The organism is Leifsonia sp. NPDC058230 (assembly GCF_042882245.1).
Lineage (GTDB): Bacteria > Actinomycetota > Actinomycetes > Actinomycetales > Microbacteriaceae > Leifsonia.
This window is the reverse complement of record NZ_JBHVWM010000001.1, coordinates 524,476-581,070: the sequence shown is the minus strand read 5'-3', so window position 1 is coordinate 581,070 and position 56,595 is coordinate 524,476. Positions and strand designations below refer to the sequence as shown.

At 67.1% G+C, this 56,595-nt stretch carries 49 protein-coding genes and 3 rRNA genes (2 of these 52 cut by a window edge); 23 read left to right on the top strand and 29 right to left on the bottom strand.

Annotated features, from left to right (window positions below; translation table 11 throughout):
* From ACFVV0_RS02985 to ACFVV0_RS02975, 3 genes are all read left to right on the top strand, one after another.
* Positions 1-86 carry the end of an SRPBCC family protein gene (locus ACFVV0_RS02985; RefSeq protein ID WP_387058008.1) on the top strand. 343 nt of this gene lie to the left of the window's left edge, so the window shows 86 of its 429 coding nt (coding positions 344-429); the start codon falls outside the window, past its left edge; its stop codon occupies positions 84-86.
* 121 nt (positions 87-207) lie between these two features.
* Positions 208-900 carry a response regulator transcription factor gene (locus ACFVV0_RS02980; RefSeq protein ID WP_387058005.1) on the top strand — a complete coding sequence of 231 codons (693 nt, stop codon included), beginning with the start codon at positions 208-210 and terminating at the stop codon, positions 898-900.
* Between the two features lie 49 nt (positions 901-949).
* Positions 950-2,398, top strand: a complete 1,449-nt coding sequence (locus ACFVV0_RS02975) for a sensor histidine kinase (protein WP_387058002.1) — start codon at positions 950-952, stop codon at positions 2,396-2,398.
* Positions 2,399-2,426: 28 nt separating this feature from the next.
* Here the strand turns inward: ACFVV0_RS02975 and ACFVV0_RS02970 are convergent, their stop codons facing one another.
* Positions 2,427-3,254 carry an aldo/keto reductase gene (locus ACFVV0_RS02970; protein ID WP_387057999.1) on the bottom strand — a complete coding sequence of 276 codons (828 nt, stop codon included), beginning with the start codon at positions 3,252-3,254 and terminating at the stop codon, positions 2,427-2,429.
* A 33-nt stretch (positions 3,255-3,287) separates the two neighbouring features.
* Positions 3,288-6,944, bottom strand: a complete 3,657-nt coding sequence (locus ACFVV0_RS02965) for a proline dehydrogenase family protein (protein WP_387057996.1) — start codon at positions 6,942-6,944, stop codon at positions 3,288-3,290.
* Positions 6,945-7,101: 157 nt separating this feature from the next.
* On the opposite strand from ACFVV0_RS02965, the gene ACFVV0_RS02960 reads away from it, so the two are divergent.
* The 3 genes from ACFVV0_RS02960 (at position 7,102) to ACFVV0_RS02950 (ending at position 10,286) form a co-directional block, all read left to right on the top strand.
* Entirely contained in the window at positions 7,102-8,028 is a 927-nt protein-coding gene (locus ACFVV0_RS02960) for a LysR family transcriptional regulator (RefSeq protein WP_387057993.1), read from the top strand.
* Entirely contained in the window at positions 8,025-9,635 is a 1,611-nt protein-coding gene (locus ACFVV0_RS02955) for a phytoene desaturase family protein (protein WP_387057990.1), read from the top strand. The genes ACFVV0_RS02960 and ACFVV0_RS02955 overlap by 4 nt, the downstream gene beginning before the upstream one ends.
* Before the next feature lie 78 nt (positions 9,636-9,713).
* The gene (locus tag ACFVV0_RS02950; RefSeq protein WP_387057988.1) at positions 9,714-10,286 is read left to right on the top strand and encodes an SRPBCC domain-containing protein; all 573 of its coding nucleotides are present in this window, start codon (positions 9,714-9,716) and stop codon (positions 10,284-10,286) included.
* Positions 10,287-10,320: 34 nt separating this feature from the next.
* On the opposite strand, the gene ACFVV0_RS02945 is transcribed toward ACFVV0_RS02950, so the two are convergent.
* On the bottom strand, positions 10,321-11,289 hold the full coding sequence (locus ACFVV0_RS02945) for a DNA-3-methyladenine glycosylase family protein (protein WP_387057985.1): 969 nt from the start codon (positions 11,287-11,289) through the stop codon (positions 10,321-10,323).
* Between the two features lie 76 nt (positions 11,290-11,365).
* Here ACFVV0_RS02945 and ACFVV0_RS02940 point away from each other — a divergent pair, with 76 nt between their 5' ends.
* Positions 11,366-12,736 carry an FAD-binding oxidoreductase gene (locus tag ACFVV0_RS02940; RefSeq protein ID WP_387057983.1) on the top strand — a complete coding sequence of 457 codons (1,371 nt, stop codon included), beginning with the start codon at positions 11,366-11,368 and terminating at the stop codon, positions 12,734-12,736.
* A gap of 29 nt (positions 12,737-12,765) precedes the next feature.
* Here the strand turns inward: ACFVV0_RS02940 and ACFVV0_RS02935 are convergent, their stop codons facing one another.
* The 3 genes from ACFVV0_RS02935 to ACFVV0_RS02925 all read right to left on the bottom strand — a co-directional run bounded on the left by ACFVV0_RS02935 (position 12,766) and on the right by ACFVV0_RS02925 (position 15,702).
* Positions 12,766-13,311 carry a thioesterase family protein gene (locus ACFVV0_RS02935; RefSeq protein WP_387057980.1) on the bottom strand — a complete coding sequence of 182 codons (546 nt, stop codon included), beginning with the start codon at positions 13,309-13,311 and terminating at the stop codon, positions 12,766-12,768.
* 245 nt (positions 13,312-13,556) lie between these two features.
* Entirely contained in the window at positions 13,557-15,356 is a 1,800-nt protein-coding gene (gene menD, locus ACFVV0_RS02930) for a 2-succinyl-5-enolpyruvyl-6-hydroxy-3-cyclohexene-1-carboxylic-acid synthase (RefSeq protein ID WP_387057977.1), read from the bottom strand.
* A complete protein-coding gene (locus ACFVV0_RS02925) occupies positions 15,349-15,702 on the bottom strand; it encodes a PLD nuclease N-terminal domain-containing protein (protein ID WP_387057974.1) in 354 nt (117 codons plus the stop codon). The genes menD and ACFVV0_RS02925 overlap by 8 nt, the downstream gene beginning before the upstream one ends.
* A 42-nt stretch (positions 15,703-15,744) precedes the next feature.
* Between ACFVV0_RS02925 and ACFVV0_RS02920 the strand changes: the two genes are divergently transcribed.
* Entirely contained in the window at positions 15,745-16,050 is a 306-nt protein-coding gene (locus ACFVV0_RS02920; RefSeq protein WP_387057971.1) for a DUF4229 domain-containing protein, read from the top strand.
* A gap of 21 nt (positions 16,051-16,071) precedes the next feature.
* Here the strand turns inward: ACFVV0_RS02920 and ACFVV0_RS02915 are convergent, their stop codons facing one another.
* From ACFVV0_RS02915 to ACFVV0_RS02905, 3 genes are read right to left on the bottom strand one after another with little or no spacing between them, the layout of a single operon-like run.
* Complete coding sequence (locus ACFVV0_RS02915) at positions 16,072-17,052, bottom strand: 1,4-dihydroxy-2-naphthoate polyprenyltransferase (protein ID WP_387057968.1); 981 nt, start codon at positions 17,050-17,052, stop codon at positions 16,072-16,074.
* Positions 17,053-17,078: 26 nt separating this feature from the next.
* Entirely contained in the window at positions 17,079-18,314 is a 1,236-nt protein-coding gene (locus ACFVV0_RS02910) for an AMP-binding protein (protein ID WP_387057965.1), read from the bottom strand.
* Between the two features lie 16 nt (positions 18,315-18,330).
* Positions 18,331-19,242: a 1,4-dihydroxy-2-naphthoyl-CoA synthase gene (locus ACFVV0_RS02905; protein ID WP_387057962.1), complete on the bottom strand. Its 912-nt coding sequence runs from the start codon at positions 19,240-19,242 to the stop codon at positions 18,331-18,333.
* Positions 19,243-19,298: 56 nt separating this feature from the next.
* Here ACFVV0_RS02905 and ACFVV0_RS02900 point away from each other — a divergent pair, with 56 nt between their 5' ends.
* Entirely contained in the window at positions 19,299-20,291 is a 993-nt protein-coding gene (locus ACFVV0_RS02900) for an o-succinylbenzoate synthase (RefSeq protein WP_387057959.1), read from the top strand.
* 3 nt (positions 20,292-20,294) lie between these two features.
* Here the strand turns inward: ACFVV0_RS02900 and ACFVV0_RS02895 are convergent, their stop codons facing one another.
* Together ACFVV0_RS02895 and ACFVV0_RS02890 are read right to left on the bottom strand one after the other, a co-directional pair.
* Positions 20,295-21,317 (bottom strand): HAD-IIA family hydrolase, encoded by a 1,023-nt coding sequence (locus ACFVV0_RS02895; protein ID WP_387057956.1) that lies wholly within the window; start codon positions 21,315-21,317, stop codon positions 20,295-20,297.
* Entirely contained in the window at positions 21,292-22,128 is an 837-nt protein-coding gene (locus tag ACFVV0_RS02890) for a hypothetical protein (protein WP_387057953.1), read from the bottom strand. Before ACFVV0_RS02890 ends, ACFVV0_RS02895 begins: the two co-directional genes overlap by 26 nt.
* Between ACFVV0_RS02890 and ACFVV0_RS02885 the strand changes: the two genes are divergently transcribed.
* Positions 22,093-22,665, top strand: coding sequence for a hypothetical protein (locus tag ACFVV0_RS02885; protein ID WP_387057950.1), 573 nt, complete (start codon positions 22,093-22,095; stop codon positions 22,663-22,665). The two genes, ACFVV0_RS02890 and ACFVV0_RS02885, sit on opposite strands and share 36 nt — an antisense overlap.
* Before the next feature lie 372 nt (positions 22,666-23,037).
* Here the strand turns inward: ACFVV0_RS02885 and rrf are convergent.
* The 8 genes from rrf to ACFVV0_RS02845 form a co-directional block, all read right to left on the bottom strand.
* Positions 23,038-23,154 (bottom strand): 5S ribosomal RNA (rrf, locus tag ACFVV0_RS02880).
* A gap of 136 nt (positions 23,155-23,290) precedes the next feature.
* Positions 23,291-26,406, bottom strand: a 23S ribosomal RNA gene (locus ACFVV0_RS02875).
* Positions 26,407-26,822: 416 nt separating this feature from the next.
* A 16S ribosomal RNA gene (locus tag ACFVV0_RS02870) occupies positions 26,823-28,346 on the bottom strand.
* The 16S, 23S and 5S rRNA genes sit together here, the layout of an rRNA operon.
* A gap of 693 nt (positions 28,347-29,039) precedes the next feature.
* Positions 29,040-30,122, bottom strand: coding sequence for a c-type cytochrome biogenesis protein CcsB (gene ccsB / locus ACFVV0_RS02865; protein WP_387057947.1), 1,083 nt, complete (start codon positions 30,120-30,122; stop codon positions 29,040-29,042).
* Between the two features lie 9 nt (positions 30,123-30,131).
* Positions 30,132-31,775, bottom strand: a complete 1,644-nt coding sequence (locus ACFVV0_RS02860) for a cytochrome c biogenesis protein ResB (protein ID WP_387057944.1) — start codon at positions 31,773-31,775, stop codon at positions 30,132-30,134.
* The gene (locus ACFVV0_RS02855) at positions 31,759-32,499 is read right to left on the bottom strand and encodes a cytochrome c biogenesis CcdA family protein (RefSeq protein WP_387057941.1); all 741 of its coding nucleotides are present in this window, start codon (positions 32,497-32,499) and stop codon (positions 31,759-31,761) included. The genes ACFVV0_RS02860 and ACFVV0_RS02855 overlap by 17 nt, the downstream gene beginning before the upstream one ends.
* A gap of 1 nt (position 32,500) precedes the next feature.
* Positions 32,501-33,106: a TlpA disulfide reductase family protein gene (locus ACFVV0_RS02850; RefSeq protein ID WP_387057938.1), complete on the bottom strand. Its 606-nt coding sequence runs from the start codon at positions 33,104-33,106 to the stop codon at positions 32,501-32,503.
* Positions 33,103-33,765: a histidine phosphatase family protein gene (locus ACFVV0_RS02845; protein WP_387057935.1), complete on the bottom strand. Its 663-nt coding sequence runs from the start codon at positions 33,763-33,765 to the stop codon at positions 33,103-33,105. Before ACFVV0_RS02845 ends, ACFVV0_RS02850 begins: the two co-directional genes overlap by 4 nt.
* Before the next feature lie 106 nt (positions 33,766-33,871).
* Here ACFVV0_RS02845 and aspS point away from each other — a divergent pair, with 106 nt between their 5' ends.
* Positions 33,872-35,200 carry an aspartate--tRNA(Asn) ligase gene (aspS, locus tag ACFVV0_RS02840; protein WP_387057932.1) on the top strand — a complete coding sequence of 443 codons (1,329 nt, stop codon included), beginning with the start codon at positions 33,872-33,874 and terminating at the stop codon, positions 35,198-35,200.
* Here the strand turns inward: aspS and ACFVV0_RS02835 are convergent.
* Positions 35,130-35,879, bottom strand: coding sequence for a RadC family protein (locus tag ACFVV0_RS02835; protein WP_387057929.1), 750 nt, complete (start codon positions 35,877-35,879; stop codon positions 35,130-35,132). The genes aspS and ACFVV0_RS02835 overlap by 71 nt on opposite strands.
* A 176-nt stretch (positions 35,880-36,055) precedes the next feature.
* On the opposite strand from ACFVV0_RS02835, the gene ACFVV0_RS02830 reads away from it, so the two are divergent.
* Entirely contained in the window at positions 36,056-37,243 is a 1,188-nt protein-coding gene (locus ACFVV0_RS02830; protein ID WP_387057926.1) for an acetyl-CoA C-acetyltransferase, read from the top strand.
* An 84-nt stretch (positions 37,244-37,327) separates the two neighbouring features.
* Here the strand turns inward: ACFVV0_RS02830 and ACFVV0_RS02825 are convergent, their stop codons facing one another.
* From ACFVV0_RS02825 to ACFVV0_RS02815, 3 genes are read right to left on the bottom strand one after another with little or no spacing between them, the layout of a single operon-like run.
* A complete protein-coding gene (locus ACFVV0_RS02825; protein WP_387057923.1) occupies positions 37,328-38,461 on the bottom strand; it encodes a bifunctional 2-methylcitrate synthase/citrate synthase in 1,134 nt (377 codons plus the stop codon).
* A 13-nt stretch (positions 38,462-38,474) separates the two neighbouring features.
* Entirely contained in the window at positions 38,475-39,374 is a 900-nt protein-coding gene (prpB, locus tag ACFVV0_RS02820; RefSeq protein WP_387057920.1) for a methylisocitrate lyase, read from the bottom strand.
* A complete protein-coding gene (locus tag ACFVV0_RS02815; RefSeq protein ID WP_387057917.1) occupies positions 39,374-40,945 on the bottom strand; it encodes an MmgE/PrpD family protein in 1,572 nt (523 codons plus the stop codon). Before ACFVV0_RS02815 ends, prpB begins: the two co-directional genes overlap by 1 nt.
* A 57-nt stretch (positions 40,946-41,002) precedes the next feature.
* On the opposite strand from ACFVV0_RS02815, the gene ACFVV0_RS02810 reads away from it, so the two are divergent.
* Entirely contained in the window at positions 41,003-41,641 is a 639-nt protein-coding gene (locus ACFVV0_RS02810) for a LysE family translocator (protein ID WP_387057915.1), read from the top strand.
* A 33-nt stretch (positions 41,642-41,674) separates the two neighbouring features.
* Here ACFVV0_RS02810 and ACFVV0_RS02805 read toward each other — a convergent pair whose 3' ends face one another.
* The gene (locus ACFVV0_RS02805) at positions 41,675-42,208 is read right to left on the bottom strand and encodes a YbhB/YbcL family Raf kinase inhibitor-like protein (RefSeq protein WP_387057913.1); all 534 of its coding nucleotides are present in this window, start codon (positions 42,206-42,208) and stop codon (positions 41,675-41,677) included.
* A gap of 25 nt (positions 42,209-42,233) precedes the next feature.
* A complete protein-coding gene (locus ACFVV0_RS02800) occupies positions 42,234-43,028 on the bottom strand; it encodes a polyprenol monophosphomannose synthase (protein WP_387057910.1) in 795 nt (264 codons plus the stop codon).
* A 136-nt stretch (positions 43,029-43,164) separates the two neighbouring features.
* Here ACFVV0_RS02800 and ACFVV0_RS02795 point away from each other — a divergent pair, with 136 nt between their 5' ends.
* Entirely contained in the window at positions 43,165-44,052 is an 888-nt protein-coding gene (locus tag ACFVV0_RS02795) for a rhodanese-related sulfurtransferase (RefSeq protein WP_387057907.1), read from the top strand.
* Between the two features lie 15 nt (positions 44,053-44,067).
* On the opposite strand, the gene ACFVV0_RS02790 is transcribed toward ACFVV0_RS02795, so the two are convergent.
* Both ACFVV0_RS02790 and ACFVV0_RS02785 read right to left on the bottom strand, forming a co-directional pair.
* Entirely contained in the window at positions 44,068-45,648 is a 1,581-nt protein-coding gene (locus ACFVV0_RS02790) for a Na+/H+ antiporter (protein ID WP_387057904.1), read from the bottom strand.
* Between the two features lie 89 nt (positions 45,649-45,737).
* Positions 45,738-47,138, bottom strand: a complete 1,401-nt coding sequence (locus ACFVV0_RS02785) for an LssY C-terminal domain-containing protein (protein ID WP_387057902.1) — start codon at positions 47,136-47,138, stop codon at positions 45,738-45,740.
* 58 nt (positions 47,139-47,196) lie between these two features.
* Between ACFVV0_RS02785 and ACFVV0_RS02780 the strand changes: the two genes are divergently transcribed.
* The 4 genes from ACFVV0_RS02780 to ACFVV0_RS02765 are packed head-to-tail and all read left to right on the top strand — an operon-like array spanning position 47,197 to position 50,542.
* Complete coding sequence (locus tag ACFVV0_RS02780; protein WP_387057899.1) at positions 47,197-47,982, top strand: isocitrate lyase/phosphoenolpyruvate mutase family protein; 786 nt, start codon at positions 47,197-47,199, stop codon at positions 47,980-47,982.
* 14 nt (positions 47,983-47,996) lie between these two features.
* Positions 47,997-49,019 carry an MDR family oxidoreductase gene (locus tag ACFVV0_RS02775; RefSeq protein WP_387057897.1) on the top strand — a complete coding sequence of 341 codons (1,023 nt, stop codon included), beginning with the start codon at positions 47,997-47,999 and terminating at the stop codon, positions 49,017-49,019.
* A 3-nt stretch (positions 49,020-49,022) separates the two neighbouring features.
* Complete coding sequence (locus ACFVV0_RS02770) at positions 49,023-50,126, top strand: winged helix DNA-binding domain-containing protein (protein WP_387057894.1); 1,104 nt, start codon at positions 49,023-49,025, stop codon at positions 50,124-50,126.
* A 35-nt stretch (positions 50,127-50,161) separates the two neighbouring features.
* A complete protein-coding gene (locus tag ACFVV0_RS02765) occupies positions 50,162-50,542 on the top strand; it encodes a DUF1304 domain-containing protein (protein ID WP_387057891.1) in 381 nt (126 codons plus the stop codon).
* Here the strand turns inward: ACFVV0_RS02765 and ACFVV0_RS02760 are convergent.
* Positions 50,511-51,800, bottom strand: coding sequence for an FAD-dependent oxidoreductase (locus ACFVV0_RS02760; RefSeq protein WP_387057889.1), 1,290 nt, complete (start codon positions 51,798-51,800; stop codon positions 50,511-50,513). The two genes, ACFVV0_RS02765 and ACFVV0_RS02760, sit on opposite strands and share 32 nt — an antisense overlap.
* A gap of 25 nt (positions 51,801-51,825) precedes the next feature.
* On the opposite strand from ACFVV0_RS02760, the gene ACFVV0_RS02755 reads away from it, so the two are divergent.
* Positions 51,826-52,206, top strand: coding sequence for a DUF1304 domain-containing protein (locus tag ACFVV0_RS02755; RefSeq protein WP_387057886.1), 381 nt, complete (start codon positions 51,826-51,828; stop codon positions 52,204-52,206).
* A gap of 8 nt (positions 52,207-52,214) precedes the next feature.
* Here the strand turns inward: ACFVV0_RS02755 and ACFVV0_RS02750 are convergent, their stop codons facing one another.
* Entirely contained in the window at positions 52,215-52,601 is a 387-nt protein-coding gene (locus ACFVV0_RS02750) for a hypothetical protein (RefSeq protein ID WP_387057884.1), read from the bottom strand.
* 121 nt (positions 52,602-52,722) lie between these two features.
* Here ACFVV0_RS02750 and ACFVV0_RS02745 point away from each other — a divergent pair, with 121 nt between their 5' ends.
* The 4 genes in view from ACFVV0_RS02745 to ACFVV0_RS02730 are tightly spaced (at most 56 nt apart) and all read left to right on the top strand, a layout consistent with a single transcriptional unit that may run on beyond the window.
* Entirely contained in the window at positions 52,723-53,904 is a 1,182-nt protein-coding gene (locus ACFVV0_RS02745; RefSeq protein WP_387057881.1) for an ROK family transcriptional regulator, read from the top strand.
* Positions 53,905-53,960: 56 nt separating this feature from the next.
* Positions 53,961-55,064, top strand: coding sequence for a sugar ABC transporter substrate-binding protein (locus tag ACFVV0_RS02740; RefSeq protein ID WP_387057878.1), 1,104 nt, complete (start codon positions 53,961-53,963; stop codon positions 55,062-55,064).
* 15 nt (positions 55,065-55,079) lie between these two features.
* On the top strand, positions 55,080-55,931 hold the full coding sequence (locus tag ACFVV0_RS02735) for an ATP-binding cassette domain-containing protein (protein ID WP_387059451.1): 852 nt from the start codon (positions 55,080-55,082) through the stop codon (positions 55,929-55,931).
* Positions 55,928-56,595 carry the 5' portion of a sugar ABC transporter permease gene (locus ACFVV0_RS02730; RefSeq protein WP_387057874.1) on the top strand. The gene runs 580 nt beyond the window's last position, so 668 of the gene's 1,248 nt are visible here — the first part of the coding sequence; its start codon is at positions 55,928-55,930; its stop codon lies off the right edge, out of view. The genes ACFVV0_RS02735 and ACFVV0_RS02730 overlap by 4 nt, the downstream gene beginning before the upstream one ends.

The following is a 56,595-nucleotide window of genomic DNA, read 5'->3' as shown; positions in this document are numbered from 1 at the left end:
CCGACCGAGCCGAGGCCGACCGGATGGTCGAGAACTGGGGCATGACCCTCGCCGGGATGAAGGGCGTCGTCGAGCGCGGAGTCTGAGTCGCGCCTGGGCCCGACCAGTGGCGTGTCTGTGCCGCACCTGCGAGAATCCTCAGCCTGCGCGCATCCGGCAACCGGAGTCTTAGAGCACCACCACGGCAAACGGTGGCACGATGAACGCATGAAACTGCTGGTAGTCGAAGACGACCCCGACATGGGAGGCCTCGTCGAGCGGGGGCTCACCGCCGAGGGTTACGACGTGACGCTGGTCACCAACGGCGTCGATGCGATGATCGCGTTGCGCGCTGAGCCCTTCTCCGCAGCCGCGATCGACGTGATGCTGCCCGGGATGAGCGGCTTCGAGCTCTGCCGCCACGTGCGCGAGGCGGCCAATCCGATGCCCATCCTGCTGCTGACGGCCCGGGATGCGATCGAGGACAGGGTGCACGGGCTCGACTCGGGCGCAGACGATTACCTGACCAAGCCGTTCGCATTCGATGAGCTCGCCGCGCGCATCCGGGCCCTGCTGCGGCGGGAGCCGAGCGGGATGCGACCCCAGGTCACGGTCGGACGCCTCACCATCGACTCGCACGAGCACCGCGCGCTCGTCGCCGGTCACGAGATGCCGCTCAGCCGGCGCGAGTTCACGCTGCTGCGCCTGTTCGCGACCAACCCGGACAAGACGCTCGCCCGGTCCGACATCCTGGAGACCGTGTGGGGAACGACCGAGAACATCGGCACGAACGTGATCGACCAGTACGTGTCGTACCTCCGCAAGAAGCTGGAGCTGGCGGGCGCCGGGCTCGCGATCGTCACCGAACGCGGGCGCGGATACCGGCTGGACGCCAAGAACGCCGAGGCGCCGACGCCGTGACCGCCGAGCGGCGATCGACGGTGGGGACGACCCGCGAGGCGGTCCCCGGGTGACCTGGCTGCGGCGGTTGTCCATCACGGCCCGCATCACCATCGGGAGCCTCATCGTCGCGACCCTGTTCGGTCTCGTCGCCGTCGAGGTCGTGCGGGCCGGCGTCGCGTCGATCCTGCACAACGCGACGGTCACCCTGCTCACGAGCGACGTCGCGGCACCGAAGCAATCGGTGAAGGGGAATCCGAGCGGGCCGTACACACTTCCGGGCGGCGGGCAGGAACTCGCGATCGTCGGCCCGAACGGCCGGGTTCTCGACTCGACCCTCCCGCTGGCGCTCGGCGCGCGGATGCCGAGTCTGCTCCAGCTCGGCGACGACCCCACAGAGGTGCAGGTCGGCAACGACCGCTATGTCGTACTGGTGCGGGCCGTCCCGACGAGCGACGGGACGTTCCACGTGATCGCGGCGCGCAACAACGAGACGACCGACCTCGTGCTCGACCGGCTCACTTCCCTTCTGCTCATCGGCGCCGCCGTGGTGGTGGTCGGATTCGGCGCCGCATCCTGGCTCCTGGCTCGCACCGCGCTCCGCCCGGTGAGCCGGATGCGCGAGCGCGCCGCGAGCATCGCCGACGTCTCCTCGACCGGTCTCCTCCCCGTCGGCCCCGCCAACGATGAACTCGCCGCCCTCGCGACCACCCTCAACGACCTGATCGGCCGGCTGCGAGCATCTGCCGACCGGGAACGCCAGATGGTGTCGGATGCGAGCCACGAGCTGCGCACGCCGCTGGCCGTGCTGCGCGGGCAACTCGAGCTCGCGGAACTCGACGCGGGCGACGCGGATGCGCTGCTCACCGCCATCCGCTCCTCGCACGCGACAGCACTGCGCCTCGGACAGCTCGCCAGCAACCTCCTCGAGCTCTCCCGGATCGAGGCCGGCCCCTCCAACGGGCGCACCGACTGGCGCACCCTCACTGACGAGTTGGCCGACGCCATCGACCGGGCGCGCCTGATCGCATCCCGGCGAACCGACGACTCCGAAGCCCGCGAGATCTCGATCGACTTCGACTACCGCCCGCGTGAGCGTCAGACGGTCAACGCGCTGGTCGCTCTCTCCCCGACCGATTTCGGGCGCATCCTCGACAATCTGCTCGGCAACGCGATCACGGCCATCATGGGCGCCGACGTTGCTGCAGATGCGGATGCGGATGCGGCTGCGGCGTCCGAACGGATCGTCACCGCCGAGCTCACTGCCACCCCCGCCGAGGTGATCCTCACCGTGCGCGACAGCGGTCCCGGCATGGAGGCGGGCTTCATCCCGGTCGCCCTCGACCGTTTCACGCGCGCCGACGGCGCCCGCACCGGCCACTCGGGTGGCGGACTCGGGCTGGCCATCGTCGGGGCTCTGGCGGGGTCGGCCGGCGGCAGCGTGGTGCTCGCCAACGCCGAGGAGGGCGGGCTCATCGCGACGGTCGTGCTACCGCTCGCGTCGCATCCGACCACGTAGTGATCGCGCTGAGAGGCCGGGACCTCGATCAGTGGCCGGAGACGTCGGAGTCGACGCCCGCATCCGCTCCCTGGTCGAGTGTGGCGATCGCAGCCTGGTCCTCCGCGTCAAGCCTGAAGTCGAGCACGTCGAGGTTCTCCGCCTGACGCTCGGCGTTCTTCGACTTCGGGATGACCACCAGCCCGTTGTCGAGGTGCCACCGGATCACGACCTGACCGGGGGTCTTGCCGTACTTGGCGCCGACGGTCGCCAGCACTGTGGAGGTGAGCAGGTCGCTTCCGGCGCCGAGCGGACTCCACGACTCGGTGACGATGCCGTGCTCGGCGTCGTAGGCGCGTTGCTCGTGACGGGTGACGTACGGGTTCAGCTGGATCTGGTTCACGGCCGGCGTGGTTCCGGTCTCGGCGATGAGTCGGTCGAGGTGAGCCGGTTTGAAGTTGGAGACGCCGATCGCGCGCGCCTTGCCCGATGCGTGGAGCTTCTCGTAGGTCTTCCAGGTGGAGACGTACTCGTCGCGGCCCGGCAGCGGCCAGTGGATGAGCAGCAGGTCGACGTAGTCGAGGCCGAGACGCTCGAGCGACTCGTCGAGCCCGGCGATCGCGCGATCGTCGCCCTGGAAGGGGCCGTCGAGCTTGGTCGTGACGAAGATCTCGTCGCGGGGTACACCGCCGCCGCTGATGCCGCGTCCGACTCCGACCTCGTTGCCGTACCGGACCGCGGTGTCGATGTGCCGGTACCCGATCGCCAGGGCTTCGTGCACTGCGCGCTCGACCTCTGCGTCATCGAGCGGCGCTGTTCCGAGGCCGATCTGCGGGATGCTGGTGCCGGAGTTGAGGGCGATCCTTGGAATGGTCATGCGTCCAGGCTAATCACCTGCCGCCCGCACCGGTCAGATGACTTCTTCCGACAGTCGCGACGGGTTCCCGAAGCGGTGGGCGGTGATCGAGATCGCCTGCTCGTGCAGGAACGGGAGCAGTTCGACGCGTCCTGCCGGGGTGACGGGGTTCGCGTAGACCGCAACATCCGGAGTGCCTCCGAGCGCTGACGCCAGCGCGGACGCATCCCCGCCGATGAGCCGGATGCGGTGCTCCTTCACCGAGTGCGCCGCGACTCGTGCGAGCCACTGCTGATCGGTCTCGACCGTCACGTCGACGTCCCGCTCGCGCAGAACCTGATGAACCGGCCGCGGCAGCTTCACCGAGCTGCTCACGGTGAACGGCGACCGGGCCACGGTCGCGGCGGCGAGGATGCGCAGCAGCGCGGGCAGCTCAGCGCCGTCGGCCAGGCGGATGGCGACCGGCACCGGCCGATAGCGGAACAGGTTGCGCTCGACTCCGACCGCAGAGACGTCTTTCACCGTGTGGAACTCCGTCGCCGCGGCGATCGCATCGCTGAGGGCCGAACGCCGCACGAGGTCGAACGCCGTATAGTCCATCGACGACTGGCCCGACTCGATCAGGTCGCTCACGCGCTTGTCGAGTCCACGTAGGTGAAGGCTCGTGCTGGAGTGGCCGACCTCCGGCTCCCAGGAGCCGAGGCCGATCAGGTAGTTCGGGCCTCCGGCCTTCGTGCCCGCTCCCACAGACGACCGCTTCCAGCCACCGAACGGCTGGCGCTGCACGATCGCACCGGTGATGCCACGGTTCACGTAGAGGTTGCCGGCCTCGACCGTGTCGAGCCACAACGCGAGCTCGTCGGGGTCGAGCGAGTGCAGCCCTGCGGTGAGGCCGTACTCGATCGCGTTCTGGTAGCGGATCGCCTCATCGAGGTTGCGCGCCGTCATGATGCCCAGCACCGGTCCGAAGAACTCGGTGAGGTGGAAGTAAGAACCGGGCTGCACGCCCGTTCGCACTCCCGGCGTCCAGAGTCGCCCTGTGTCGTCGAGCTGCTTGGGCTGCACGAGCCATTCCTCGGTTCCGCCGAGTGTCGTGAGCGCATGCAGCAGCTTTCCGCTCGCCGGCTCGATGAGGGGCCCCATCTGGCTGGTGGGGTCTTGCGGATAGCCGACCCGCAGGCTGGTCGTCGCGTCGACGAGCTGGTGCCGGAAGCGCTCCGACCGTGCCACCGACCCCACGAGGATCACGAGGCTGGCGGCGGAGCACTTCTGCCCGGCGTGCCCGAACGCGCTTTTGACGATGTCGGCGACCGCGAGATCGTAGTCGGCGCTCGGCGTGACGATGATCGCGTTCTTTCCGCTGGTCTCGGCCAGGAGGGGAAGATCGGACCGCCACGACCGGAAGAGCTTCGCCGTCTCGTAGGCGCCCGTGAGGATGACTCGGTCCACTCTCGGGTCGGAGACCAGCTGCTGACCCAGCTCGTTCTCCGAGACATCGGCGAGCGCGAGCAGCTCCCTCGGAATGCCGGCCTCCCAGAGCGCTTCGACCATGACCGCGCCCGACCGCTTCGCTTGCGGCGCGGGCTTGATGATCACTCCGCTGCCCGCGGCGAGCGCCGACAGCACCGACCCCGCCGGGATGGCGACCGGGAAGTTCCAGGGCGGTGTCACCACGGTGAGCTTCGACGGAACGAAGGTCGCACCTTGGACGGTGTCGAGTTCGCGGGCTCGCGTCGCGTAGTAGTGGGCGAAGTCGATCGCCTCGCTCACCTCGGGGTCGGCTTCGGCGATGGTCTTGCCGGTCTCGGCCGCCATGATCTCGATGAGTCTGTCGCGGTTCGCGGCGAGCGCGAGGCCCGCACGGTCGAGAACGGCAGCCCGCTCGAACCCGCTCCGCTGCCCCCAGGCCGCGCCGTTCGCCTGCACAGTGCGGATGAGGCTCTCGAGCGCCGCCGTATCCGTCACCCTTGCGCCCGCGATGGTCTCGACGCCGAGTTGCGACGAAGCAGAGCGAGTCAGGATTCGACGGCCCCACGCTCGGTTGACCGCCAGCGACGGATCGGTGTCGGCCGCGTTGCGGAACCCGCTCGGGGCCGGAGCAGTCAAGCCGTCGCTGCCGACCTCACCGTCTCCGCTCGACCCGCGCTGGAGCCCGAGCACCACGCTGGTCAGCCCTTCGGCGGATGCGCCCTCGGGCTCTGCGGGGGCCGGCGGCCGGGTGAACGATCCGGCATCCTCCCACTCGCGTTGCCTGTCCTGTCGCCGGTTCGGAAGCGGCGCGACTCCGCGAGGGCTCGGATCGGACTCGAGTTCTGCGATCGACGACAGGAATCGCTGCTTCTCCCGCTCGAACAGGGCCGCGTTCGAGTCCAGCTCGAAGACGGCGGACATGAAGTTCTCCTGGCTCGCGTTCTCTTCGAGCCTGCGGATGAGGTAGGAGATGGCCACATCGAACTCGGCCGGGTTTACGACCGGGGTGTAGAGCAGCAGCGACCCGACGGTTCTTCTGACGGCGTCGGCCTGCGCGGTCGCCATGCCGAGCAGCATCTCGAAATCGATCCGCTCGGTGACTCCACGCCGCGAGGCGAGCAGCCATGCGTACGCCACGTCGAACAGGTTGTGCCCGGCGATGCCGATCTTGACCGCGTTCGTGTGCTCGGGCGTCAGCGCCCAGTCGAGGACGCGCTTGTAGTTGGTGTCGGTCGCCTGCTTGGTGTCGTACGTGGCGAGCGGCCAATCGTGGATCGCCGCGTCGACGTGCTCCATCGCGAGGTTGGCGCCCTTGACCACACGCACCTTGATCGGGGCTCCCCCGTTCATCCGACGCTGCGTCGCCCACTCGGTCAGTCCTTGCAGAGCGTCGAGCGCGTCGGGCAGGTACGCCTGGAGCACGATGCCGGCTTCGAGCCCGGCGAACTGCGGCTTGGCGAGGATGCCCGTGAACACCGCGATCGTCAGATTGAGGTCGCGGTACTCCTCCATATCGAGGTTGATGAACTTGGGCTTCGGCGACGAGGCCGCGAGCTGGTAGAGCGGCGTGAGGCGCTCCACGACGCGCGCGACCGTCTCGTCGAACGACCACATCGAGAGTTGCGACGCGATGGACGAGACCTTGATCGATACGTAGTCGACGTCGTCCCTGGCGAGCAGTGCCCGTGTTCCCTCGAGACGGCGCGCCGCCTCCTGCTCACCGAGCACGGCCTCGCCGAGCAGGTTCAGGTTCAGCCGGGCTCCACGGCCCTGAGGGTCGGTCGGTGCGCGGAGGTGCGCGATCGCGTGGCCGAGCTTGTCGGGGGTCGCATCGACGACGAGGTGCCCGACCATCCCGCGCAGCACGCGCCGCGCGATCGGGATCACGATCCACGGCAGCACGGGACCGAATACCCCACCCAGCCAGATGGCGAACCGCATGTACCACGGCAGGAACGACGGGATGTTCTTGGCGACTTTCTGCAGGTTGTACCCGGCCACGAAGAGGTCTTGCGGACGGGCGACGCCATCGACGAAGCCGACGGCGAAGTCGAGTCCGTTCGGGTCTCTCAGCACGCCGGCGAGCCGCTCGGCCGCCGGGTCGTCTTTCGGCTTGGCGCCGTCGGCCGCAGCGCCGTCGGCCGCACTCGCGCTCTGCGCCAGCCAGGTTCGGACGAGTTCGACAGCCTCGACGGCGATCTGCGACGGGCGGGTGCCGGTGCCCTCCGTGTCATTGACCATGCTCACGACTGTATTCCTCGCTGTTCGGGGTTGCTCGGGCCTCACCCACATTGTGGAGAACTGGGGACTGTGCCTACAGTGTGAGGCTATCCTTCCATTAGAAAAAGCGAATGTTTTCGAACAATATCGTTCGGTCAGACTGAATAATGGGGTCCGGATGCTCGACGTACGCAAACTCCGCCTCCTCCGGGAGCTCAAGGTGCGCGGCACGGTGACCGGAGTCGCCGAGGCGCTCTCGTACAGCCCTTCGTCGGTCTCGCAGCAGCTCGCCGCCCTCGAGCGGGAGTCCGGCGTGCGCCTCCTCGTCAAAGTCGGTCGCCGCGTGCAGCTCACCCCGCAAGCCGAGATCCTCGTCGAGCACACCGCCGAGATCCTCGACCTGCTCGAGGAGGCGGAGGCCGAACTCGCCGCGTCGCTGACGACGGTCACCGGAGTGGTGCGCATCGCGGTGTTCCAATCGGCCGCGCACGCCGTCATCCCCCGGGCCCTGAGCATCCTGGCAGCCGAATATCCGGACCTTCGTGTCGAGGTCACGGAGCGCGAACCCGAGCTCGGCCTCTTCGAGGTCTCGGCCCGCGACTTCGATCTCGTGATCGCCGAGCAGTATCCCGGCAGCACCCGAGCGCTCCGACCCGACCTCGACCGCGTCGACCTCACGACCGACCGGATCCGCCTGGCGACCGCGGCGGCAAAGGGCGCGAGGATCGCGGCGGCCTCGCTCGCCGACACCGCCGACCTCCCCTGGGTGATGGAGCCCGAGGGAACGGCCGCGCGAACGTGGGCCGTGCAGTTGTGCCGCGCGTCCGGGTTCGAACCGGATGTGCGCTACGAGACCGCCGACCTGGTCGCGCACATCCGCCTCATCGGCTCGGGGAACGCGGTGGGTCTGCTCCCCGACCTGGTGTGGGCGGGCGACGAGCCGAGCGTGCGCGTGCTCGACCTTCCCGGATCTCCGCAGCGCACGATCTTCACCTCGGCCCGGCGCACCTCCGCGAGCCGCCCCGGCGTCGTCGCCTGCCGCGATGCCCTGGCCCGGGCCGTGGCGAGCGTGCGGCCCGTCGAAGTCCTAGGCTCGGAGGCATGACCGAAGCCTCCACAGCCGCCGCCGACAGCAGCACCGAGCCGACCCATGACGTCGTCATCGTCGGGGGCGGTCACAACGGGCTCACGGCGGCCGCCTACCTGGCGAAGGCGGGCCTCAGCGTCATCGTCCTCGAGCGGTTGGGCGTGGTCGGAGGGGCGGCAGTGAGCGCGCAGGCCTTCGACGGCGTCGACGCCTGGCTCTCGCGCTACTCCTACCTGGTCAGTCTGCTGCCCCAGCGCATCATCGACGATCTCGGGCTCCGCATCTCCCTCGCGCGCCGCCGGTACTCCTCCTACACGCCGGTGCCCGGCGACCCCGACGGCGCTGGTCTGCTGATCGACAACAACGATGCCGAGGCGACGTCCGCATCCTTCGCCCGAATCGGTGCCGCCGACGACGCCGAGGCGTTCACCCGGTTCTACGAATCCACCACCGAGCTCGCGCGCGCGCTCTGGCCGACCGTCACCGAACCGCTGCTCACCCGCAGTGAGGCGAAGGCGCTGGTCGGTGACGACGACCTCTGGCGGTCCGTGTTCGAACGCCCGATCGGCGAGCTGATCGAGTCACGGCTCACCAGCGACCTGGTGCGCGGTGTGGCGGCGACGGATGCGCTGATCGGCACGTTCGCGAGCGTCGACGACCCCGGGCTGGCCCAGAACGTCTGCTTCCTCTACCACGTGATCGGCGGCGGGACCGGAGATTGGGATGTGCCCGTCGGCGGGATGGGCACGGTCACGACCGAGCTCGCCCGTGTCGCGCGAGAGGCCGGCGCCCGCATCGTGACCGGCGCCGAGGTGACGAGCATCCAGGCCGACGGGACCGTGCGCTACGAGCGCAAGAAGCACGATCGCCGGGTCGTCGGGCGCCACGTGCTGGCGAACGTCGCCCCCGAGGTTCTCGATCTGCTCCTCGGCGAACAGCCCACTCCGCCCGAGCCACCCCGAGTCAGGGCCGAGGGCGCCCAGGTGAAGGTCAACCTCCTTCTCAAGCGACTCCCGAGGTTGCGCGACACCGATGTCGACCCGGCCGCAGCCTTCGGCGGGACGTTCCACATCAACGAGACCTACGCCCAACTCGAAGACGCCTACGCCGGCGCCGTGCGCGGGGTGATGGCGGAGCTGCTCCCCTGCGAGATCTACTGCCATTCGCTCACCGATCCGAGCATCCTCGACCCCGAGCTCGCCGCATCCGGCGCCCAGACCTTGACCGTGTTCGGACTGCACACCCCCGACCGCTGGCTGACCGAGGCGAACAACGACGCGACCCGCGAGCGCCTGCAGAAGTCGGTGCTCGCATCGCTCGACTCGGTACTCGCCGAACCCATCGAAGACCTCCTGCTGACCGATGCTGAGGGCCGGCCCTGCATCGAGACCAAGACCACCCGCGACCTGCAACTCGCCCTCAACATGCCAGGAGGGAACATCTTCCACGGTCCCCTCTCCTGGCCGTTCGCCGAGGACGACGACGAGCTCACCACGCCGGCGCAGCGCTGGGGCGTCGCCACCCGGCACCCGCGCATCCTTCTCTGCGGGGCGGGCGCGCGCCGTGGTGGGGCAGTCAGCGGGATCGGCGGCCACAACGCCGCGATGGCCGTGCTCGAGGGGTGAACTGAGAAGTCTCGCAGCTCTCGGCACTGCCGCATTCGACCCGACGTGACTAGTCTGAAGATCAGTGGGAGGTGCATCATGTTGCCACAACCGACAGGACGATTGGTCCGCAAAGACGACGGTGTCTACGTGGTCCTCGACCGGATCTTCAAGGCGCCGATCGAAGACGTCTGGTCCTATTTCTCGCGCTCTCCCCGACTGGCCGAATGGGTCGGCGAGTACACCGGCCGCCCCGCCACGGGGGCCGTCCGGTTCCGGATGAACGCCGAGGGCGACGAGACCGACTGGGAGAACGTCTCCATCCTCGAATGCGTGGCGCCCCACAAGTTCGCCGCAGATGTCGGCCCCGCCGGCGACTCGTGGCGGGTGTACTGGCACCTCACCGAATCGAGCGGCCACACGACGGTCACCTTCGCGCAGCGTCTGCGCTCACTGACGGAGGAAGCCGACGTCGGCGTCGGCTGGGACTACTATCTCGACCGCCTCATCGCTACCAGGGCGGGCAAGCCCATGCCCAACTGGGACGACTACTACCCGGCGATGCTCGAGCACTACGAGAACATCTGCCGCGAGGTCAACGCCGACGTGCGTAGAGAGCACGCGGCGGCGCACGCCATCGATCGGGACGCGACGGGCACAGACGGGCGCTGAGCGTGGACGGGCGCTGACGTGCGCCCCGCGCGGCTCAGTGCCAGCGGTGTTCCTGCAAGGTGATGCGCGGCCCGCGGCGTTCGAAGCGGTGCCCGGATGCGAGGATCAACCGGATCACACGCTGCCGGTGCCCGGTCCACGGCTCCAGGAGTTCGAGCATCCCCTCGTCGTCAACCCGTCGCCCGATGAGTGCCTCCCCCACGTAGTGCGCGAGGTGGTAGTCGCCGACGCTCACCGCATCCGGGTCGGCATGCGATCGCTGCAGTGTCTCGGCAGCAGTCCACACGCCGATTCCAGCGACCGTGCGCAGCTTGCCGGCGGCCACGGCGAGGTTCTCGGCCGCATCCGTCGCTCGTTCCAGCGACCCAGCCACGGCCATCGCCGACGCGACGGTCCGCGCGCGTCCTGGGTCCACGCCGGCTCGGTGCCACTCCCACGACGGGATGCCGCGCCACTGCTCGACGGTCGGCACCACACGCAGTCCCTCCGGAGCGGGCCCCGGCGCAACCTCCCCGTACCAGCGCACCAGCCGCGACCACGATCGGTACGCCTCGATGCTGGTCACCCGCTGTTCGATGACGGCGGGGACCAGCGCCTCCAGCATCCGCCCGGTGCGCATCAGCCTGAGCCCGGGGTTGCGCCGCCGGCTCTCGTGCAGCAGGGGCGTGCCGCGCACATCCAGGTCGCTCCAGTCGTCGCCGCGACCCAGCAGCCCCGGTACGGCGGCGATCGCCCAGTCCGCGCCCGGGCCCCACGCGGCCGCCTCGATCGAGCCGTCGCCGGCGGGGGTCAGGATGCGCAGGGTCGCCACGCCCTCCGGCGTGCGGAACGTGCGCCACACGCCGCGCGCATCCCACTTCGTCGTCGGATCGTGCGGACCCCGGCCGAGCATGCTGAGCGTGCCGTGCAGATCGACCGGCTCAGCCGGCGAGTACACCGTCGATGCGAACGGGAGCGGCGACACCCGTTCCACCGGTACGGCGGCGGGGATCGCGGTGCTCATGCAGGAATGCTACGTCAGTCCCCTGATCTTCCCGCGGGCCTTCCCACATGTCGGTGGACTCCAATACCCTCGGCCCATGGGATCAGCATTCGAAAGCGATGCCGTCGCGCGCCTGCGCGACGCCGTATCGGGAACTGTCTACCTGCGGGGCGATGACGGCCTCGCAGCCGAGGTCGCCTGCTTCGACCCGACCGTCATCCACGACCCCGAGGTCGTCGTGGCCGTCGCCACCGAGAACGACGTCGCCGAGGCCGTGCGATTCGCCGCCGAGAACGGCCTCCCCGTGCGCGTGCAAGCCACCGGCCACGGCTCTGAGCTACCGATCACCGACGGACTCATCATCTCCACCCGCGCGCTCGACCAGCTGCAGATCGACGGTGACACGGGGTTCGCCACGATCGGCGCCGGTCTCCGCTGGGCGCCGATCATCGCGGCCGCCGCCGAGTTCGGGCTCGCGCCGATCACCGGGTCGTCGTCGAGCGTCGGCGCCGTCGGCTACACCCTCGGGGGCGGGCTCGGCCCGCTCGCTCGAAGCCACGGTTTCACGGCCGACTGGGTGCGCGGGTTCCGGGTGGTGACCGCAGCGGGTGACATCGTCACGGCCGACGCCTCGACCAACCCCGAGCTGTTCTGGGCGCTTCGCGGCGGCAAGGGCGGCCTCGCCGTCGTCACCGAGATGACACTCGAACTCGTCCCGCTGCGCACGCTCTACGCCGGCAGCATCTTCTTCGAAGGGGATGCGGTCGAGCCGGCCTTCCGCGCGTGGATCGACTGGTCGGCCGGCCTGGCCGACGAGGCGACCACCTCCGCCGTCTTCCTGCAGGTCCCCGACGTCGAAGCCGCCCCACCGCCGTTGCGGGGACGCTTCGTGCTCAGCGTGCGCTTCGCCTACCCGGGCGACCCGGCAGAAGGCGAGAAGCTGTTCGCGCCGCTCCGCGCATCCGCGGCGGTGTACCTCGACTTCGTCGGTGAGATGCCGGCGGCCGCCGTCGCGAGCATTCACAACGACCCGGAGCAGGGCTCGGCGAGCTGGGTGCGGGGTCTGATGCTCGACTCGTTCGACCAGGAGGCCGGTCGAGCCATCTACGAACTCGTGAAGCCCGGCTCGGGTTCGCCGTTCCTCGCGGTCGAGGTGCGCCAGATCGGTGGCGCCACGGCTCGGGACACCTTCGACGGCACCGCGGTGGGCGGCCGGGAGAGCCGGTACACGCTCTCCACCATCGCCGGAGACCCGGCGACCTTCGCAGAACTCGCTCCCGCGCGCGCGGCCGCGATCAGCGAGGCGGTGGCCGACAAGATCTCGGCGACGACGAACGTGAACTGGTCTGTCGGGCTCGTCGAGAAGGCGGCGTTCGAGAAGACCTGGCCGCCCGCGGTATTCGACCGGCTCGCAGCCGACCGCGCCGAATGGGACCCGCAGCGGGTGTTCGCCTTCGGCCCGCAGTAGCGGTCAGACGCTCCGGTCAGTTGCTCCGGTCAGTCGCTCCACACGCTGGGCGCCTCGGCCCGCGTCGACGGAAGGGCAGCATCCGAACCCCAGTCGATCAGCCACTGGGGAATGGTGACATCCGTCGGCGCGGGACCGACCGCATCCAGCAGCTCCTGAATCGTGACGACGCCACCGCCCCGCTTCAGAAAACGACCGCGGATGAATGCCTGCGTGTAGATCTCGCCGTCGACGGTGAACCGCTGCTCGACGTAGACGGCCTTCTCGTCGAAACCGAGGATGCGCGACTCCACCACGAAGGGCTGCCACAACTCGAGCGACTTGCGGAAGGAGATCGTCTCCGATGCCACGACCGGATACCAGCCGCGCTTCTTGAAGATCGCCCAGACCCCCGTGCGGGTGAGCAGATCGAACCGTCCGACATCGGCGATCGACAGGTACACCCCGTTGTTCATGTGCTTGAGGATGTCGAGATCGGTGGGCAGCACGCGGAAACTCGTGCGGGCGACGTCCCAGTGCCCGAGTCGTCTCCCGAAGCGCGAAATCAGGGCGTGGAGCATCGTTCGAAAGATCATGTGCACCCGGTCATGCTAGCCATCCGCCAACGGCTTCTCACTTCCGTTGTGGGCAGCCTCCAAAGCCGACCGGCGCAGGCCCGACGTCCGTTGTGCGATGAGTCCGGGGGCGAAGCAGCGCACGCAACGGATGTCGCGACCGCCCGGTCGCCGAGATGCCGGTTTCTACCGATTCGAGGGCCCGAAAACGGTAGAAACTGGCATATCGGCGTCACCAACGACAAGCCGACGTTGCCGAGATGCTTCTACCGGCTGAGCGGCACTTCGAGGATGCTCACACCGGCCGGCGGTGCCGACAGCGCCTGATCGAGTTCGCCTTTTGTACGCGCAGTGCTGTAGCTCCAGCCGTAGGCTGCGGCGAGCGCCGCGAGGTCGACGCTCTGCGGCGTGTAGAGCACACGGTCGAACGCCTCCTGCGAGGTCGTCGACGCCACCTCGAGGCTGTCGAAGATCGTGCCGCCGCCGTCGTTCCCGACGATGACCTGCACGTGCGGACGCGGTTCGCCCGAGCCGAAGAGCAGAGAGCCGACGTCGTGGAGCAGCGTCAGGTCCCCGAGCAGCACTCGGGTCACTCCGGTTGCCGTGCCGGCCGCCTCGGCCGCGGCCTGACTCGCCAGCGCGATTCCGATCGACGTCCCGACGGTCCCGTCGATCCCGGCCAGCCCCCGATTGGCGTGCACACGGATCTTCTTCCCGGGAACGATCCGGTCGGCGTCGCGGATGAGGCGGGAGGCTCCGAAGACGAGGCGGTCGTGGGGCCACGTGTACCGCCACAGTGCTTCAGCAAGCAGCGGCCGGGTGATCGGCGCACGCACGGCGGCTAATTCGGCTCTCGCGAAAGCGAGCGCATCCGCCGGCTCGTACGATCGCGCCTTCTCGACATCGGGCGCGACCGCGCCGGGGTCCGCTTCGACCTCGGCCGCTTCGCTCAGGCGGCGGCTCGCGAACACCCAGCTCCCGACCCAGGCGCGCACCTCAGGCGATCGCAGGTCGACGGATGCGGGCGCCGTCACCCCGCCGACGATCCGCGCCCGCCGACCCGGGTTGTATGCCTGTACGCCGCTGGGTGCCACGACGACCGTTTCGACGTCGGCCCGCTCGAGGAGCGCCGGAACCTCTCGGCTGAGGGTCGGGTGACCGAAGACCACGGCTCGCTCGACCCGCGCGCCGAACGCGTCATCGCGCAGGAGCTCGCGATAGGCGACGACCAGGTTCGGCCCGAACCGCGCCCCGCTCGACACCTCGGCCAGCAACGGATACCCGCCTGCCCGCGCGAACTCTTCGGCGCTCTCGCCGGCATCTGCTCCGGCGATCACGATCGTCCGCGGCCCGTCGTCGAGCTGGATGCTGGACCGGCCGAGCACCTCGGGTCCGGCGATCCGCAGCGTCGCGACCGCATCCGCGTCCGCATCCCGCTCTGCAGTTCCGATCGCAGCCGCGATCTCCGGCACAGCCACCGAGAGCGGTGCCCGCAGCGCGACATTGAGATGCACGGGCCCCGGATCCGCCGAGTCCGCTCCGAGTGCAGCGCGAACGGCGGCCACCGCCAGGTGCCCCGCGGCTTCGCTCTCACCGTCGGCGCCGGTGGGCGCGGGAACGTCCACGGCGAGACGCGGTGCGACGCCGAACATCCCGGTCTGCTGCGTGGTCTGATTCGCACGGATGCCGTGGAGCTCTTCCGGCCGGTCGGACGTGATCACGATCATCGGGATCCCGGATTCGTGCGCTTCCAGCACCGCGGGGTGGAGGTTCGCGGTTGCGGTGCCGCTCGTGGTGATCACGACGGCCGGTCTTCCGCTCTCGCGGGCGAGTCCGAGGGCGAGAAAGCCCGAGACCCGTTCGTCGATCCGCACGTGCAGGCGCGCGGATCCCGATCGTTCGAGCTCGGCGGCGACCAGCGCCAGTGCCTGCGACCGTGATCCGGGGCTCACGACCAGGTCACGCACACCGGCGCGAACCAGGCCGCTCAGGAGCGCGATGGCATAGTCGGTGGCGGGGTTCCCCGTGCCGTCGTGCGCTTCGTGCGACTGTGCGCCGTCACCCATCCCGGCGGCCGGTGGTGGGGTCGTCTGGTCCGTCGTCGAGTTCGGAGAGCTCTTTCTCGAGCTGCCGGATGCGCTCTTCCTGCTCTTTGTCCTGGCCGAGGCGCTTCAGGAACTCGGGGTCGTCGTCCGGGGCTACCGACCGGCGCGCCTCTTGGTGGCGCCGCCTGCCGCGACCGATCGCGAACCAGAGCACGCCGCCGATGACGGGGAACAGGATGATGACCAGCAGCCAGATCGGCTTGGGGAGTCCGCGCACGCGCGAACGGTCGAAAAGGGCGCAGTCTGCCACGGAATAGATGTAGAACACCGCGGCTGCGACGCCGAGGACTATCCAGAGGCGAACCATATGTCAATCGTAACTCTCAGAGTGTGTCTCTAAGCTGGGAGGGTGAAAGGCATTCCCTCCTGGGTCACCTATTCGGTGCTCCGACTCCTCCTGTTCGCCGTCCCTCTGGCGATCATGCTCGTTCTGCGCATCGACTGGTGGATCGCCGTCATCGCGGCCGCTCTGATCGGCCTCTGCCTTTCCTACGTCGTGCTGCGCAAGCCGAGGGATGCTGTGGCTCGCGACCTCTACGCCGCCCGCCACCGCACCACCCCGACCACTACCGTCGACGACGACTCGGAGGACGCCGCGATCGACGCTGCGACCTCCGCGACCGAGAAGCCGACGTCACCGGACGCCAAGGGCTGACGTTAGGGCCGACGCCCGACCCTAGAACGCGTAGGCGGCTCCGAGTGCGATCGCGACGAGCAGCCCGGTCAGGCTGGTCAGCTGCAACGCGGTCACCAGTTCGCGCGGAGTCTTGGCGAACAGCGTGATCGCGCACGCGGGCAGTGCCGCGAGCAGGGCGAAGAAGCCGAGCCAGGCGATCGGGTAGAACAGCGCCATCAGAGCGAGAATGCCGAACGGCACCAGCAGGAACACGCAGAACACGATGCGTGAGGCGACGTTGCCGAGGAGCACGGCCAACGTGCGCTTGCCGGCCGCCTTGTCCGGCGCGATGTCGCGGATGTTGTTGACCATCAGCACGGCGCAGGCGATGAGACCGGCGATGACCGACCCGTACCAGGCTTCCTGGTTGACCACTCCAGCGAGCATGTAGGTCGTGCCGGCGGTCGCCACGATCCCGAAGAAGACGAACACGAACACTTCGCCGAGCCCGAAGTACCCGTACGGGCGTTTGCCGCCGGTGTAGAACCAGGCCGCCGCAATCGCCGCGGCCCCGACGAGCAGCACCCACCAGTGCTGCGTGAGCAGCACGAGAACGAGGCCGGCAACCGCTCCCAGCCCGAAGAAGACCAGCGCGACGGTCAGCACCCGCTTGGGCGCGGCGCGACCGGAGCCGGTCAGGCGGCTCGGCCCGACGCGGTACTTGTCGGTGCCGCGCACTCCGTCGGAGTAGTCGTTCGCGTAGTTCACTCCGATCTGGAGGCACACCGCCACCGCGAGGCAGAGCAGCGCCCGAACGGGATGCCACACGCCCGCGCCGTCGGCCACCTTGGCTGCGCCCACGCCGATGATCACGGGAGCGATGGCGAGCGGGAGGGTGCGAAGTCGCGCTCCGGCGATCCAGTCGGAGGCGGTGGCCGGCTTGACCTTGGTCTTCGCCGAGCCCGGCCGTCCGCTCTTGCCGTTGCGTGCGCGCTGCTGCGCAGGCGACATCCGCTGCATCCGTGGCTTGTTCTGACTCATCACAGTGCGAATTGTAACGACCCCGGCTATGCGATTCTCGTCGGGCCCGCCGCGCCCGCGGCGAGTCTGGCGATCGCGAGACGGTCCGGCTTGCCGCTGCTCAACATCGGCAGGCTCGTCACGGCGACGACCCGCGCGGGCGCCGCCGCGCGGCCCACACGTCGGGCGACGAACTCCCGCACGTCGGCGAGCGAGCGATCGGGCGTGCCCCCGTCGACCACAACGACAGGAACCTGCCCCCATTCGTCGTCGTCGGCAGCCACCACGACCGCGTGCCCGAAGCCCTCCAGCGCGCGCACCGCCCGCTCGACCTCGTCGAGCAGGACCTTCTCACCGCCGGAGATGATCACGTTGTCAGCTCGCCCCAGCACGACGACCCGTCCGTCCCCTGCCACCCGGCCGAGGTCACCGGTGCGATACCAGCGGATCCCGTCCGCCTCGTGGAATGCCGCTGTGGTGCGCTCGGGGTCACCGAGGTAGCCCTCCGCGAGCACCGGCCCCCCGATCTCGAGACTGCCCCCGACCTCGCGCACGACGGTCGCCCCGATCGGCCGCCCGTCGTACACGCAGCCTCCCGCAGTCTCACTCGAACCGTACGTGCCCAGGATGTGCGCACCCAGCCGCTCGGCCCGCTCCCGTATCGCGTCGCCCAGCGCCTGCCCCCCGACGAGGATCCCGTCGAATCGCCGCAGAGCCTCCGCCACCCCGGTCGCCCCGGCTTCCGCCGCGTCGACGAGTCTGGCCAGCTGCACCGGCACCAGGGAGACGAAGCGGAGATCGTGCGTCGACTCCGCGGCGAGCGCCGAAAACGCCACCGGATCGAAATGCTCCTGGCCGTAGTAGAGCGGTTCCGTCTCGGCGGCGATCGAGCGCACGAGCACCTGGGCTCCCGCGACGTAGTGCGTCGGCAGCGCGAGGATCCATTGCCCCTGTCCACCCATCGCACCCGCCGAGGCCGCGGCACTGGCGAGCAGCGCATCCGCCGACAGCGCCACCCGCTTCGGAACACCGGTCGAGCCCGACGTCTCGATCACCAGCGCCACACTCTGTGCAACCGTCGCTTCCGGCACGGGCCACACGCTCGGCCCTTCACCATCACGACCGCGCGCGGCACCACGACCGCCGCCGGCCGATGCCAGAGCACCTCCAGCCGATGGGTCTCGCGGTACCACCGCGGGCCCGCCACCGCCCAGCGCTTCGCGCAGTGCGCGGAAGACCTCATCCGGCCGGTTCGATGGGACGACGCGAACGCCTCGGGTCATCAGCGCGCCACCACGCTCAGTACTGCCACGGGAACGGCGACCAGTCCGGTTCCCGCTTCTCGAGGAAGGAATCGCGCCCCTCGACGGCCTCATCCGTTCCGTAGGCCAGACGCGTCGCCTCACCCGCGAACACCTGCTGCCCGACCAGCCCGTCGTCCACCGCGTTGAAGGCGAACTTCAGCATCCGGATGGCCGTCGGTGATTTGGTCAGGATCTCGCCCGCCCACTCCAGCGCAGTCTTCTCGAGCTCCGCGTGCGGAACCACGGCATTCACAGCCCCCATCTCGTAGGCACGTTGCGCTGAATACTCGCGCGCCAGGAAGAACACCTCCCGCGCGAGCTTCTGGCCGATCTGGCGAGCGAAGTAGGCACTTCCGTAGCCCGCGTCGAACGAACCGACATCGGCGTCCGTCTGCTTGAATCGCGCGTGCTCGGCGCTCGCGATGGTGAGGTCGCAGACGACGTGAAGTGAGTGGCCACCGCCGGCCGCCCATCCCGGCACCACCGCGATGACCACCTTGGGCATGAACCGGATGAGTCGCTGCACCTCGAGAATATGCAGCCGACCACTGCGCGCGGCGTCGATGCCTGTCGCGGTCTCACCCTCGGAGTACTTGTAGCCGTCGCGGCCCCGGATGCGCTGGTCGCCGCCCGAACAGAACGCCCAGCCACCGTCTTTCGGGCTGGGCCCGTTGCCGGTCAGCAGCACGACCCCGATGCGTGGATTGGTGCGGGCGTCTTCGAGCGCCGCATAGAGTTCGTCGACGGTGTGCGGGCGGAAGGCATTGCGGACCTCCGGCCGGTTGAACGCCACCCGAGCGACGCGCCCGGCCACGTCGTGGTGATAGGTGATGTCGGTCACACCCTCGAACCCGGGAACCGCTCGCCACGCACTCGCATCGAAGATGTCTGAAACTGCCTTTGCCATGCCACCAGACTACGGTTCAGCAGACCCCGGCGAACCGGCCGTGCCAGACTTGTGAGATGTTGCCCGAGCTTGCCGACCTGTGGAGGAACGCACGCGTCGTCGCGCTTCCGATGCGCACCCGATTCCGCGGAATCACCCTCCGGGAGGCGGCGCTCTTCGAAGGCCCGCAGGGCTGGACGGAGTTCTCCCCCTTCGTCGAGTACGACGACGAGGAATCCGCGGCGTGGCTGCACGCTGCGATCGACTTCGGCTGGCGGGAGTGCCCGACGCCGCACCGGGACCGCATACCCGTGAACGCGACCATCCCCGCTGTTCCCGCAGCCGAGGTCGACGCGATCCTGGAGCGCTATCCAGGGGCTCGCACGGCAAAAGTGAAGGTCGCTGAATCAGGTCAGACACTGGCGGACGATGTCGCCCGCGTGCGGGCGGTGCGCGAACACCTGGGACCTGAGGGCCGCATCCGGATCGACGCCAACGCGCTGTGGAACGTCGACGAGGCCGAGCACGCCATCCACGCCCTCGCCTCGTTCGACCTCGAGTATGTCGAACAGCCGTGCGCGACCGTCGAGGAGCTCGTCGAGATCCGCAGACGAACCTCGTACATGGACGTGCCGATCGCAGCCGATGAGAGCGTCCGCAAGGCCGCCGACCCCCTCGCGGTGGCACGTGCCGGTGCGGCCGACATCCTCATCGTGAAGGCTCAGCCACTCGGCGGAATCCACTCCGCCCTCCGGATCATCGGCGAGACAGGGCTTCCCGTCGTCGTCTCGAGCGCCATCGACACCTCGGTCGGCATCGCGATGGGCGCCCATCTCGCCGCGGCCGTCCCGGCCCTGGACTACGACTGCGGGCTTGGCACGGCAGCGATGTTCGTGCACGACGTCACCGACGAGCCGTTGCTCCCCGTCGATGGCTCGATCCCGGTCGCCCGCCCATCGGTGTCGGATGCTCGGCTCGACGCCCTCGCCGTCACGGCCGACCGGCGAGACTGGTGGCTCGACCGGATCCGCCGGTGCTACCGCGTCGTCGAACGGTCGACCGCGCTCTGATCCTCAGCTGTACAGGCGCTCCGGTACCTCGAGTCCGTAGATCGCGCGACCCGAGTTCCAGATGACGGCGCAGGCCGCGCGCAGCAGATTCAGCTCGGACGATCCCTCGGCCACGATCTCGACGTCGTTGCCGGCGATGCGCACGGTCGCGTCACCGACGGTCGCGGTCGAACCGTCCTTCGAGAAGGCCGTCGTCGGATACTCCTCGGTGAGACCCCGCAGGTCTTCGAGGATGTACGTCGGGCGGGAGTTCGCATCCGCTGCGATGAGCTGTTTTGCCCGGTCGATCCCGGTCAGCACGAGCACGGAATCGATACCGGCCCGGTTGGCTCCGAGAATGTCTGTGTCGAGTCGGTCCCCGATGAACAATGGATTCTTCGCACCGAACCGCGACACGGCCTCCTCGAAGATCGCCACCTCGGGCTTGCCTGCGACGAGCGGCAACCGGCCGATCGCCGTGTGGACAGCAGACACGAGCGTGCCGTTGCCCGGCGCGATTCCCCGAGCCACCGGAATGGTCCAGTCGGTGTTCGTGGCAACCCACGGCCGTTCGCTTTCGCTGCGCCCCTGCAGGGCGAAGGAGGCTTCCGCGAGCTGCGTCCACCCGACCTCCGGGGCGAACCCCTGAATGACGGCGGCCGGCTCGTCATCGGCGGAACGGGTGACCGTGAACCCGCCTTTCTGAACCTCGTCGACCAGACCGTCGCCGCCGACCACGAGGATCTTGGCGCCGGGCGGAACATGCTGTGCCAGCAGCCGAACGGCCGCTTGCGGGGATGTAACCACATCAGACGGTTTCACTCTCAACCCCAGTTCGGTGAGATGTGAAGCGACGGATGCGTCGGTGCGCGAGGCGTTGTTGGTGATGTACCCGACGCGCACGCTCTCACCCAGGCCGTTGAGGCTCTCCACCGCATGATCGATCGCGGCCGCACCTTTGTACACGACCCCGTCGAGGTCGGCCAGAACCAGGTCCACGCCATCGAGCGGTGTCACGGCTTTAGCGTTCCGTCGAAACAGTGCCATCGGATGCGTCACTCCCGTCCTCATCGTCGTTGTCGCCTTCTGCGCTTTCGTCGTCGCCGATGTCCACGCTGTCCTCGCCGTCGACATCGAAGATCTCGAACTCCTCCTCCACGACATCGACCGTCTCGTGCTCGTCGACATTCAGGGCAGCACCGATGGCTTCCTCGGCCCGCGCCGCTCGACCTCGCCACGTTTCCGCGAGTTCTTCGCGGCCGAGCTCCTCGAGCACGTCGGCATATGCGTGGAACAGGTCGGGGCTCCAGCTGAACGCCCGGTTCGGGTCGAGCTGCGGGATCTCGAGTTCGGCCAGTGCGGCTTCATTCTGTCCCAGGTCGAGGCGCGCACCGGACATCGCGATGGCCAGGGAGACCTGCACCTCGTTCGGTAGGGTACTGCGATCGACGGAACGACCCAGCTCGAGCGCGCGATCGGCTCGGCCGACGCCCCGCTCACTGTCCACCATCAGCGGCAGCTGGTCGTTCGAGCCCGAGATGCGACGGTAGGTTCGCAGCTCACGCAGCGCGAGTGCGAAGTCGCCGGTCGCATAAGCGGTGATCGCGAGGGTCTCCCGCACGACGCCGATCCTGCCCGCGCGTCGAGCCGCGGACGTCGCATGCTGGTGCGCCAGCTCAGGATCCTCGTCGATCAGTCGAGCAGCCATCACCAGGTGCTGTGCCACCCAGTCCGCGTTCTCCTTGCTGAGGGTCTTCAGCTCGATGCGCGCGCCCTTGTCGAGGTCGCGCGGTTCGACGTCGGCGGGGACGTCGGGATCGTCGTGCCGGGTCCGAACGGACCGCAGCTCGCGCGCCATCCGCTCCTCTTCAGTGAGCTCACGCTCGTGGTCACGCGCATCGCGATCGCCTCGAGCCGGCCTGCCCTCGCGGGTCCACAACTTCTCGTCGCGTGCGCCACGACCGCCACCCGGTCGCTGGCCGCCACCGGTGGCTCCAGTCCCGGCGCCGGCGCGTCCCTTGTCGCGATCGTAGCCACCGCGCTTCTGGTCATCTCGGCCTTGGCCATCACGGCCACGACTCCCCGAAGCACCTCGGTACCCGCCCGACCGTTCCGCATCGCGGGGGGCCCCGGCACCCCGGTATCCACCGGACCGCTCACCATCCCGCGGGGCACGTGCACCGTCGCGAGGCGCACGCGCACCGTCACGAGGGGCGCCGGCACTCCGGTATCCACCCGAGCGTTCGCCGTCGCGCGGGGCTCCTCCGGCGCGATAGCCGCCGGAGCGCTGACCATCCCGAGGAGCACTGTCGCGCCCACGACCGGATGCGCCCTGGCTGTCACGGGGATGCGCGCCCCGCCCGCCGGACTGGCCGTCACGCGAGCCCGCACCTGAACTCGAACCGCGGGGATTCTTACCGCCCTGACCACGTTCGTCGCTTCCGGAGCCACCGCGTCCCTGCTGCCCGCCGGTCGGTGGGCGGCCATGCTCGCCACGACGATCGCCCGCGCCGTCTTTGCGTGCGTCCCGACCGCGTTCGCGCTTGTCGTTCTGGTCGTCTGCCGGTGTATCGCTCACGACTGCTCCTGTTGGTGGTGGGCACAACGTGCTCAGCCTACGACGATGCCTCATGAAGTCGACACGGTGTTGAACGCGCTGTGGTGTTGTGGTCGCTCAACAAGCAGTGTCGCGCACTGTCCTGTATTGCGATTGTGCTGTTAAACGCGAAATGGCCACCCAAAGCTGGGTGGCCATTTCACAAAAGAAGTCCGGCGGTGTCCTACTCTCCCACAGGGTCCCCCCTGCAGTACCATCGGCGCAGAGAGTCTTAGCTTCCGGGTTCGGAATGTAACCGGGCGTTTCCCTCTCGCTATGGCCGCCGAAACACTATTGATGTATCAAAGTGAACGAACAATCATCACGATTGTTTCAGTTCTCGACCGTACATCGAGAACCACATAGTGGACGCAAGCATTCTCATGGCCCCTCATACCAGCCTTACAACAGTATGAGAGTAATGATTATCAAATTATCGGCTTATTAGTACCGGTCAGCTCCATGGGTCTTTAGTCCCCACTTCCACATCCGGCCTATCAACCCAGTAGTCTAGCTGGGAGCCTCTCGCCCGAAGGCATGGAAATCTCATCTCAAGGCCGGCTTCCCGCTTAGATGCTTTCAGCGGTTATCCATCCCGAACGTAGCTAATCAGCGGTGCTCCTGGCGGAACAACTGACACACCAGAGGTTCGTCCAACCCGGTCCTCTCGTACTAGGGTCAGATCCTTTCAAATTTCCTACGCGCGCAGCGGATAGGGACCGAACTGTCTCACGACGTTCTAAACCCAGCTCGCGTACCGCTTTAATGGGCGAACAGCCCAACCCTTGGGACCTACTCCAGCCCCAGGATGCGACGAGCCGACATCGAGGTGCCAAACCATGCCGTCGATATGGACTCTTGGGCAAGATCAGCCTGTTATCCCCGAGGTACCTTTTATCCGTTGAGCGACAGCGCTTCCACAAGCCACTGCCGGATCACTAGTCCCGACTTTCGTCCCTGCTCGACTTGTCAGTCTCACAGTCAAGCTCCCTTGTGCACTTACACTCGACACCTGATTGCCAACCAGGTTGAGGGAACCTTTGGGCGCCTCCGTTACTTTTTGGGAGGCAACCGCCCCAGTTAAACTACCCACCAGGCACTGTCCCTGAACCGGATTACGGTTCTAAGTTAGATATCCAGAGTGACCAGAGTGGTATTTCAACAATGACTCCACCGACACTAGCGTGCCAGCTTCAAAGTCTCCCACCTATCCTACACAAGCCACACCGAACACCAATACCAAGCTGTAGTAAAGGTCACGGGGTCTTTCCGTCCTGCTGCGCGTAACGAGCATCTTTACTCGTAGTGCAATTTCGCCGAGTTCGCGGTTGAGACAGCTGGGAAGTCGTTACGCCATTCGTGCAGGTCGGAACTTACCCGACAAGGAATTTCGCTACCTTAGGATGGTTATAGTTACCACCGCCGTTTACTGGGGCTTAAATTCTGAGCTTCGCCGAAGCTAACCCTTCCTCTTAACCTTCCAGCACCGGGCAGGCGTCAGTCCGTATACATCGTCTTGCGACTTAGCACGGACCTGTGTTTTTAGTAAACAGTCGCTTCCCACTGGTCTCTGCGGCCTTCAAACGCTTCCGGAGTAAATCCGTACACGCCTCAGGCCCCCCTTCTCCCGAAGTTACGGGGGCATTTTGCCGAGTTCCTTAACCACGATTCTCTCGATCTCCTTGGTATTCTCTACCTGACCACCTGAGTCGGTTTGGGGTACGGGCGGCTTGAACCTCGCGTCGATGCTTTTCTTGGCAGCATAGGATCACCGATTTCGTCAATTAAGACTACCCATCGCGCCTGGCCCTTATGTGAGGGACGGATTTGCCTATCCCTCGGGTTACACGCTTAGACCGGGACAACCATCGCCCGGCTCGGCTACCTTCCTGCGTCACACCTGTTAATACGCTAGCCGCACCAGCATAGGGTCGTGTGCTAGGCCCACTCGTCTAGGCCCGAAGGCTTCGATCAAGGGGATTCAGACACTTAGCATTACTGGATTAGCTTGGGCGGTTCTTCGCCGGTACGGGAATATCAACCCGTTGTCCATCGACTACGCCTGTCGGCCTCGCCTTAGGTCCCGACTTACCCAGGGCGGATTAGCCTGGCCCTGGAACCCTTGGTCTTTCGGAGGACGGGTTTCTCACCCGTCTTTCGCTACTCATGCCTGCATTCTCACTCGTGTGGCCTCCACGGCTGGTTTACACCGCCGCTTCGCTGGCCACACGACGCTCTCCTACCCATCAACACGGCTGGACCACGAAGGCCTACCAATAATGTCAATGCCACAACTTCGGTGGCGTGCTTGAGCCCCGTTACATTGTCGGCGCGGAATCACTTGACCAGTGAGCTATTACGCACTCTTTCAAGGGTGGCTGCTTCTAAGCCAACCTCCTGGTTGTCTGTGCAACTCCACATCCTTTCCCACTTAGCACGCGCTTTGGGACCTTAGTTGGTGGTCTGGGTTGTTTCCCTCTCGACGATGAAGCTTATCCCCCACCGTCTCACTGCTGCGCTCTCACTTACCGGCATTCGGAGTTTGGCTGACGTCAGTAACCTTTTGGGGCCCATCGGCCATCCAGTAGCTCTACCTCCGGCAAGAAACACGCAACGCTGCACCTAAATGCATTTCGGAGAGAACCAGCTATCACGAAGTTTGATTGGCCTTTCACCCCTATCCACAGCTCATCCCCTCAGTTTTCAACCTAAGTGGGTTCGGTCCTCCACGACGTCTTACCGTCGCTTCAACCTGGCCATGGATAGATCACTTCGCTTCGGGTCTAGGACATGCGACTGAATCGCCCTATTCAGACTCGCTTTCGCTACGGCTACCCCTCACGGGTTAACCTCGCCACATATCGCTAACTCGCAGGCTCATTCTTCAAAAGGCACGCTGTCACCCCTACAAGGAGGCTCCAACGGTTTGTAAGCAAACGGTTTCAGGTACTATTTCACTCCCCTCCCGGGGTACTTTTCACCTTTCCCTCACGGTACTTGTCCGCTATCGGTCATCTGGGAGTATTTAGGCTTATCAGGTGGTCCTGACGGATTCACACGGGATTTCTCGGGCCCCGTGCTACTTGGGATACTCTTCGCGCCATTGGAACATTTCGACTACGGGGTTGGCACCCTCTATGACTGGCCTTTCAATGCCATTCGTCTATATTCCTTTGTAACGCTCGCTGTTCGGCAGAATCAGCAGAAAAGTCCCGCAACCCCGACCATGCAACGCCTGCCGGCTATCACACATGATCGGTTTAGCCTCTTCCGGTTTCGCTCGCCACTACTAACGGAATCGCTTTTGCTTTCTCTTCCTGTGGGTACTGAGATGTTTCACTTCCCCACGTTCCCTCTACCCGCCCTATATATTCAGGCGGGAGTCACTGGGTCACCTTACGGGCCCAGCGGGGTTTCCCCATTCGGAAATCCTCGGATCAAAGTTCGTTTATCAACTCCCCGAGGCTTATCGCAGATTACTACGTCCTTCTTCGGCTCCAGATGCCAAGGCATCCACCGTTTGCTCTTAGAAATTTGAAATCACATGAGTTTGAATCGATTCTTCACATCTCAAAAGAGATGAAGGAAAAATTGACCAATGATCTAAATAAATCAGATCTTTGTGATCCGAGACTCGAAAGTCTCGAATCTAAGATGCTCGCGTCCACTGTGTAGTTCTCAAAGTACGGGCGGTACCCTTTCCATCGGCAAGTGATGCCGACAAGAAAAGGTCCAGAGGTCCAGTTCTCATCCATGTGGACGAGGCCCGGTCCCTCAGGACCCAACAGCGTGCTGTGCAGTGCTTCCGAGTTCAAAGCTTTCCTACTCCGGAGAGCGTACTTACTTCGAGCCGTTCAGCTCCGCACCATGTCAATGTTCCACCCATGAGCTACCGGCTGAGACATTCGCTCAGATCCGGCGCCTGGACACTCCGAAGAGTGCCAGATGCTCCTTAGAAAGGAGGTGATCCAGCCGCACCTTCCGGTACGGCTACCTTGTTACGACTTAGTCCTAATCACCGATCCCACCTTCGACGGCTCCTTCCACAAGGGTTAGGCCACCGGCTTCGGGTGTTACCGACTTTCATGACTTGACGGGCGGTGTGTACAAGGCCCGGGAACGTATTCACCGCAGCGTTGCTGATCTGCGATTACTAGCGACTCCGACTTCATGAGGTCGAGTTGCAGACCTCAATCCGAACTGAGACCGGCTTTTTGGGATTCGCTCCACCTTACGGTATTGCAGCCCTTTGTACCGGCCATTGTAGCATGCGTGAAGCCCAAGACATAAGGGGCATGATGATTTGACGTCATCCCCACCTTCCTCCGAGTTGACCCCGGCAGTCTCCTATGAGTTCCCACCATTACGTGCTGGCAACATAGAACGAGGGTTGCGCTCGTTGCGGGACTTAACCCAACATCTCACGACACGAGCTGACGACAACCATGCACCACCTGTTTACGAGTGTCCAAAGAGTTGACCATTTCTGGCCCGTTCTCGTATATGTCAAGTCTTGGTAAGGTTCTTCGCGTTGCATCGAATTAATCCGCATGCTCCGCCGCTTGTGCGGGCCCCCGTCAATTCCTTTGAGTTTTAGCCTTGCGGCCGTACTCCCCAGGCGGGGAACTTAATGCGTTAGCTGCGACACGGAGACCGTGGAATGGTCCCCACATCTAGTTCCCAACGTTTACGGCGTGGACTACCAGGGTATCTAATCCTGTTCGCTCCCCACGCTTTCGCTCCTCAGCGTCAGTTACGGCCCAGAGATCTGCCTTCGCCATCGGTGTTCCTCCTGATATCTGCGCATTCCACCGCTACACCAGGAATTCCAATCTCCCCTACCGCACTCTAGTCTGCCCGTACCCACTGCAGGCCCGAGGTTGAGCCTCGGGTTTTCACAGCAGACGCGACAAACCGCCTACGAGCTCTTTACGCCCAATAATTCCGGACAACGCTTGCACCCTACGTATTACCGCGGCTGCTGGCACGTAGTTAGCCGGTGCTTTTTCTGCAGGTACCGTCACTTTCGCTTCTTCCCTACTAAAAGAGGTTTACAACCCGAAGGCCGTCGTCCCTCACGCGGCGTTGCTGCATCAGGCTTGCGCCCATTGTGCAATATTCCCCACTGCTGCCTCCCGTAGGAGTCTGGGCCGTGTCTCAGTCCCAGTGTGGCCGGTCACCCTCTCAGGCCGGCTACCCGTCGTAGGCTTGGTGGGCCGTTACCTCACCAACTACCTGATAGGCCGCGAGTCCATCCTTGACCGAAATTCTTTCCACGCACAGGAGATGCCTCCGTGCGTCATATCCGGTATTAGCTTCCGTTTCCGGAGGTTATCCCAGAGTCAAGGGCAGGTTACTCACGTGTTACTCACCCGTTCGCCACTAATCCCCTAGAGCAAGCTCCAGGTTCATCGTTCGACTTGCATGTGTTAAGCACGCCGCCAGCGTTCGTCCTGAGCCAGGATCAAACTCTCCGTAAATGTTTGATTGCTCGAAGCGCAAGCGCTTCGGCACATCTAGTGCTTCGGGCCACCGGAATGGGTGGCACCTCGGCAAGTTTGAAACTGACAGAACAAATCATTACTGACTTGCTTTGTTGTTTTAATCTGTTTCCAAAGGAATCTCTTACCTAGCCGAAGCTAAGTGTCGAGGTTTTTGGCATTTGACATGTGCACGCTGTTGAGTTCTCAAGGATCGGACGCTCCCAGTTTCTGACCTCTCGGCCGTCTCTCTGGGGCAACTTCTCTACCTTACCACTCTCAGTCAGTTTGTCAAGTCGGCCGTTTCGCGTTATCGCGGCGGCCCATTCTGGACGCAACCGTTTCACACGATCCGAGTCGGTTAGACCTGCTCAGTGAGTGGGGTTTATATCCTACGCATTCCGGGCGCGCTTCATCAAGTGAAGTTTGCCGTTAAGCTTAGGATTCGGTCCCGCTTGAGGCCGGGGAGCTCTTCGGCTCTCCCGCACCTTTGGGGTGACAAGTAAGTACTTTACGCAGGTCCCCAGGGGCTCGCAAATCCGGCTCGCAGCCCGGGCGTGTCGCAGGGTGTCACCCGCGGAATCACGCGGATTTTGCCACTCGATGCCAGTCACAGCCCCGATCCCGCGGAAACGAAAGAGAGCGCGTGATCATCACGCGCTCTCTCGGGTACCGCTTTCTCGGCTTGTCGGACTACAGACCCGAGTACGCGTGCAGCCCCTTGAAGAAGACGTTCACGATGCCGAAGTTGAACATCACGGCGGAGAAGCCGATGATCGCGAGCCAGGCCGAACGGGAACCGCGCCAACCGCGCGTTGCACGCGCGTGGATGTAACCGGCGTAGATCACCCAGATGATGAACGTCCAGACTTCCTTCGTGTCCCAACCCCAATAGCGACCCCATGCCTTCTCGGCCCAGACGGCGCCGGCGATCAGGGTGAAGGTCCAGGCGATGAAGCCGAAGATGTTCACCCTGTACGCGAGGTTCTCCAGTGTCTTCGCCGTCGGCAAGGTCGCGAGGAACTTGAACTGCTGCGGAACGGACTCCGCCACTTGACGTTCTCGACGACTCTGCAGCAGCTGCAGTCCGGAGAGGGCGAAGCCCAGTGCGAAGAACGCCGTGCCCAGCACGGCCACGATGATGTGCAGCACCAGCCAGTACGACTGCAAGGCCGGCTGCAGAGGAACCACCGGTACGTAGTACCGCACCAGGGCTATGCCGAGCAGGATGAGCACCAGCCCGAGCACGAAGGTGCCGAGGTACTTGAGGTCGAGCTTCAGGTTCACGACGAGGAAGACACCGATGATGACGAGGGTCCCCGTCATCGAGAACTCCCACATGTTGGCCCACGGCACCCGGTCGGCCGCTATACCGCGCAGCACCGTCGCGGCGAGGTGGAACGCGAACCCGACGATCGTGATGATGAACGCCGCCCGCATGCTGAACGAGAGCGGTCCGCCGTTCGTGACCTCGTCTTCGACGCGCGACGTGATCCGTGAGCTCAGCCTGGTGAGGGTCGCTGTCGCTCCACGACCTGATGAGGCATCGCCTCCGCCGGCGGATGCCTCGGTGGTCAGGACCGTGGGCGGCGCTGCGGAGGCGGACTGCGCATCCGTTCGCCGGGCCACTGCACTCGGGACGACGGCCGCTTCTTCGGCGGTCGCCCTCGCGCCTCGTCGGGCCAGATCGAGCGCGAACGCGATGAATGCGAGAACGTACACGCCCATGGCCGCGTAGATGAAGACGGTTGAGAGCTGAGCTAGGAGGTCAGTCACGGTGCAAGCCTAAGTGCTTTCTGTCCGGGTGCGTACTGGTGTTCGGGCGAGAGCCGCCGCGTGCTGTTCGGCTATCCCGGCGACGGCGGCTTCGAGGTTCGGGTCTTCGCCTCGGGCGAGGCCGGCGTACTCGAGAGTGACCGTGCCGTCGTCGTTCGTCACGGCCTTGACCCAGATGCGGCGGCGCGGAACGAACAGCGACGCCAACAGGCCGCCGAGGATCAGGATCGCGCACAGCAGCACCCAGCCCTGCGCCGGGTCGTGGTGGATATCGAGCCCCACGTAGCGCTTGACCCCGTCGACGGTCACCGACCCCAGACCGTTCGGCAGCTGCACCGTCTGCCCCGGAGCGATCTCGAGCGATGCGGTCTTCGTGCCCGGACCCGCCACCTGCTTCAGCTTGTCGGTATTGAGGCTGTAGACGTTCTGCGGGACGCCCTGGTCGAGACCCAGGTCGCCGACGTAGACGTTGAGCGTGACGAGCGGGTCACGGAGTCCGGGGAAGATCGAAGTCATGGCGCCGGCGGCGGTCTGGCTCTGCCCCTTGGTGGGATAGAAGAAGCCGGTCATGCCCACCTGCTCGGCGAGCCCATCCGGAACCTTGACCGTTCCGACCGAGGTGTTGTTGGGGTCCTGCACGATGAACGGCACCGAGTCCTGGAACGCGATGTTGCCCTGCGGATCGCGCACCGTGATCGTCGGCGCATACCCGTTGCCGAGTAGGTAGACGCTCGTGCCGCCGATCTCGAGCGGGTCGTTGACCTTGATCGTCTCCGGCCTCGGAGATTCGCCCGGCTCGGTCGCGGTGACGTGAGCGGTGTAGTCGAGCGGGGTGCCGATGGCGTTCTTGTTCTTCGTCTCGTACTTCACGTCGAGCTGGTCGACCCGGATCGAGAACGGCGACAGAGAAGCGTCGGAGAAGAACCTGCCCGGGTTGAACGTGTTGTACGACGGGATGCTGTTGACGAACGTCTGACCGACGACGACGATCTTCTGACCGGTGAACCCGAATCCACCGCCGAATCCGACCGCGAAGAGCACCCCGACGAGCGCTGTGTGGAACACGAGGTTGCCGGTCTCGCGGAGGTAGCCGCGCTCCGCCGAGACCGATGTGGATTTCGCGTCCTGATACAAGGCGACACGGTAGCCGGCCTTGCGGAGCAGGTCACGCGCTGCGCCGATCGGCTCGGGGCCGTCGGCAGCGCGATCGGCGGGGAGGAGCCGGGCTCGGAAGCCCGCCATCCGGGTCAGCCTGAACGGTGTGCGTGGCGGTTGTGCGCGCAAGGCGTCGAAGTGGTGCTTGGTGCGCGGGATGATGCACCCGATGAGCGAGACGAACAGCAGCAGATAGATGGCCGAGAACCACGCCGAGGTGTAGACGTCGAACGCCTGAAGCTTGTCGAGGAAGGGCGCGAGGTCGGGGTGGTCGTTGAAGTACTGGACCACACCGTTCGGGTCGGAGCTGCGCTGCGGGACCAGCGAACCGGGAACGGCCGCGATCGCGAGCAGCAGCAGGAGGAACAGCGCGGTGCGCATGCTCGTGAGCTGGCGCCAGAGGAAGCGCAGCCAGCCGACGAATCCGAGCTTGGGCTGGACGATGTCGGGATCTTCACGCGGCGGCGCGGAGTCGATGTGATCAGAGGGCCGGCTCAAAACCTGTGATCACCGCCAAGAACTGGGACATGAGATCGCTCCAGAGGCCGGTCGCCATCAGGATTCCGATGATGACGAGCAGGACGCCTCCGATGATGTTGATGGCACGGATGTGCCGCTTGAGGAAGGCCACCGATCCGGCGACCCAGTCGAAGCCCAGGGCGACGAGCAGGAAGGGGATCCCGAGACCGATGCAGTAGAAGAGTCCGAGCAGCGCTCCTCGCCAGGGCGAACCCGAACCGACGCTGAGAGCGCTGATCGCGGCGAGCGTCGGGCCGATGCACGGCGTCCAGCCGAGACCGAAGACGATGCCGAGCAGCGGGGCGCCGATGAGCCCGGTGGCGGGACGCCACGTCGGCTTGATCGTGCGCTGGAAGAACGAGAACTGGCCGATGAACACCAGACCCATCACGATGACGAGCACGCCCAGAATGCGGATGACGACATCCTGCCAGCGCACGAGCCACAGCCCGAGTGCGCCGAACGCTGCGCCATATGCGATGAACACCACGGCGAAACCGAGGATGAACAGTGCGACGCCGGTCAGCAGCCGGGAGCGGTCGCGCTTCGCACCCGGGTCGCTGAAACCGCCGACGTAGGCCAGGTAGCCGGGCACGAGCGGGAGCACGCACGGCGACGCGAACGACACGAGCCCGGCGAGTACCGCGATGGGCAACGCGAGGAACAGCTGCCCACTGAACACGATCTCTCCGACGCTGCCCACCTCAGTCTTTTTCCGCGAGGGTGTCGGAGATCAGGGTGTCGAGGATGCCGCGCTCCGGAACCGCGCCGAGGATGCGTGCTGCGACGCGCCCCTTCTTGTCGACGACCAGCGTCGTCGGGGTCGCCTTGGGTGGCACGGACCGGCTGAACGCGAGGAGCACGGACCCGGTGTCTCGGTCGAGCACGGATGGATAGGTGACGCCCTTCTCCTTCTCGAAGCTGGCAGCCGTCTGCTCCGAGTCGTAGAGGTTGACGCCGAGGAACTCGACACCGTCGGCCGCGTACTTCTGCGAGAGCGCCTGGAGGTCAGGCGCCTCGAGGCGGCAGGGCGGGCATCCGGCGTACCAGAAGTTCACGATGAGGACCTTGCCCGCGTACTGCTTCGAGGTGACGGTGTCGCCGTCTCCGGTCACACCGCTGAAGGTCACCGGCGCGCCGCGGTTGTCGGCGGCGAACTCGCTGACCGAGCCGTCGCCCGCGATGTAGTTCTGACCCGAGCCGGAGCGGTACTGCTCGGCGAGCTTGTCGGTTGTGCATCCGGTGAGGAGCAGGCCGGCAGCCGCGAGGAAGCCGACCGCGGGAAGCAGCAGTCTCGAGCGGCGGTTCACACGGCCCCCACGTCTCGGGCGGCGGACTGGAGGTGGGCGGCGGGCTCGGTGTAGCCGACCTCGATGAGCCGCTCGGCCGGGACGGCATCCGGGATGGGCTCGGTCGTGCGTTCGAAGGACGTGATGCTCGACAGGGAGCAGCGTCGTTTGCGAGGGTCGTGCCAGTAGCGCTCCCCCGCGACGGACAGGTGGGAGACCCAGATCGGCAGCTGGTGGCTGACCAGGATGACGTCGCCGTCGTCGACCGAGTCGAACGCGTCGTCGATGGCCGCGCGCATCCGCTTCTCGATGGCGGTGTACGCCTCGCCCCAGGTCGGTCGCACGGGGTTGACGAGGAAGGGCCAGTTCACCGGGTTCTTGAGGGCTCGCCTCATCACGGTGCCCTCGAAGTGGTTGGTGGGTTCGATGATCCTGTCGTCGATCACCGGTTCGAGCTGGAACGCCTCGGCGATCGGTGCGGCGGACTCGCGGGTGCGCTGCAATGGCGACGCCCGGAGAGCGGAGACGAGGCGACCGCGAGACGCGAGTTCGTCGGCGGCGGACTGTGCCATGAGGTGGCCGAGTTTGGAGAGGCCGAAGCCCGGCAGCCTGCCATACAGGATGCCGTCGGGATTGAACACCTCGCCGTGACGGACGAGATGTACTTGGCTTGCTACCACCGCACCAGTCTACGGAGACCGTTACCTTGAATTTACTGAGCGCCGGGAGTGGCACCTGAGAGACTCCCTCTCTGCGGGCGATGGGCGGACGGTAGGCTTGTCCCTCGTGACCGAACGAGTATTGATCAAGGACCTGGCCGCCTCCCCCGACGGCACCGTGACCGTCGCCGGCTGGGTGGAGACCGTTCGCGACCAGAAGAAGGTGCAGTTCGTCGTGCTGCGCGACGAATCGGGCGCCGTGCAGCTCGTGAACCCGCGCACCGTGGATGAGGACGGCGTCGTCGTCGCCGACGAACCCGCCACCACGATCTCCGGCCTCGCCCAGGGCAGCTTCGTGACCGCGACCGGCGAACTGAAACACGACGAACGTGTGAAGCTCGGCGGCATCGAGATCAAGCTCTCGAGCCTCACGGTGGAGACGGCCTCCATTCCGGAGACGCCGATCGCTGCCGACAGCGGCATCGACAAGCGCATGGACTGGCGGTTCCTCGACCTGCGCGAGCCGCGGAACAACCTCATCTTCCGCGTGCAGACCACGTTCGAGCACGCGTTGCGCGAGTACTGGGTGAACAACGACTTCATCGAGATCCACACGCCGAAGCTGATGGCGAGCGCGAGCGAATCCCGCGCCGAACTCTTCGAGGTCGGCTACTTCGAGACCACGGCCTACCTCTCTCAGAGCCCGCAGTTCTTCAAGCAGATGGCGCAGCCCGCCGGCTTCGGCAAGGTCTTCGAGATCGGCCCGGCGTTCCGTGCGGACCCCAGCTTCACGAGCCGCCACGCCACGGAGTTCACGAGCGTCGACGCCGAGATCAGCTGGATCGACAGCCACGAAGACGTCATGACCATGCACGAGAACCTCATCGTGGCGGGCTTCCAGGCCGTGAAAGACAAGCACGGCGAGCAGATCAAGGAGCTGTTCGACGTGGAGGTGACCGTTCCTTCCACGCCGTTCCCGCGCATCCCGTTGGCCGAGGCCAAGCGCATCGTGGCCGAACGCGGTTACGAAGTTCCGCGGCACGACGATGACATGGACCCGGAAGGCGAGCGCCAGATCTCGGCCTACGTCAAGGAGACCTATGGCCACGAGTTCGTGTTTCTGACGGACTACGCCTCGAGCATCCGGCCGTTCTATCACATGCGTCACGAGGGCGACCCGTCGCTGACGAACAGCTACGACCTCATCTTCAATGGCGTCGAGATCTCGACCGGGGCCCAGCGCGAGCACCGCATCGACGTGCTCGAAGCGCAGGCGCGGGACAAGGGTCTCGAGCCCGAAGAGCTCGCGTTCTATCTGGACTTCTTCCGCTACGGTGTTCCGCCGCACGGCGGGTTCGGGATGGGGCTCGCACGTGTGCTGATGCTCATGCTGCACCTGTCGAACCTTCGCGAGACGACGTACCTGTTCCGCGGACCGACCCGCCTGCTGCCGTAGCGCGGGGCCCGAGGGCCATCCAGCTGTCGCCCGCGACCAGGAGATGCCCGAGGAATCGGACGCCGATGGTGGCCGCGGCCTGATCGAGCCTGCGTGTGGTTGCGACATCGGCCACGCTGGCGTCGAGTGTTCCACCGGGATGATTGTGCGCGACCGCGAACGAGCGGCCACCTCGCGCGAGCACGGCCTGGAGCACCTCGGCCGGCTCGACGTTGACCTGGTCGACGCCTCCGTCGCGGAGCACGACGACCTCGATGGGGCGCGTCGCACGATCGGCGACGACGACGATGAGACGCCCGGTATCGCGGTGGACCAGTTCTGGGAGCACGATGCGTGCCACAGCGTCGTGATCCACGAGCCTCGACCAGGCCCTGGCGGTTCCGGTGCGGCGCCAGATCTCGACGATGGCGACGAGCCTTCCTGCAGTCGCCGGCCCGACGCCCGCGAGGTTCTCGAGCCGGGCGTAGTCCATGGTGGCGAGACCGGGAAAGCCTCCCGTTCGTCGCAGGATGGAACGCGCGAACGCGATGACGTTCTGCCCGGGCTGACCGGAGCCGAGCACGAGGGCTAACACCTCGTCGTCGGTGAGGGACCCGACACCGAGGCGCCGCATCCGTTCGCGTGGCCTGTCATGGTGCGGAATTTCTGCAAGAGGCACCTCCTCTTCTTCTGACGACATGTCGTCCACGCTAGGGAGGCGAGGGTAGGCGAAGGCGGCGCCGGTGCGGATCTGTGGACAAGACGAGGGTGTGGATAACGGCTTGGACAGAACCTCCTTCGCGCACCGGCTCGAGGTGTGAGATGGTGAAAGGAACCGGCCACAAGCCGCACGAACGAGGCAACGAAGGAGTCGCCATGAACAGTCCACGAGACGCCGTCATCCTGTCCGCCGCCCGCACCCCGCAGGGCAAGATCAAAGGGTCGCTTGCGGCCCTGAGCGCTGTCGAGTTGGGCGCAGTCGCTCTCCGGCGGGCGCTCGAACGGTCAGGGGTGTCACCGGATGCGGTGGACGCGGTGATCTTCGGACAGGTGCTCCAGGCGGGCGCCGGCCAGAACCCCGCACGCCAGACGTCGATCGCGGCGGGAATCGGCTGGAATGTTCCGGCGGTGACGATCAACAAGGTGTGCCTCTCGGGGCTGGCCGCAGTGACCGACGCCGCCCGGCTGATCCGCGCGGGCGAGGCCGACGTCGTCGTCGCCGGCGGCCAGGAGTCGATGACGAACGCTCCGCACGTGCTCCCCGGATCGCGGATGGGATGGACCTACGGATCGATCACTGCCCTCGACTCGGCGGCTCACGACGGGTTGACGGATGCGTTCGACGGGATCTCGATGGGAGCATCCACCGAGAGGTACACCGGGAAGCTCGGGCTCACGCGAGAGGCGCAGGACGCGTTCGCGGCGAGGTCGCACCAGCGGGCCGGACAGGCCGCCGCATCCGGGGTCTTCCACGACGAGATCGCTCCGGTGAGCATCCCGCAACGGCGTGGCGAGCCGGTGCTGGTCTCGGCTGACGAAGGTGTGCGGCCGGATTCGACCGCCGAGACGCTGGCCCGGCTGCAGCCGAGCTTCGCAGAGGACGGCACGCTCACCGCCGGCAATTCGTCGCCCCTGAGCGACGGTGCCGCAGCGCTGGTGCTGACCAGCCGGGAGAACGCGGAGCGACTCGGACTCGAGTGGCTCGCGGTCGTCGGCGCGAGCGGCCAGGTGGCGGGGCCGGACAATTCGCTGCACTCGCAGCCGTCGCACGCGATCGAGGCCGCGCTCCGCAAGACGGACTGGACGGTGGACGACCTCGACTTCGTGGAGATCAACGAGGCCTTCGCGGCGGTCGGCCTGCAGTCGATGGCCGACCTGGGTCTCGACCCCGAGCTGGTGAACATCCACGGCGGAGCGATCGCGCTCGGGCATCCGATCGGGGCGTCCGGGGCTCGACTGGCCGGGCACGCAGCGCACGAGCTCGCCCGGCGGGGGTCGGGACGAGCAGCGGTCTCGCTGTGCGGCGGCGGCGGACAAGGCGAGGCGCTCCTGCTGTGGCGCTAGTTCAGACGGAGAAATCGCTCGACGCGCCGCGGAAACTTCCGTAACGACGGAAGCCGCGGCGCTGGAGATGCCGGATTTCCTTCGCTACGGTCGCGGGGCGAGGTGGCGTTCGGCGGGGCCGTTGTAGAGCGAGAGCGGGCGGATGAGCGAGTTGGCCGCGTACTGCTCGAAGACGTGGGCCGTCCATCCTGCGACGCGCGAGGCAGCGAACAGCGGGGTGAAGGTCTCGGTGTCGAACCCCATGAGGTTGTAGGCCGGACCCGACGGGTAGTCGAGGTTGGGCTTGATGTTCTTTCGGTCGCCCATGGCCTTCTCGAGTGCGTTGTAAAGGTCGAGGAGGTCCTGACGGTCGTAGTGCTCGACCAGCTTCTCGAGGGCGGCCTTCATCGTGGGCACCCGGGAGTCGCCGTTCTTGTAGACGCGGTGGCCGAATCCCATGATCTTGCGTTTCTCGGCGAGCGCGTCGTCGAGCCACGCTTCGGCCTTGTCGGCCGTCTCGATCTCTTCGAAGGCGTGCATCACGGCCTCGTTCGCGCCGCCGTGGAGCGGGCCCTTGAGGGCGCCGATCGCTCCGGTGACAGCCGAGTACACATCCGAAAGGGTGGAGGCGACCACCCGCGCGGTGAACGTCGAAGCGTTGAACGAGTGCTCGGCGTAGAGAACGAGGGAGACGCGGAAGGCGTCGACGACGACGTCATCCGGGATCTCGCCGAACGTCATCCACAGGAAGTTGCGTGAGTAGTCGAGGTCGTCGCGCGGCGCGACGGGTTCCAGTCCACGGCGGCGTCGCTGGTCGTACGCGACGATCGTGGGCAGCTGCGCCAGGAGGTAGATGGCACGGCCGTCGTTCAGGTCGGGATCGAGCACACCGTCGGTCTGCGTGAGGGTGGCGTCGAGGGCGCCGAGGTGGCTCACCGCAGTGCGGACAACATCCATCGGATGCGCGCTGACGGGGATGTCGTCGATCGCGCGGCGGGTGCGGTCGTCGAGTTGGCGCAGAGAGCGTTCGAGCGCCTCGAAGGCGACGAGCTCGTCGTCCCCCGGGAGCTCGCCGTGCCAGAGCAGGTACGCGACCTCCTCGAACGAGCAGTGTGCGGCGAGTTCCTGCACGGGGTAGCCGCGGTAGAGCAGTGAGTTCGTCTCGGGGTTCACACTCGAGATGGCGGTCGTGTCGACGACGACGCCGGCGAGGCCCTTGTGGATCTCCGGATCTGTCACTGCTGCTCCTTCACTAGCGCTTGATTTCGAAGTTGAACACCGAGGTGTCGAACGTGTTGTAGCCCTCGTAGTCAATCAGGTCGTACAGCTCGGCGCGATGCTGCATCTCGCCGAGCTTGGGCTCGAGACTTCCGGTCTCCAGCAGCTGGTCGAGGCCGCGCTCAGCGGCACCCATCGCGAGGCGCAGCAATGACACCGGCCAGATGACGATGTTCACCCCGGCATCCCGCAGCCGATCCACGGTGAAGAGCTCGCTCTTGCCGAACTCGGTCATGTTGGCGAGGATCGGCACGTCGACCGCCCTGCGCACTGCCTCGAACTCGGCCAGGTCGACCAGCGCTTCCGGGAAGATCGCGTCGGCGCCCGCATCCACGAGCGCCTTGGCCCGGTCGATGGCGGCTTCGAGACCGTCGATCGCCCGGATGTCGGTTCGCGCCATGATCAGCAGGTTCGGGTCGCGGCGCGCGTCGGCGGCGGCCCGGATGCGCTTGAGCGCGGTGCTCTCGTCGACGACCTGTTTGCCGTCGAGGTGGCCGCAGCGCTTGGGGTTGACCTGGTCTTCGATGTGCAGGCCGGCGACTCCCGCATCTTCGAGGGTCTGCACGGTTCGGGCGACGTTCATCGGCTCGCCGAAACCGGTGTCCGCGTCGACAAGCGCGGGGAGGTCGGTCATGCGTGTGATCTGCGCCGAGCGGTCGGCCACCTCGCTGAGAGTGGTGAGTCCGATGTCGGGGAGTCCGAGGTCGGCGCTCAGGACCGCGCCCGAGATGTAGACGCCGTCGAAGCCTTTGCGTTCGATGAGGCGGGCGGAGAGCGGATTGAATGCGCCGGGCATCCGGATCAGCTCCCCCGTCGCCAGGCGGGCACGGAACGCCGCGCGCTTCTCGTGCGCGGGAATCTGGGAGTACAGCATCAGAAGAGTCCCTTCGGGGCCGGGATGGTCGCCAGAAGACCCGGCTTGGCCGTGATGGTCAGGCCGCCGAGCTCCTCGGCCGTGAGGTCGGGCAGACGCTGCGCCAGGCCGAGGAAGCGATCGATCTCGGCGGGCTCGAGCGCGTCGGCGGCGAGCATCCGGAACTTGTCCACATAGTCTGCGCGAGCGAACGGACGGGCGCCGAGGGGATGCGCGTCGGCCACGGCGATCTCGTCGACGACGACGGAGCCGTCGGAGAGGCGGATCTCGACGCGACCGCCGAACGCCTTCTCGGCCGGATCGATGGAGTGGTAGCGACGGGTCCACTCCGGATCTTCGGTCGTGGTCACCTTGCGCCACAGCTCGACGGTGTCGGGGCGGCCCGCCCGCTCGGGCAGGTACGACTCGACGTGGTGCCAGCCGCCGTCCTGCAGGGCGACGGTGAAGATGTACGGGATCGAGTGGTCGAGCGTCTCACGGGAGGCTGTCGGGTCGTACTTCTGCGGGTCGTTCGCTCCGGAGCCGATCACGAAGTGCGTGTGGTGGGAGGTGTGGATGCGGATGCTCTCGACATTCGCCGGATCGGCGACCTCGGGATGCTCGCGGTGCAGCTTGCGCGCGAGGTCGATCCACGCCTGCGCCTGGTACTCGGCGGAATGCTCCTTGGTGTAGCTGTCGAGAATCGCCCGCTTGGCCTCGCCGGGGCCGGGAAGGGGGACGTCATAGCTCGCATCCGGGCCGTCGAGGAGCCAGGCGATCACGCCGTCCTCACCCTCATAGATGGGAGTGGGGCTGGTCTCGCCGCGCATCGCCCGGTCGATGGCCTCGACCGCCATCTTCCCGGCGAACGCCGGGGCGTGCGCCTTCCAGCTGGAGATCTCGCCCTTGCGGGACTGGCGGGTGGCCGTCGTCGTGTGCAGCGCCTGGCCGATGGCCTGGAAGATCACGTCGGTGGGGAGTCCGAGGAGCGTGCCGATACCTGCCGCGGCGCTCGGGCCGAGGTGGGCGACATGGTCGATCTTGTGGGCGTGCAGGCTGATCGCCGTGGCGAGGTCGATCTGGATCTCGTAGCCCGTCGCGATTCCGCGGACGAGATCCCGGCCGGTGAGCGCGAAGCGCCGGGCGGCATGCTGTGCGACAGCGGTGACCGGCGGGATGTTGTCGCCCGGGTGGGAGTACTCGGCCGCGAGGAAGGTGTCGTGGTAGTCGAGCTCGCGCACGGCGACCCCGTTCGCCCACGCCGCCCACTCGGGCGAGACGCGGGTGGACGGCTTCTCGCCGAAGACCGTCGATCCGTCCTGGGGATGCTCGACCGTCTCGGTCAGCTCCTCCAGTTCTTTCCGGGGCAGCGGATGCGCCAGCGCCTGCGCCCGTGCCGAGACGACCGGGCGGCGGGTGAGGGAGGCGGCAGCGACGGCGGCGTTGTCGATCACCCGGTTCACGACCATCTCGGCGACGTCGTCGGTGACCTCCACGGGGTCGGCGGCGACTTCGGCGATGGCCCAGGCGAGCTGGTTCTGGCGGGCGAGATTCTCTTCGCTTCTGTGCACGCGCACGGTGTGGAGCTTCACATGACGAACCTACCTGCTGCGGCTGAGCAGCGCTCGGGGGGCGGTATGGTTTTGCGCATGGTGTCGACCCCCTCGTTGCTGGCGTTCGCGCTCACCGCGCTCGCGCTCATCGTCATTCCGGGGCCGAGCGTTCTGTTCGTGATCGGCCGTTCGCTCGCGCTCGGCCGCGCGGGTGGTCTGCTGAGCGTGCTCGGGAACGCCCTCGGGATGCTCCCCATCGTCGTCGCGGTCGCCCTCGGAATCGGCGCGATCGTCGCGCAGTCGATCGTCGTGTTCACGATCATCAAGTTCGCGGGTGCGGCGTACCTGGTCTACCTCGGCGTGCAGGCGATCCGGCACCGCCGGCACACCGCGGTCACCCACGAGGCGACGCCGCCCCGCGGGTCGCGGCTGCGCATCCTGGCCGAGGGCTTCGTGGTGGGACTGACCAACCCGAAGTCGCTCGTGTTCTTCGTCGCGGTGCTTCCGCAGTTCGTCGACTACTCCGGGGGCTGGATCCCCGGTCAGCTGTTCGAGCTCGGGGTGGTGTTCCTGGTGCTCGCACTGGCGTGCGACAGCGTCTGGGCGCTGATCGCCGGAACCGCGCGGAACTGGTTCGCCCGGTCCCCGAAGCGCGTGGAGCGCCTCGGGGCGACGGGCGGCGTAATGATGATCGGGCTGGGTGGGGTGCTCGTGCTGACCGGCAACAAGCACTGACCCGGGCCCGGTAGGGAGAGCCTGCGGGCCGGCCTAGATGTCGCCGGCGGTGGCCGTCGGCACCAGGAAGCCCCGGGCGAGGGTGTGGAAGTGGGCGTTGAAGCCGAGGATCGCCGGCGAGGACGACGGGTCGAGGTCGAGGGTGTCGACGTCGAGGGCGTGCACCACGATGTTGTAGTGGTGCGTGCCCGTTCCAGGCGGCGGTCCGGCTCCCGTGAAGCTGTGGGCACCGAGCTCGTTCGAGAGCATCGCGGCGCCCTGCGGCAGCGACGCTCCACCCTCGGCGCCGGCACCGCTCGGAATCGTGGTGACCGAGGCGGGGATGTTGAAGACGGCCCAGTGCCAGAATCCGGAGCCCGTGGGCGCATCCGGATCGTGGATCGTGATCGCGAAGCTCTTGGTCTCGGCGGGGAAGCCGCTCCACGAGAGTTGCGGGGAGATGTCCTGCCCACCGCCACCGGCGCCCCACTGGGCGGGGGCGAGAGGGCGGTCGTTCGCGACGTCGTCGCTGGTCAGGGTGAAATGGGGGACGGCGCCGAAGCGCTCGAGCGGATCGTTCACGGACATGAAGTAAACGCTACGCCTGCCCGCCTCAGCGTTCGACCGGCTGACCGATACTCTCAGCTTGTGCGGGGGCTCGCCGTCGAAACCGGGTGGGCAGCCCGGTGATTCCCCAGCCGGTGACGCGCAGCATGGCTTCCGCGACGATGCCGCCGGTCATCTTGGAGGCGCCGTGCTCGCGCTCCACGAACGTGATGGGCACCTCGGCGACCGAGAGCCCCGCGTCGTACGCGCGGCGGAGCATGTCGATCTGAAAGCAGTAGCCCTGGCTGTCCACATCGGCGAAGTGGATGCGGTTCAGGGCGTCCGCGGTGAACGCCCGGTAGCCTCCGGTCACGTCACGGGCGGAGATGCCGAGCGCCAGCCGGGAGTACGTGCTGCCGCCCCGGGAGAGCAGCTGCCGGTGTGCCGGCCAGTTCTCGACCCCTCCCCCCGGGACCCAGCGCGAGCCGAGGACGACGTCGGCGCCGGTTCCGGTTGCGTCGGCGCCTCCGTCGGGGCGCAGCGCTGCGAGAAGCCGCGGGAGCTGTTCGGGCTGGTGGGAGCCGTCGGCGTCCATCTCGACGATCCGGGTGTAGCCGGCGTCGAGGGCCCAGCGCATCGCATCCCGGTACGCGGCACCGAGGCCGTTCTTGCCTGCGCGATGCAGAACATGCACATTCGTGTCGTCTGCGGCGAGCGCATCCGCGATCTCGCCGGTGCCGTCGGGCGAGTCGTCGTCGACCACGAGCACTTCGACGTCGGGAGTGGCCGCGCGCACCCGGCCGACGATCGAGGCGATGTTCTCGCGCTCGTTATAGGTAGGGATGATCACGAGCGTGCTCACGAACCCCGCCTCCTTCCGACGCCTGATGCGATTGGCACTGTACCCCTCCAGCATTGCGGACTCGCGTGAACCTGCGAAATCCGTCACCTGCCGAGCGCTGAGAGTGCACACAGACGGAACGCCCTAGCATTGTGCGGTGTCCCAGCCCAAGATTCTCCTCTACTATGCGTTCACTCCGCTGCCCGATCCGGATGCGGTGCGACTGTGGCAGCGGGATCTCTGCGAGTCATTGGGGTTGCGGGGGCGCATCCTGCTCTCCTCCGACGGGATGAACGGCACGCTCGGTGGTGACCTGCGCGCGCTGAAGCGGTACCTGCGCAAGACGAAGGACTACCCGGCGTTCAAGAAGCTGGACGTGAAGTGGAGCGAGGGGACCGGGCTCGACGACGAGGGGCGCAGCCTCGACTTTCCGCGGCTCTCGGTGAAAGTGCGCGACGAGATCGTCAGTTTCGGTGCTCCCGGTGAGTTGCGCGTCGACGAATCCGGTGTCGTCGGCGGCGGGGAGAAGCTTGACCCGGCCGCGCTCCACTCGCTCGTCGCCGAGCGCGACGACGTCGTCTTCTTCGACGGACGCAATCGGTTCGAGGCCGAGATCGGCCGGTTCCGGGATGCGGTGGTTCCCGATGTGTCGACCACCCGCGAGTTCGTGGCCGAGCTGGACAGCGGCAAGTACGACCACCTCAAGGACAAGCCCGTCGTGACCTACTGCACCGGTGGCATCCGGTGCGAGGTGCTGTCGGGGCTGATGAGGTCGCGAGGCTTCGGCGAGGTCTATCAGCTCGATGGCGGGATCGTCCGCTACGGCGAGGACTTCGGCGACGACGGCCTGTGGGACGGCTCGCTGTACGTGTTCGACGGCCGAGGTTCGATGGACTTCAGCGACCACACGGCCGTTCTCGGCCACTGCCGCGTGTGCGGCGCCGCCACGAAACGGATGCGCAACTGCGCCGACCCCTCCTGCCGCGAGCAGCTCGTCGTGTGCGAAGACGAGCCCGACGTGTTCTGCACGGAGCACGCGGCATAGCCGGCAGGCCGCGATCTACGCGTGAGGCTTGTTCGGCCCCGACGACTTGAGGGCGGCTTCCTCGGCGTCGAGGAAGGCGAGCACCGACCGTACCGCGAGCTCCTGGTACCGGCCCTCGGACCGCGCCTGGAGGACGGCCTGACGCTCGACCCTGATCATCGACCGTCGAAGTCGCTGGTACTCCGCCGGTGCGGCCTCGTCCTCGTTCGACCCCGGATTCTCGAGCGCCTCGGCGAGGAACACGGCGTTGATGTGCAGCCGCTCGATGACGCGCTGGTCCTCCTGGCCCGTGACCGCTGAATCGAGGTGGGCGAGACCGGCGCTCTGCGCCTCGGCGAGCAGCCTCTGCATCTCGCTGGACTCCTGGGCGAAGTCGGGCGGCGGCAGGCGGAGCTTGCGGATGATCCAGGGCAGGGCCAGCCCCTCGAACAGCGTCGCGACCACGACGACGAACGCGAGGAACTGAAGGAACTCGCGGTGAGGAGTCTCCTTGGGCAGGAGGAAGACGGCGGCGAGGGTGACCACGCCGCGGATGCCCGCGAAGGACACGGCGATTCCGGTCGGCCAGTTCCAGCCACGCTCGCGAAGCCGCTTGGGGCCGTGACGATAGAGCGTCGTGGTCAGGACCATCCAGACGAACCGGGCCAGGAACAGGGCCAGCAGCACCACGATGCTGATCAGGACCGTCATCGGCGGTGTGATACCCGAGTTGAAGGCGCCGCGGAGGATGCCGGCCAGCTCCAGCCCGATGAAGAGGAAGACCGCGTTCTCGAGCAGGAACGAGATCGTGCGCCAGTTGATGGTCTCGGCGATCCGCGCCTCGGCGGTCTGGATGGTCGGCGACCGGTAGCCGAGGAACAGGCCGGCGACGACCACGGCCAGGATTCCCGACCCGTGCAGGAACTGGGCCGGGATGAAAGCCAGATACGGGGTGATGAGCGCGAGCGAGGAGTCGAGCACCGGCGCGCGGAGCTGCTTGCGGATCGCCGCGATCAGGTAGCCGAGCCCCAGCCCGACCGCGACCCCCACGACCACGGCCAGCACGAAATCCCCAGCGATCGCCCACGGGTTGATCACGCTGACGATCGCCGCGATCGTCGCGTTCAAGGCGACGAGGGCGGTGGCGTCGTTGAGGAGGCTCTCGCCCTCGAGCACGGTGACGAGTCGCCTCGGCAGTTTCAGCCTGCCGGCGATGGCCTTGACCGCCACGGTGTCCGTCGGGGCCACGACCGCTCCGAAGGCGAAGGCCGCAGCCAGCGTGAGCGAGGGGACCACCCACCAGGTGGCGAAGCCGACGACGACCACGGTGAAGGCGACCAGCCCGACGGAGAGCAGGAGGATGCCGTCGCGCCTGGCACGGACATCCACGAACGATGTCTGGATCGCCGCCGCGAACAGGAGCGGCGGAAGCAGTCCGAAGAGCACGATGTCCGGCTCCAGGTCGACCTGTGGGACGCCCGGGATGAACGACACGACGGCCCCGACCGCCACCAGGACCACAGGCGCCGACCAGCCGACGCGGCGCGACAGACCCGTGACCGTGACCGTCACGAGAACGAACGACACGATCCAGACGATGGTGGTGACCGGATCCATGCTGTTCATGATGGCGGCAACGCCGAGCGGGCGGCAATGTTTCCCCGAGGCCCTGCCGACGTGATCGCGGAGAGCGAAAGAAGCCGGCGCTAACGCACGGTCGTGTCGTCGGCCGCCGCCCTCGGAGAGAGGAGGACATCGATCCCCCGCCGCCGCTGCCGTCGTCTGCGCGCCCAGAGGCGCGCGCGCTGCGATGAGAGGGCGAGCACCACGAGGATGTCGAGCGGCAGGCCGAGCACGTTGTTGCGCAGCGAGATCTGCGGTCCGCCGTTGAAGTAGTCGATCGCGGTGACGATGATGAACAGCGCACTCAACGACATCGCCGCGATGCGCGCCCAGTTGCTGCCGAGGTACACGAGCACGGCCAGCAGGAGGTAGATCACCAGTCCGACGATCAGCACCCCGATGACGATGGCCACCACGAGCTCGATCGTGGAACGCGTCGCCGGATCGACCGCAGTCCGGCCCGAGGCTGCGAGCTCCGACTGGATGACGTCGCGCCAGTCGAGGAGGGTCAGCACGACCGTGATCCCACCCGCGACCACGCGCAACAGCATCAGGAGGAAGCCGAGGATCGTCGGAACCGGGCGCTTCTCCGCGAGCGCCGTGCGACGCGCATCCGCCTGGTTGGACACGGCGATCGATGCGGCGTCGACGGGAACCGCACGCACGTCGATGACCGGGAGATCGCCGTCGGTCTCGATGCTGTCGCCGCCGCCGTTGCGCGAGTGGTAGCCGCTGGAGAAGTCCTTGATGACGTCGACCCGGACCCCGACCCGCGCATCCCGGAGCGTGGAGACGATGTGGTCGCGCTCGACGTCGGTGTTCGCGTCGATCTTGTGCGTCACCTGCAGGGTGAACAGCGAGAAGCCGACAGCGCGGTCGAACGTGCCGGCGGCCATCCAGTCCGCGCGGTGCCCGCCGGGGAGCAGCCACCCCTCGGGGCACCGCCAGAACCGCACGTGGTGGCGTTCGGCGGGATTGCCCTTCACCTCCTGCTGGTACGCCACATCCTGCTGGTGGCCGAACAGGAACAGCGGGCTGACAGGCGCTTCGTCGTAGCTCCTCCGCCGCAGGGTGGAGCTGATGATGCGCCAGCTCGAAGCGAGGGTGACCTCGTCGGCGCGCGTCCAGCCGGCCGTGCGCATCGCCTCGTCGAGCTGCGCCTCCGTGCCGAGCACGGCCAGGTTGATCGGATCTCCGAGGAGGCCGTCGCTCGTCCTCGCCCGCCCGATGAAGTAGTCGGGCACATAGATGGAGGTGAGGATGCGGTGCAGGCGCGGCAGCACGAGGTAGGCCAGCAGAACCCAGAACAGCACGAAGAAGAGGATGAGGAACCAGCCCCAGCCGAAGCTCTCGGTGAACACCAGCCACGCGAGCCAGACCGCCGAAGCACCGCCGAACACGAAGAACGCGTAGTCGACGACGACATTGACGGAGCGCGGACGCGCCGAGGCGGAGCGCGTCTTGGTCACCGTCGGCTGCGGCATGGGGACATCCTACGGCGGGGGTGTCGGTACCCGGCGGGACCGGCCTAGGGTGGGGCACATGAGCGAGCTGAGTGGGACGATCGAACGGGCGCGGGAGCTGTGGCGGCTGCACGAGGCGCCGGAGCTGCTGCAAGTCGTGAATGTGTGGGATGCGGCGAGCGCGAAGGCGATCGGCTCCCTGCCCGAGACGCGGGCGCTGGCCACGGCGAGCCACTCGATCGCTGCCTCGCACGGGTTCGAAGACGGGGAGCACATCCCGCTCGACCTCATGCTGACCGCGATCGGCTACATCGTCGACGCGGTCGATCAGCCGGTGTCCGCCGACCTCGAAGCCGGCTACGGGGATGCGGGCGAGACCATCCGTCGCGCCATCGGCATCGGCGTGGTCGGGGCGAACCTCGAAGACGCCATGCGCCCGTTCGAGGAGGCCGTGGCCGCCGTTCGCGCGACCATCGCCGCCGCCGAGGCAGAGGGCGTGCCGTTCGCGCTCAACGCCCGCACCGATGTGTTCGTGAGAGCGAAGGACCTCGCCCCGGCCGAGAGGATCGCCGAGGCCGTGCGCCGCGGCCGGGCATTCCTCGACGAGGGCGCCGCGTGCGTGTTCGTTCCCGGACCGCTCGACGAGTCCGCCGTCGAGCAGCTGGTCGCCGGGCTCGGCGAGCGCAAGCTGAGCGTGATCGGCGCTCCCGGGTCGGTCGCTCCGGCCAGACTGCAGGAGCTGGGTGTGGCGCGCGTCTCCTACGGTCCGTGGACGCAGCGCGTCGCGCTCACGGCACTCCAGGACACCGCCGTCGAGCTTTACGCGGGAGGCAGCATCCCCGCGGGCACCCGGATGCTCAACTAGCAATGGTGAAAGCCATGACTGATCTGCGCGCCATTGTGATCGAGCAGGAGAAGGATGGGGGGCGCATCCTCGCCCACACGGCGGAGGTCAGGCGGGTCACCGACGCGTTCCTCATGCCCGGCGACGTGACCATCGCGGTCGAGTTCTCCGGGCTGAACTTCAAGGACGGCCTGGCGATCGCGGGCCGTCCCGGCGTCGCCCGCGTCTCTCCGCTCATCCCCGGAATCGACATCGTCGGCGTGGTCGAGGAGTCCTCCGACGAACGATGGCGGCCGGGCGACCGGGTCGTACTGAACGGCGACGGCGTGGGCGAGACGCACCATGGCGGGCTCGCTGAGCGGGCACGGGTGCGCGGGGATGCGCTCGTGCGCGTTCCCGACGTGCTGTCCACCGAGCAGGCGGCCGCGATCGGAACAGCGGGCTTCACGGCGATGCTGTCGGTGCTCGCACTGGAGCGCAACGGCGTCGACCCCGCTTCCGTTCGCGGGCAGGGGTCGAGCGTGCTCGTCACCGGAGCGGCCGGGGGTGTCGGCTCGGTGGCCGTCGGTATCCTGGCGAAACTGGGTTACCCGGTTACCGCATCCACCGGCCGTGTCGAGGAACAGTCCGACTATCTGAGGGCGCTGGGGGCCGGCGAGATCATCGCCCGGTCCGAGCTGGCCGACCCCGGAAAGCCGCTGCAGAGTCAGCGCTGGGCAGGCGTCGTGGATGCGGTCGGCAGTCACACCCTCGCCAATGCCCTCGCGCAGACCACGTACGGCGGAACGGTGACGGCGTGCGGCCTGGCGCAGGGACCCGACCTTCCCGCCTCGGTGCTGCCGTTCATCCTTCGGGCGGTCACCCTCGTCGGCATCAACTCGGTCGAGGCGCCCCTCGCCCTGCGCGAGACCGCGTGGCGTCGTCTGGCCACCGATCTCGACACGGATGCGCTCGCCGCGATGACCACGGTGATCCCGCTGGCCGAGGCCGTTCCAGCGGCGGCGCGCATCCTCGCGGGCGAGCTGCGCGGCCGCACCGTCGTCGACGTTCGCGCCTGAACCGTGGACGCCGAGGAGGCGGTGGCCCGGCGGATGCACGGGCTCGGCCTCTGGCGCGAAGCGAACGACACTGCTCCGTCCACCCCCGCCGAGGCCCTGTCCCCGTACGCGGCGATGCAGGGGCAGGAGTTCGCCTACGCTCTCTGGGGACTGGCCCAGCGGACCGCCGGCTGCGACGCGCTCGCCATGCGTGCATCGTTCGACGCCGGCGAGATTCTGCGCACGCACGCGGTGCGACCCACCTGGCACCTGCTGGCGCGCGATGACGCCGACTGGATGCTGCAGCTCCTCGCCCCGCGCGTGCACGCCGCGAACGCCTTCATGTACCGCTCCACGGGGGTCGATGACGTCGCTGCGGCCGAGAGCGGACGGACCATCGCCGCCGCCGTCGCCGACGGGCCGAAGACGCGCGCCGAACTCACCGCCGCGCTGGCCGCCGCCGGCATCGTGGGCGACGGCGTGCGGGTCGCGTATCTGCTCATGCGCGCCGAACTGGATCGGGTGGTCATCAGCGGACCGCTCCGCGGCAGGCAGCAGACCTACGCCGACTACGACGACCGGGTCGGCCAACGCTCGGACGCCGACCGCGAACAGGGCTTGGCCGAGCTCGCCCGCCGCTACTTCCGCACCCGCGGGCCGGCCGGCGTGAAGGACTTCGCCCGCTGGTCGGGACTGACCCTCGCGGAGGCGCGACGCGGGCACGCCGGGATCGCGGGCGAGCTCGCGAGCGACGTGATCGAGCATCCGGGAACCGACCGGGTCGAGGTCTGGTTCCCGGATGCGCCCGCGCCGGCCGGCCCCGCCGGCGCACGGATCGACCTCATCCAGGGCTACGACGAGTGCGTGATGTCGTACAGCGAGACGCAAGCGCTGCTGTTCGAGGGTGAGGATCCGCGAACCTCGGCGACCCCGACCCTCGCGTCGTACCTTCACACGGTGCTCAGCGACGGCCGGGTGGCCGGGCACTGGAGACGAACCCTGAGCGCGAGCTCCGCGAGCGTCGACGTGGTGCAGGACCGCCCGTTCAGCGCCGCCGAGGAACGGGCACTCGAGGAGGCTCTCGACCGGTACGGCGAGTACCTCGGGTTGCCGGTCGGGCGCGGCTAGCCCGTGCCGCGCATCCCTGCCCCTAAGCTGACGGCATGATCGTCCTCGCCACGGTTTTCGTCACCCTCGCGGCCGCCCTGCACATCGGCATCTTCATCCTGGAGAGCGTCGCGTGGGCCCGGCCGGCGATCTGGAAGCGCTTCGGCGTCGCAAACCAGGCGGCCGCGGACACCGTTCGCCCGATGGCGTACAACCAGGGCTTCTACAACCTGTTCCTCGCGATCGGCGCGATCGTCGGACTCATCCTCTACGGGGTCGGGATGCACGCCCCCGGGCTGGCGCTCATCCTGTTCACGATGGCGAGCATGGTCGCCGCGGCGATCGTGCTGGTGACCACGGGCCGCAGCTACATCCGCGCCGCGCTCGTGCAGGGGATCCTGCCGCTCATCGGCTTCGTTCTGATGCTTCTCGCCTGATCCCGGCGGCGGCCCCGGCGGCAGCCCCGGCCGCGGGTTCGCGCAGTTCGGGAGCAACGGACTCCGGCAGGAAGCCGCGACCGATCATCCGCGCGGTGACACGTTGGATCACCGGTGTCGCAGCGCCGACCGCCAGGTGCACCGCCCGCGGCATCGGGTTCGGCAGGAACGAGAGACCGCCGGGCCGGGCGATGCGCTCGTGCGCGGCGAGCTGGAGCTTCTGCATCCGGCGAACGGGCGGGAGCCGCCGCTCCTGGATGGCGTCGAGCACACGCAGGTCGACAGCGCCGCTGCGCAGGGGCGCGGCCAGCGCGTTCGCCGCCGCCACGGCATCCTGAACCGCGTAGTTCACACCGACTCCGAATGCGGGCGACATGGCGTGCGCCGCGTCGCCGATCGCGAGCAGCCCCGTGCGGTACCAGCGCTCCAGGCGGTTGATCTGCACCGAGAGCAGTTTCACGTCGTCCCAGCTCGTGACGGCGTCGGCCACGGAATCGAGCACCGGCGCCGCGGCGACCAGGTGCGCGCGGAAGGCCTCGATGCCTCCGGCCTTCAGGTCGTCGAAGCCGCCCTTCGGGATGATCATGCCCGCCTGGTAGTAGTCGCCGCGGTCGATCGTGATCACCATCGCACCGTGGTCGATGTACGCGAGCGTGCTCGGCGGCTCGGGCTCGGGTTTGGGCAGGTGGAACCAGAGCACGTCGATCCCGACCCCGAAGCGGCGCGGGCGCAGACCGGCGGCCGACCGGATGCGCGAATCGCGCCCGTCCGCCGCCACCGTCAGCGGGGCGCGCACCTCCCGTTCGCCGTCGGGACCTCGCACGACCACGCCACGGATGCCGGCCCCCTCGACGATGACGTCGAGCGCCTCCGTCTCCATCATCAGGTGGAACCCGGGGTAGGTCGCCCCCTCGGCCGCGAGGAAGTTCAGGAAGTCCCACTGCGGGGCGAGCACGAGGAAGTCGTCGGGTGGGGACAGCCTGCCGAAGTCGATCGGGTGCAGCCGGGAGCCGTTGATCACCGCATCCAGCGTTCGGATGCTCGTGTGCGGCAGCGCGAGGAACCGCTCGCGCAAGCCCAGCTCGCCCAGGATCGAGATCGTGGACGGGTGGATGGTGTCGCCGCGGAAGTCGCGGAAGAAGTCCTTGTGCTTCTCCAGCACGACGACGTCGAGGCCGGCCCTGGCGAGGATGAGGCCGAGCATCATTCCGGCCGGCCCGCCCCCGGCGATCACGCAGGATGTCTCAACTGCTTCCATAAGTCACCAGCGTAGGCTCACAGCCATGTCCATCATCGGCACGATCCTGATCGCGGCCGCCGTCGTCGTGCATCTCGGTTTCTTCGCGATGGAGAGCGTGCTGTGGTCGACGCCGGCAGTGTGGCGCAGATTCGGGGTCCCGACGCAGCGCGACGCCGATGCCATCCGTCCGATGGCCTACAACCAGGGCTTCTACAACCTGTTCCTCGCCGGCGGAGCTGCGGTGGGGCTCGTGCTGTACTGGACGACCCTGCGGGAGGTCGGCTTCGGACTCGTGTTCTTCTGCGCGACCTGCATGGTGCTCGCGGCCGTGGTGCTGCTCACCACGGGCCGCAGCTATGTGCGGGCAGCACTGCTGCAGGGCGTGCTGCCGCTGGTCGGACTGGTGCTGCTGGCGATCGGGTAGGTGACGACCTACTCGATGAACTCGCCGCCGGCAGCCGTCTCGCTGGCGTCGAGGCGCAGCGCCTCGATGAGTTTCGAGGAGTGCTGCGTCGACACGATCACGCGGGAGTACTCCTCGCCCTCCAGGTCGATCACGACCGCCGCGCGCTGCTTGCCCTTGATCAGCAGGAAGTCCTTGCCGCCGTGGAACTTCCACGTGCCGACCGCGAGGGTGAGCGGAACGCTGGCTCCGGGAGCGCGGATGCCGCGAATCCAGATCCACGGGTCTTCGGTGATGGCGACCGACCGGATGCTGTCCCGGGGCACGACGAGGTCCTCCCGCTTCAGCGCAAGCACCTTCTCCGCCGGCGTGAGGTGGATCTCAAGACGGTCGGGGTGAACGTGCAGATCGGCCATTCCTCTATCCTGCCAACTCAGTCGCCCATCCTGGGGGTCGAATGTTCACAAAGACATAACCCTCTTCCCTGCAGGAAGTCACAGCCAGCCAGGCTCATGTCCAGCAATGTACGCTCATCTGGTGGCAACGCAGCGTCGGACTCCTGGATCGCAGACTTCGCTGCGCGAGGCGAACCGGGCACGCATCGTCAACGCCATCAAGCGGCACGGCGGCCTCACCCAGATCGAGCTCGCCGGGGCCACCGGTCTCTCCCCCGCCACGGTGTCGAACATCGTGAAGGAACTGGCGAGCTCGGGCGTGCTCAACACGTCGCAGAGCATCCGGAGCGGCCGCCGGGCGCAGCATGTGACGCTCGCCCACGCACTGGGGCTCGTCGTGGGCGTTCACGTCTCGACCCGGCACATGCGCATCGCGCTCGCCGATGTCGCGCACACCGTGGTCGCCGAGCACCACATGCCGCTCGCCAAAGACCACCGGGCCGACAACGAGCTCGACAAGATCTCGCTGCTGCTCACCGACATGCTGGAGTCGGTGGATGCGCGCCGCGACGAGGTGCTCGCCGTCGGCGTCGCCCTTCCCGCACCGATCGACCTGGCCACCGGCACCATCGCCCGGCTCGGGATGATGCGGGGCTGGGACGGCGTGCACGTCGCGGAATCCCTGGAACGGCGCGTGAAACGACCGGTCTGGGTCGACAACGCCGCGAACCTGACCGCGCTCGCCGAGACCAGGTTGGGAGCCGCTCGCGGAAAACGCCACACGGTCACCCTCGACATCGCCGACAGCATCGGGGCCGGCCTCTGCCTGAACGGGCAGCTCTACCGCGGCGCGCACGGCATCGCAGGCGAGTTCGGCCACACCGTCATCCGGGAGAACGGCCCCCTCTGCCGGTGCGGCAACCGCGGCTGCCTCGAGGCCATCGCCGGCGGCCCCGCCATCCTCGACGAACTGCGCGACCACCTCGGCAGCCTGAAACTCGGCGACGTCGTCACGCAGGCGAAGGCCGGGGATGCGCGCTGCATCCGCGCGATCGGCGACGCCGGCCGGCACATCGGTGAGGCGACCGCGAACCTTTGCAACCTCTTCGACCCCGAGATGGTCGTCGTCGACGGCGAACTCGCCCGCTCGGGCGAGCTGCTGCTCGGCCCGCTGCGGCACGCGGTCGAACGGTCGGTGATCGGCGGCGGCAGACTCTCCCCCGAGATCGTCGAAGGCCAGCTCGGCACCCGCGCGGCGACGCTCGGCGCCGTCGTCTACGCCGCCGACCGGGCGACCGTCGGCGGCGACCTCATCTCCTTCTGACCATGTCCACCCGTAACCCGTATCCAGCCCCACGCACCGCCCGAAGGGAGGCACCCGTGAAGATCGCGAGAATCCTGGCCGCGACCGCATCCGCGCTTCTCGTCGCCGTTGCACTCGCGGCGTGCACCAACGCCGTCACGCCCGGCAGTGCACCGAGCCACGATCCCAAGACCGCGAAGATCGGCCTGCTGCTGCCCGACTCTGTAACGGCACGATATGAGAACGCAGACAAGCCGTATTTCGAGGCCGAGCTCAAATCGCTCTGCCCCGGCTGCAAGCTCCTCTACGCGAACGCCGACGGTGACGCCAGCAAACAGCAGCAGCAGGCGGAGTCGATGCTCGCCCAGGGCGTGAGTGTGCTCGTGCTCGACCCGTTCGACTCCAAGGCCGCCGCCTCGATCGCCTCGGATGCGCAGGCCAACGGCATCCCGGTGATCTCCTACGACCGCCTCGTCGCCAGCAAGCACCTCGACTACTACATCTCGTTCGACAACGAGAAGGTCGGGCAGCTGCAGGCGCAAGCACTGGTCGAGAAGCTGCAGGCCGACGGCAAGGGCACGGGCGACCACGGCATCCTGATGCTCAACGGATCGCCCACCGACAACAACGCGCTCCTCTTCAAGAAGGGCGCGCACGAGGTCATCGACGAGAGCGGGATCACCCTGCTCGCCGAGTACGACACCCCGGGCTGGGACCCGGCGAAGGCACAGGACTGGGTCACCGGTCAGATCACTCAGTACGGCAACCGGATCGACGGCATCTACGCCGCCAACGACGTGCTCGCGGGGGCGGCGATCGCGTCGCTGAAGGCGGCCGACGTCTCACCGCTGCGCCCGGTGGTCGGGCAGGATGCGGAACTCGCCGCCGTTCAGCGCATCCTCGCGGGCGACCAGTACATGACCGTCTACAAGGCGATCCAGCCCGAGGCGGAGAAGGCGGCCCAGCTGGCGGTCGCCCTCACCAAGTCGGAGCGTCCTCGCGGCGCGACGACGGTGCGTGTGGCCGGAGCGAGCATCCCGTCGTTTCTCCTGCCTGTGACGCCGGTGCGCGCGAGCAACGTGGAGGCGACCGTGGTGAAGGACGAGTTCTACGGTCCCAGCACCGTGAGCGAGATCTGCACCGACTACAAATCCGCCTGTGCCAAGCACGGAATCGGATAGGAGAACACCGTGACCATGGAGACCGCAGACTTCGCCGACGAGACCGTGATCCGCCGGCCCGTGCTCGCGATGCACGGCATCTCGAAGTGGTTCGGCGCCGTTCAGGCGCTCGTCGACGTCGACTTCGAGGTGCACGCAGGCGAGGTCGTGGCGATCGTCGGCGACAACGGCGCCGGCAAGTCCACGCTGATCAAGATCCTCGCGGGTGTGCACCCTCAGGATTCGGGGACGATCACCTTCGACGGCGAGCAGGTGAGCATCCCCAGCCCCGCCGCCTCCCGCGAGCTCGGGATCGCGACCGTCTTCCAGGACCTCGCCCTGTGCGACAACCTCGACGTCGTCTCCAACCTGTTCCTCGGGCGCGAGATCACCCACGGGACTCTCGACGAGGAAGAGATGGAGAGCAGGTCGTGGACGCTGCTCCGGCAGCTGTCGGCCCGCATCCCCTCGGTCAGAGTGGCGGTCGCCACGCTGTCAGGCGGGCAGCGCCAGACGGTCGCGATCGCCCGGTCGCTCGTCGGCGACCCCAGCATCGTCATCCTCGACGAGCCCACCGCTGCGCTCGGCGTCGCACAGACCGCCGAGGTGCTCAACCTCATCGAGCGCCTGCGCGAGCGCGGCCTCGGCGTGGTGCTCATCAGCCACAACATGGCCGACGTGCAGGCGGTCGCCGACCGCGTGATCGTGCTGCGTCTCGGCCGCAACAACGGAGACTTCCGCATTCCCGACGTGAGCTACGAAGACATCATCTCGGCCATCACCGGCGCCACCGACAACGTGGTGAGCCGTCGGGCCGACCGACTCGGCATGACCGACCGTTTCGACGCCGACGGGTTCGACCGATTCGACAGGGACGGCCTCGTATGACCCGCACCAGACCGACGACGGCACCGATCCCGGCGACGGATGCGCGCATTCCCCGCTCCGGCGGCATCCGCGACGCGATCAGCGGCTTCGGGCTCCGTGTGCGCAGCGGCGACCTCGGATCGCTGCCGGTCGTGGTGGGGCTCGTGCTCATCTGGGCGGTCTTCCAGCTGCTCAACCCGACCTTCCTCTCCCCGCAGAACCTCGTGAACCTCGCCGTGCAGTGCGCGGCCGTCGGAACCATCGCGATCGGCATCGTGCTGGTGATGCTCATCGGCCAGATCGACCTCTCGGTCGGATCGGTCAGCGGCCTCTCCGGGGTGATCGTCGGCGTGACCTTCGTGAACTTCGGCTGGCCGCTGCCGCTCTCGATCATCGGGGCGATCCTCGCCGGAAGCGTGCTCGGGCTGATCTACGGGCTTCTCTTCACGTCGTTCGGAGTGCCGAGCTTCCTCATCACACTGGCCGCGCTGCTGACCGTGCTCGGCCTGCAGTTCTGGGTGCTCGGCAGGAACAGCACCATCAACATCCCGTACGACTCCCCCCTGGTCTTCTTCACGCAGCAGTTGTTCCTGCCTCCCTGGCTGGCGTACACCTTCTCCGGGCTCGCGGCCGTCGGGATGTTCGTGTCCGACTGGCGCACGAACATCCGTCGCCGCAACGCCGG

Excerpts from the sequence above, each read along its gene's own strand:
- ACFVV0_RS02980 (WP_387058005.1), top strand. The coding sequence starts at position 208 with ATGAAACTGCTGGTAGTCGAAGACGACCCCGACATGGGAGGCCTCGTC.
- ACFVV0_RS02970 (WP_387057999.1), bottom strand. The coding sequence starts at position 3,254 with ATGACCATTCCAAGGATCGCCCTCAACTCCGGCACCAGCATCCCGCAG.
- ACFVV0_RS02965 (WP_387057996.1), bottom strand. The coding sequence starts at position 6,944 with ATGGTCAATGACACGGAGGGCACCGGCACCCGCCCGTCGCAGATCGCC.
- ACFVV0_RS02960 (WP_387057993.1), top strand. The coding sequence starts at position 7,102 with ATGCTCGACGTACGCAAACTCCGCCTCCTCCGGGAGCTCAAGGTGCGC.
- ACFVV0_RS02955 (WP_387057990.1), top strand. The coding sequence starts at position 8,025 with ATGACCGAAGCCTCCACAGCCGCCGCCGACAGCAGCACCGAGCCGACC.
- ACFVV0_RS02950 (WP_387057988.1), top strand. The coding sequence starts at position 9,714 with ATGTTGCCACAACCGACAGGACGATTGGTCCGCAAAGACGACGGTGTC.
- ACFVV0_RS02945 (WP_387057985.1), bottom strand. The coding sequence starts at position 11,289 with ATGAGCACCGCGATCCCCGCCGCCGTACCGGTGGAACGGGTGTCGCCG.
- ACFVV0_RS02940 (WP_387057983.1), top strand. The coding sequence starts at position 11,366 with ATGGGATCAGCATTCGAAAGCGATGCCGTCGCGCGCCTGCGCGACGCC.
- ACFVV0_RS02935 (WP_387057980.1), bottom strand. The coding sequence starts at position 13,311 with ATGATCTTTCGAACGATGCTCCACGCCCTGATTTCGCGCTTCGGGAGA.
- menD (WP_387057977.1), bottom strand. The coding sequence starts at position 15,356 with ATGGGTGACGGCGCACAGTCGCACGAAGCGCACGACGGCACGGGGAAC.
- ACFVV0_RS02925 (WP_387057974.1), bottom strand. The coding sequence starts at position 15,702 with ATGGTTCGCCTCTGGATAGTCCTCGGCGTCGCAGCCGCGGTGTTCTAC.
- ACFVV0_RS02915 (WP_387057968.1), bottom strand. The coding sequence starts at position 17,052 with ATGAGTCAGAACAAGCCACGGATGCAGCGGATGTCGCCTGCGCAGCAG.
- ACFVV0_RS02910 (WP_387057965.1), bottom strand. The coding sequence starts at position 18,314 with ATGACCCGAGGCGTTCGCGTCGTCCCATCGAACCGGCCGGATGAGGTC.
- ACFVV0_RS02905 (WP_387057962.1), bottom strand. The coding sequence starts at position 19,242 with ATGGCAAAGGCAGTTTCAGACATCTTCGATGCGAGTGCGTGGCGAGCG.
- ACFVV0_RS02900 (WP_387057959.1), top strand. The coding sequence starts at position 19,299 with ATGTTGCCCGAGCTTGCCGACCTGTGGAGGAACGCACGCGTCGTCGCG.
- ACFVV0_RS02895 (WP_387057956.1), bottom strand. The coding sequence starts at position 21,317 with ATGGCACTGTTTCGACGGAACGCTAAAGCCGTGACACCGCTCGATGGC.
- ACFVV0_RS02890 (WP_387057953.1), bottom strand. The coding sequence starts at position 22,128 with ATGGCGCGCGAGCTGCGGTCCGTTCGGACCCGGCACGACGATCCCGAC.
- ACFVV0_RS02835 (WP_387057929.1), bottom strand. The coding sequence starts at position 35,879 with ATGTCGTCAGAAGAAGAGGAGGTGCCTCTTGCAGAAATTCCGCACCAT.
- ACFVV0_RS02830 (WP_387057926.1), top strand. The coding sequence starts at position 36,056 with ATGAACAGTCCACGAGACGCCGTCATCCTGTCCGCCGCCCGCACCCCG.
- prpB (WP_387057920.1), bottom strand. The coding sequence starts at position 39,374 with ATGCTGTACTCCCAGATTCCCGCGCACGAGAAGCGCGCGGCGTTCCGT.
- ACFVV0_RS02810 (WP_387057915.1), top strand. The coding sequence starts at position 41,003 with ATGGTGTCGACCCCCTCGTTGCTGGCGTTCGCGCTCACCGCGCTCGCG.
- ACFVV0_RS02805 (WP_387057913.1), bottom strand. The coding sequence starts at position 42,208 with ATGTCCGTGAACGATCCGCTCGAGCGCTTCGGCGCCGTCCCCCATTTC.
- ACFVV0_RS02790 (WP_387057904.1), bottom strand. The coding sequence starts at position 45,648 with ATGGATCCGGTCACCACCATCGTCTGGATCGTGTCGTTCGTTCTCGTG.
- ACFVV0_RS02785 (WP_387057902.1), bottom strand. The coding sequence starts at position 47,138 with ATGCCGCAGCCGACGGTGACCAAGACGCGCTCCGCCTCGGCGCGTCCG.
- ACFVV0_RS02780 (WP_387057899.1), top strand. The coding sequence starts at position 47,197 with ATGAGCGAGCTGAGTGGGACGATCGAACGGGCGCGGGAGCTGTGGCGG.
- ACFVV0_RS02775 (WP_387057897.1), top strand. The coding sequence starts at position 47,997 with ATGACTGATCTGCGCGCCATTGTGATCGAGCAGGAGAAGGATGGGGGG.
- ACFVV0_RS02765 (WP_387057891.1), top strand. The coding sequence starts at position 50,162 with ATGATCGTCCTCGCCACGGTTTTCGTCACCCTCGCGGCCGCCCTGCAC.
- ACFVV0_RS02760 (WP_387057889.1), bottom strand. The coding sequence starts at position 51,800 with ATGGAAGCAGTTGAGACATCCTGCGTGATCGCCGGGGGCGGGCCGGCC.
- ACFVV0_RS02755 (WP_387057886.1), top strand. The coding sequence starts at position 51,826 with ATGTCCATCATCGGCACGATCCTGATCGCGGCCGCCGTCGTCGTGCAT.
- ACFVV0_RS02750 (WP_387057884.1), bottom strand. The coding sequence starts at position 52,601 with ATGGCCGATCTGCACGTTCACCCCGACCGTCTTGAGATCCACCTCACG.
- ACFVV0_RS02735 (WP_387059451.1), top strand. The coding sequence starts at position 55,080 with ATGGAGACCGCAGACTTCGCCGACGAGACCGTGATCCGCCGGCCCGTG.